General features: G+C 68.6%; 50 protein-coding genes (2 of these 50 cut by a window edge). 25 read left to right on the forward strand and 25 right to left on the reverse strand.

Annotation, left to right across the window (positions count from 1 at the left end; translation table 11 throughout):
* From fusA to RIE32_07855, 3 genes are all read right to left on the reverse strand, one after another.
* Positions 1–979, reverse strand: partial view of an elongation factor G gene (gene fusA, locus RIE32_07845; GenBank protein ID MEQ9096157.1) — the start only. The gene continues 1,142 nt to the left of window position 1, outside the view; the window shows 979 of its 2,121 coding nt (coding positions 1–979); it begins with the start codon at positions 977–979; the stop codon falls past the left edge of the window.
* Positions 980–1,373: 394 nt separating this feature from the next.
* Positions 1,374–3,674, reverse strand: a complete 2,301-nt coding sequence (locus tag RIE32_07850) for an O-antigen ligase family protein (GenBank protein MEQ9096158.1) — start codon at positions 3,672–3,674, stop codon at positions 1,374–1,376.
* The gene (locus RIE32_07855; GenBank protein ID MEQ9096159.1) at positions 3,667–4,764 is read right to left on the reverse strand and encodes an MraY family glycosyltransferase; all 1,098 of its coding nucleotides are present in this window, start codon (positions 4,762–4,764) and stop codon (positions 3,667–3,669) included. Before RIE32_07855 ends, RIE32_07850 begins: the two co-directional genes overlap by 8 nt.
* An 86-nt stretch (positions 4,765–4,850) precedes the next feature.
* Between RIE32_07855 and RIE32_07860 the strand changes: the two genes are divergently transcribed.
* Together RIE32_07860 and RIE32_07865 are read left to right on the forward strand one after the other, a co-directional pair.
* Positions 4,851–5,312, forward strand: coding sequence for a hypothetical protein (locus tag RIE32_07860; protein ID MEQ9096160.1), 462 nt, complete (start codon positions 4,851–4,853; stop codon positions 5,310–5,312).
* Entirely contained in the window at positions 5,312–5,536 is a 225-nt protein-coding gene (locus RIE32_07865; GenBank protein ID MEQ9096161.1) for a helix-turn-helix transcriptional regulator, read from the forward strand. The genes RIE32_07860 and RIE32_07865 overlap by 1 nt, the downstream gene beginning before the upstream one ends.
* Here RIE32_07865 and RIE32_07870 read toward each other — a convergent pair.
* Entirely contained in the window at positions 5,533–6,132 is a 600-nt protein-coding gene (locus RIE32_07870; protein ID MEQ9096162.1) for a hypothetical protein, read from the reverse strand. The two genes, RIE32_07865 and RIE32_07870, sit on opposite strands and share 4 nt — an antisense overlap.
* A 748-nt stretch (positions 6,133–6,880) precedes the next feature.
* Between RIE32_07870 and atpA the strand changes: the two genes are divergently transcribed.
* Positions 6,881–8,476: a F0F1 ATP synthase subunit alpha gene (gene atpA, locus RIE32_07875; GenBank protein ID MEQ9096163.1), complete on the forward strand. Its 1,596-nt coding sequence runs from the start codon at positions 6,881–6,883 to the stop codon at positions 8,474–8,476.
* Positions 8,477–8,644: 168 nt separating this feature from the next.
* Here the strand turns inward: atpA and RIE32_07880 are convergent, their stop codons facing one another.
* The gene (locus RIE32_07880; GenBank protein ID MEQ9096164.1) at positions 8,645–9,268 is read right to left on the reverse strand and encodes a PEP-CTERM sorting domain-containing protein; all 624 of its coding nucleotides are present in this window, start codon (positions 9,266–9,268) and stop codon (positions 8,645–8,647) included.
* A gap of 215 nt (positions 9,269–9,483) precedes the next feature.
* On the opposite strand from RIE32_07880, the gene RIE32_07885 reads away from it, so the two are divergent.
* Complete coding sequence (locus RIE32_07885) at positions 9,484–10,659, forward strand: GC-type dockerin domain-anchored protein (GenBank protein MEQ9096165.1); 1,176 nt, start codon at positions 9,484–9,486, stop codon at positions 10,657–10,659.
* Positions 10,660–11,011: 352 nt separating this feature from the next.
* Here RIE32_07885 and RIE32_07890 read toward each other — a convergent pair whose 3' ends face one another.
* Entirely contained in the window at positions 11,012–11,761 is a 750-nt protein-coding gene (locus RIE32_07890; protein MEQ9096166.1) for a hypothetical protein, read from the reverse strand.
* Positions 11,762–11,991: 230 nt separating this feature from the next.
* Between RIE32_07890 and RIE32_07895 the strand changes: the two genes are divergently transcribed.
* On the forward strand, positions 11,992–12,642 hold the full coding sequence (locus tag RIE32_07895; GenBank protein ID MEQ9096167.1) for a GC-type dockerin domain-anchored protein: 651 nt from the start codon (positions 11,992–11,994) through the stop codon (positions 12,640–12,642).
* A gap of 24 nt (positions 12,643–12,666) precedes the next feature.
* Here RIE32_07895 and RIE32_07900 read toward each other — a convergent pair whose 3' ends face one another.
* The 3 genes from RIE32_07900 to RIE32_07910 form a co-directional block, all read right to left on the reverse strand.
* Positions 12,667–13,113 carry a hypothetical protein gene (locus RIE32_07900; GenBank protein MEQ9096168.1) on the reverse strand — a complete coding sequence of 149 codons (447 nt, stop codon included), beginning with the start codon at positions 13,111–13,113 and terminating at the stop codon, positions 12,667–12,669.
* A 4-nt stretch (positions 13,114–13,117) separates the two neighbouring features.
* Positions 13,118–13,738 (reverse strand): hypothetical protein, encoded by a 621-nt coding sequence (locus tag RIE32_07905; protein MEQ9096169.1) that lies wholly within the window; start codon positions 13,736–13,738, stop codon positions 13,118–13,120.
* A gap of 699 nt (positions 13,739–14,437) precedes the next feature.
* Positions 14,438–16,450 carry a hypothetical protein gene (locus tag RIE32_07910; GenBank protein MEQ9096170.1) on the reverse strand — a complete coding sequence of 671 codons (2,013 nt, stop codon included), beginning with the start codon at positions 16,448–16,450 and terminating at the stop codon, positions 14,438–14,440.
* Between the two features lie 157 nt (positions 16,451–16,607).
* On the opposite strand from RIE32_07910, the gene RIE32_07915 reads away from it, so the two are divergent.
* The 6 genes from RIE32_07915 to RIE32_07940 all read left to right on the forward strand — a co-directional run bounded on the left by RIE32_07915 (position 16,608) and on the right by RIE32_07940 (position 21,969).
* A complete protein-coding gene (locus tag RIE32_07915) occupies positions 16,608–17,927 on the forward strand; it encodes a GC-type dockerin domain-anchored protein (GenBank protein MEQ9096171.1) in 1,320 nt (439 codons plus the stop codon).
* 231 nt (positions 17,928–18,158) lie between these two features.
* Positions 18,159–18,872, forward strand: a complete 714-nt coding sequence (locus tag RIE32_07920) for a hypothetical protein (GenBank protein MEQ9096172.1) — start codon at positions 18,159–18,161, stop codon at positions 18,870–18,872.
* A gap of 132 nt (positions 18,873–19,004) precedes the next feature.
* Positions 19,005–19,502: a DUF2752 domain-containing protein gene (locus RIE32_07925; GenBank protein MEQ9096173.1), complete on the forward strand. Its 498-nt coding sequence runs from the start codon at positions 19,005–19,007 to the stop codon at positions 19,500–19,502.
* Positions 19,503–19,588: 86 nt separating this feature from the next.
* The gene (locus RIE32_07930; GenBank protein MEQ9096174.1) at positions 19,589–20,263 is read left to right on the forward strand and encodes a hypothetical protein; all 675 of its coding nucleotides are present in this window, start codon (positions 19,589–19,591) and stop codon (positions 20,261–20,263) included.
* 4 nt (positions 20,264–20,267) lie between these two features.
* Positions 20,268–20,912: a hypothetical protein gene (locus tag RIE32_07935; GenBank protein MEQ9096175.1), complete on the forward strand. Its 645-nt coding sequence runs from the start codon at positions 20,268–20,270 to the stop codon at positions 20,910–20,912.
* A 19-nt stretch (positions 20,913–20,931) separates the two neighbouring features.
* Positions 20,932–21,969, forward strand: a complete 1,038-nt coding sequence (locus tag RIE32_07940) for a hypothetical protein (GenBank protein ID MEQ9096176.1) — start codon at positions 20,932–20,934, stop codon at positions 21,967–21,969.
* Between the two features lie 52 nt (positions 21,970–22,021).
* Here RIE32_07940 and RIE32_07945 read toward each other — a convergent pair whose 3' ends face one another.
* Positions 22,022–22,675: a TlpA disulfide reductase family protein gene (locus tag RIE32_07945; GenBank protein MEQ9096177.1), complete on the reverse strand. Its 654-nt coding sequence runs from the start codon at positions 22,673–22,675 to the stop codon at positions 22,022–22,024.
* A 282-nt stretch (positions 22,676–22,957) separates the two neighbouring features.
* Between RIE32_07945 and RIE32_07950 the strand changes: the two genes are divergently transcribed.
* The 3 genes from RIE32_07950 to RIE32_07960 are packed head-to-tail and all read left to right on the forward strand — an operon-like array spanning position 22,958 to position 25,357.
* Positions 22,958–23,899, forward strand: a complete 942-nt coding sequence (locus RIE32_07950; GenBank protein ID MEQ9096178.1) for a hydroxymethylglutaryl-CoA lyase — start codon at positions 22,958–22,960, stop codon at positions 23,897–23,899.
* The gene (locus RIE32_07955) at positions 23,896–24,609 is read left to right on the forward strand and encodes an enoyl-CoA hydratase/isomerase family protein (GenBank protein ID MEQ9096179.1); all 714 of its coding nucleotides are present in this window, start codon (positions 23,896–23,898) and stop codon (positions 24,607–24,609) included. The genes RIE32_07950 and RIE32_07955 overlap by 4 nt, the downstream gene beginning before the upstream one ends.
* A 4-nt stretch (positions 24,610–24,613) precedes the next feature.
* On the forward strand, positions 24,614–25,357 hold the full coding sequence (locus RIE32_07960; GenBank protein MEQ9096180.1) for an enoyl-CoA hydratase/isomerase family protein: 744 nt from the start codon (positions 24,614–24,616) through the stop codon (positions 25,355–25,357).
* A gap of 110 nt (positions 25,358–25,467) precedes the next feature.
* Here RIE32_07960 and RIE32_07965 read toward each other — a convergent pair whose 3' ends face one another.
* From RIE32_07965 to RIE32_08000, 8 genes are all read right to left on the reverse strand, one after another.
* On the reverse strand, positions 25,468–27,330 hold the full coding sequence (locus tag RIE32_07965) for a GC-type dockerin domain-anchored protein (protein MEQ9096181.1): 1,863 nt from the start codon (positions 27,328–27,330) through the stop codon (positions 25,468–25,470).
* A 167-nt stretch (positions 27,331–27,497) separates the two neighbouring features.
* Complete coding sequence (locus tag RIE32_07970; GenBank protein MEQ9096182.1) at positions 27,498–27,875, reverse strand: hypothetical protein; 378 nt, start codon at positions 27,873–27,875, stop codon at positions 27,498–27,500.
* An 11-nt stretch (positions 27,876–27,886) separates the two neighbouring features.
* On the reverse strand, positions 27,887–28,270 hold the full coding sequence (locus tag RIE32_07975) for a VOC family protein (GenBank protein MEQ9096183.1): 384 nt from the start codon (positions 28,268–28,270) through the stop codon (positions 27,887–27,889).
* Between the two features lie 10 nt (positions 28,271–28,280).
* A complete protein-coding gene (locus tag RIE32_07980; GenBank protein MEQ9096184.1) occupies positions 28,281–28,733 on the reverse strand; it encodes a GNAT family N-acetyltransferase in 453 nt (150 codons plus the stop codon).
* The gene (locus tag RIE32_07985; GenBank protein ID MEQ9096185.1) at positions 28,730–31,618 is read right to left on the reverse strand and encodes an aconitate hydratase; all 2,889 of its coding nucleotides are present in this window, start codon (positions 31,616–31,618) and stop codon (positions 28,730–28,732) included. Before RIE32_07985 ends, RIE32_07980 begins: the two co-directional genes overlap by 4 nt.
* Positions 31,619–31,741: 123 nt before the next feature.
* Complete coding sequence (locus RIE32_07990; GenBank protein ID MEQ9096186.1) at positions 31,742–32,833, reverse strand: patatin-like phospholipase family protein; 1,092 nt, start codon at positions 32,831–32,833, stop codon at positions 31,742–31,744.
* A gap of 90 nt (positions 32,834–32,923) precedes the next feature.
* A complete protein-coding gene (locus RIE32_07995) occupies positions 32,924–33,829 on the reverse strand; it encodes a LysR family transcriptional regulator (GenBank protein MEQ9096187.1) in 906 nt (301 codons plus the stop codon).
* 66 nt (positions 33,830–33,895) lie between these two features.
* Positions 33,896–35,233 carry a VCBS repeat-containing protein gene (locus RIE32_08000; GenBank protein ID MEQ9096188.1) on the reverse strand — a complete coding sequence of 446 codons (1,338 nt, stop codon included), beginning with the start codon at positions 35,231–35,233 and terminating at the stop codon, positions 33,896–33,898.
* Between the two features lie 640 nt (positions 35,234–35,873).
* On the opposite strand from RIE32_08000, the gene RIE32_08005 reads away from it, so the two are divergent.
* The 4 genes from RIE32_08005 to RIE32_08020 all read left to right on the forward strand — a co-directional run bounded on the left by RIE32_08005 (position 35,874) and on the right by RIE32_08020 (position 40,400).
* On the forward strand, positions 35,874–36,584 hold the full coding sequence (locus tag RIE32_08005; GenBank protein MEQ9096189.1) for a hypothetical protein: 711 nt from the start codon (positions 35,874–35,876) through the stop codon (positions 36,582–36,584).
* A 189-nt stretch (positions 36,585–36,773) separates the two neighbouring features.
* A complete protein-coding gene (locus RIE32_08010) occupies positions 36,774–37,340 on the forward strand; it encodes a methylated-DNA--[protein]-cysteine S-methyltransferase (GenBank protein MEQ9096190.1) in 567 nt (188 codons plus the stop codon).
* 48 nt (positions 37,341–37,388) lie between these two features.
* Positions 37,389–38,366 (forward strand): glycosyltransferase, encoded by a 978-nt coding sequence (locus RIE32_08015; protein MEQ9096191.1) that lies wholly within the window; start codon positions 37,389–37,391, stop codon positions 38,364–38,366.
* A 3-nt stretch (positions 38,367–38,369) separates the two neighbouring features.
* Positions 38,370–40,400 (forward strand): hypothetical protein, encoded by a 2,031-nt coding sequence (locus RIE32_08020; GenBank protein MEQ9096192.1) that lies wholly within the window; start codon positions 38,370–38,372, stop codon positions 40,398–40,400.
* On the opposite strand, the gene RIE32_08025 is transcribed toward RIE32_08020, so the two are convergent.
* The gene (locus RIE32_08025; GenBank protein MEQ9096193.1) at positions 40,308–42,386 is read right to left on the reverse strand and encodes a hypothetical protein; all 2,079 of its coding nucleotides are present in this window, start codon (positions 42,384–42,386) and stop codon (positions 40,308–40,310) included. The genes RIE32_08020 and RIE32_08025 overlap by 93 nt on opposite strands.
* A 47-nt stretch (positions 42,387–42,433) precedes the next feature.
* Between RIE32_08025 and RIE32_08030 the strand changes: the two genes are divergently transcribed.
* Entirely contained in the window at positions 42,434–43,684 is a 1,251-nt protein-coding gene (locus RIE32_08030) for a class I SAM-dependent methyltransferase (protein ID MEQ9096194.1), read from the forward strand.
* 197 nt (positions 43,685–43,881) lie between these two features.
* A complete protein-coding gene (locus RIE32_08035) occupies positions 43,882–44,901 on the forward strand; it encodes a GC-type dockerin domain-anchored protein (GenBank protein ID MEQ9096195.1) in 1,020 nt (339 codons plus the stop codon).
* Between the two features lie 82 nt (positions 44,902–44,983).
* Here RIE32_08035 and RIE32_08040 read toward each other — a convergent pair whose 3' ends face one another.
* A complete protein-coding gene (locus RIE32_08040) occupies positions 44,984–45,859 on the reverse strand; it encodes a GC-type dockerin domain-anchored protein (GenBank protein ID MEQ9096196.1) in 876 nt (291 codons plus the stop codon).
* Positions 45,860–45,953: 94 nt separating this feature from the next.
* Here RIE32_08040 and trpS point away from each other — a divergent pair, with 94 nt between their 5' ends.
* Complete coding sequence (trpS, locus tag RIE32_08045; protein ID MEQ9096197.1) at positions 45,954–47,039, forward strand: tryptophan--tRNA ligase; 1,086 nt, start codon at positions 45,954–45,956, stop codon at positions 47,037–47,039.
* A 92-nt stretch (positions 47,040–47,131) separates the two neighbouring features.
* On the opposite strand, the gene RIE32_08050 is transcribed toward trpS, so the two are convergent.
* Positions 47,132–47,851, reverse strand: a complete 720-nt coding sequence (locus RIE32_08050; GenBank protein MEQ9096198.1) for a hypothetical protein — start codon at positions 47,849–47,851, stop codon at positions 47,132–47,134.
* 154 nt (positions 47,852–48,005) lie between these two features.
* Here RIE32_08050 and miaA point away from each other — a divergent pair, with 154 nt between their 5' ends.
* Together miaA and RIE32_08060 are read left to right on the forward strand one after the other, a co-directional pair.
* Positions 48,006–48,992, forward strand: coding sequence for a tRNA (adenosine(37)-N6)-dimethylallyltransferase MiaA (gene miaA, locus RIE32_08055; GenBank protein MEQ9096199.1), 987 nt, complete (start codon positions 48,006–48,008; stop codon positions 48,990–48,992).
* A 203-nt stretch (positions 48,993–49,195) separates the two neighbouring features.
* Positions 49,196–52,030, forward strand: a complete 2,835-nt coding sequence (locus tag RIE32_08060) for a DNA topoisomerase (GenBank protein ID MEQ9096200.1) — start codon at positions 49,196–49,198, stop codon at positions 52,028–52,030.
* Here the strand turns inward: RIE32_08060 and RIE32_08065 are convergent.
* Genes RIE32_08065 through RIE32_08075 form a run of 3 tightly spaced genes read right to left on the reverse strand, consistent with a single transcriptional unit; the run spans position 52,027 to position 54,975 of the window.
* Positions 52,027–52,977, reverse strand: a complete 951-nt coding sequence (locus RIE32_08065) for a DUF5996 family protein (GenBank protein MEQ9096201.1) — start codon at positions 52,975–52,977, stop codon at positions 52,027–52,029. The two genes, RIE32_08060 and RIE32_08065, sit on opposite strands and share 4 nt — an antisense overlap.
* 28 nt (positions 52,978–53,005) lie before the next feature.
* Positions 53,006–54,415, reverse strand: coding sequence for an excinuclease ABC subunit UvrC (locus RIE32_08070; protein MEQ9096202.1), 1,410 nt, complete (start codon positions 54,413–54,415; stop codon positions 53,006–53,008).
* Positions 54,416–54,456: 41 nt separating this feature from the next.
* Positions 54,457–54,975: a hypothetical protein gene (locus RIE32_08075; protein ID MEQ9096203.1), complete on the reverse strand. Its 519-nt coding sequence runs from the start codon at positions 54,973–54,975 to the stop codon at positions 54,457–54,459.
* A 97-nt stretch (positions 54,976–55,072) separates the two neighbouring features.
* Here RIE32_08075 and RIE32_08080 point away from each other — a divergent pair, with 97 nt between their 5' ends.
* Positions 55,073–55,954 carry a hypothetical protein gene (locus RIE32_08080; protein MEQ9096204.1) on the forward strand — a complete coding sequence of 294 codons (882 nt, stop codon included), beginning with the start codon at positions 55,073–55,075 and terminating at the stop codon, positions 55,952–55,954.
* On the opposite strand, the gene RIE32_08085 is transcribed toward RIE32_08080, so the two are convergent.
* Positions 55,914–56,894 carry a prepilin-type N-terminal cleavage/methylation domain-containing protein gene (locus RIE32_08085; GenBank protein ID MEQ9096205.1) on the reverse strand — a complete coding sequence of 327 codons (981 nt, stop codon included), beginning with the start codon at positions 56,892–56,894 and terminating at the stop codon, positions 55,914–55,916. The two genes, RIE32_08080 and RIE32_08085, sit on opposite strands and share 41 nt — an antisense overlap.
* A 178-nt stretch (positions 56,895–57,072) precedes the next feature.
* On the opposite strand from RIE32_08085, the gene RIE32_08090 reads away from it, so the two are divergent.
* A protein-coding gene (locus tag RIE32_08090; protein MEQ9096206.1) for an ABC transporter substrate-binding protein crosses the window boundary here: on the forward strand, positions 57,073–57,671 show its 5' portion. 355 nt of this gene lie beyond the right edge of the window; only the first 599 of its 954 coding nucleotides appear in the window; the start codon lies at positions 57,073–57,075; the stop codon falls past the right edge of the window.

The following is a 57,671-nucleotide window of genomic DNA, read 5'->3' on the forward strand; positions in this document are numbered from 1 at the left end:
CGTGGCTGTCGGCCACCACCTTGAACACCAGGGCCGACAGCGGCGCCTTGGAATCGTGCGGACGCGAGAGCTTCTTCTCGGGGTCCTTGGGATCCACGCCCTGAACCTCGGGCACCTGCGTGGGGTTGGGCAGGTAGTCGATCACGCCGTCCAGCAGGCGCTGCACGCCGATGTTCTTCAGGGCCGAGCCGCAGAAGACCGGGTTGCATGCCAGGCTCAGCGTGCCCTTGCGCAGCGCCTGGCGGATGTCCTCGACCGTGATCGAGTTCTCGTCTTCCAGGTACTTCTCGGTCAGGTCGTCGTCCAGCGAACTGGCCGCGTCGACCAGTTCGTGGCGCCACTTCTCGGCCTCGGCCATCAGGCTCTCGGGGATGTCCTTTTCGGTCACCACAGCGCCCTGCTCGTTGGCGTCGAAGTAGTACGCACGCATGCCCAGCAGGTCGATGATGCCCTCGAGCTCGTTGCCCGCGCCGATGGGGATCTGCACCGCGATGGCATTGGCGCCCAGACGCTTCTTGATGGTGTTGAAGCTGAACTCGAAGTTCGCGCCGATCTTGTCCATCTTGTTGACGTAGCAGATGCGCGGCACGCGATACCGGTCGGCCTGACGCCACACCGTCTCGCTCTGGGCCTCCACGCCCTCCTTGCCGTCGAACACCGCCACCGCGCCGTCCAGCACGCGGAGCGAACGCTCCACTTCGATGGTGAAGTCCACGTGGCCCGGGGTGTCGATTAGGTTGATCTGGTAGTCAACATCGCTGCGCGTCCAGTGGCACGTCGTCGCGGCCGACTGGATCGTGATACCACGCTCCTGCTCTTCCTGCAGGAAGTCCATGGTCGCGGTGCCCTCGTGCACCTCGCCCAGCTTGTGGGTCTTGCCCGTGTAGAAGAGGATGCGCTCGGTGACGGTGGTCTTGCCCGCGTCGATGTGGGCGGCGATCCCGATGTTACGAACCCTGTTCAGCGGCATCTCGGCCATGGCGTCGTCCTCGCGTCCTCGGTCTGTTCGCCCGTCTCGGTGACGGTGCGAATAACGGATCAATCACCCATCAACTGGCCCAAGCACACGCCCGGGGTCGATGATCGGCTGCCCGCCAATGCGAAGCGGGCCCTGGTTATCTGGTACTCATCGGCCCCGGGGACTCGTCCCTTCAGGCCAATACCTCTTTCCCGAATCGTTCCGCCCACCACCGGAAGACCACCCGTGCTGCGACACCGTCAGTAGCGATGCCCAACACCCCGGGATCGGCCGACCCCTGGCGTGGCCTCGAACAGCACCCTGACCGCACACCATCACCACCGGCGGCCACGGAAGCCGTGGGCCGAAGCGTAATGCTAGAGCCCCACCGCCTTCCGTCAAGCGACATGCCCGCCTATCGACCCTCGAAATACGCCCGAAGTTCGGCCAGCTCGGCCTCGCTCAGCCCCGCGCCCAGCCGATCCAGCCGCATCCGTTCATGGGCCTGCAGCGCATTTTCTGCGCTGCGCCGGGCCAGGGTCTCCAGACCGGCCCGGCGGGCCAACCGGTACTGCCGGTACTTCAACTGAGGGCTGGCGGGGTTCAGCGCTTCGGCCTGTGCCAGCGCGTCGAGCACCGCAGTGGTCTGCGAGCCATCAGGATGCAGCGTCGCCAGCACCGTGGCCAGGTGTCCGTAGTTCTGGGCCGATGCCGGCGTCGCTTCGGTCGCTCGACGAGCCAACGCCAAGGCACGCTGGCCCGCGGGGTCATCGCCTGCCAGGGCCACCACGAGCCACGCCCTCGAAGCGGCCCGCAGGGTCGCACCGTCGGCCGGCGCTGCCTCCACTGCGCGATCCATCGCCTCGGCCGCCACCACCGCCGTCTGGCGCGAAAGCACGTTCATCGCCTCGGCCAGGCTGCCCGGCCGCACCGGCTGGCCAATCTCTGCTGAAAGCTGCTCGGCGACCGCCCGGAACACTCGCGGATCGCCGCCGCTGGCCTCGAGTCGGGCCCCGATTTCCGCGGGCCGGCGCGCCGCGGTAGCCGCGCTCATCACCGATCCCTGCCACGCCCAGAGCCCCGGCAGCGTCAGCACGGCAACCACCAGCGCCATCACAGACGGAACGACGCCGATCGCGCGACCGCCCCAACCGGCAGACGATTCGGCGGGCGCGTCGGACGTCCGATCTCGTGCGAACGCCAAGCCCAGCCACGCCGCCCAGAGCGATGCCGAGCCCACCAGCACGGGCGTCATCTCGATCTGGCCGTGGGCAATGAGCAGCAGCCCGGCCGCCCCGGCGCCGAGCAACAGCCCCCTCGTCCGAGCGTGCCACGCCGCCCAGGCCAACGCCGCCCAGCCCGCCAATCCCGCGACCCAGGCGATGGCAAGGCCCGGCGTCAACCCCCCGATGGACTCCAACTCGAACCGCACGCCGATGACCACGGCGATGGCCGGCCCGGCGATGAGCGTCAGCCGCGGCAAGGCTCCGGACGCCTCGTCGGCATCGGCATCGCCCGCCCCCGCGAGCACCCGGCAGGCGCAACGCCACGCCGCGAGGAGCACCAGGCACAGCACCACCGCGCCGATGGCCAGGCCCATGGTCGCTAGCGCGTCGAACACCACGCTGTGCGGACTGGCGGCATTCTCGGGGCTGATGGGGTTCTTCGCCAGGGCGTACGCGTCTTTGAATCCGCCCGGCCCAACGCCCAGCAGCGGGTTGTCCATCGCGATCCGCGCCGAGGCTTCTACATAGAACCAGCGGAACAGCAGGCTGAGTTCGCCCACGGCCTCGCCCACCATGCCCCGTGCAACCAACGTCAGGATGGGGCCGAGGACGACCAGCCCGGCAAGCACGCCGGCAATGCGCGCCCGAACGCGGCCTCGTCGCCACGCCTGAGGGGCGAACCACCCCATCGCCACGATCGCAAGCCCCAGCACGCCGGCGGTCATGGCGCCCTTGCTGCCGCCGAAGACCACCAGACCCAGTGCCACCAGTGCTCCCAGCCCGGCAACGACCGCCACGGCCTTGCGCGACGAGACGGCGATGGCTGCCAGCAGCACCCCGCCCGCCGCCAGGAACGACGCAACCACGTTCGAGAAGCCGATCCAGCCGGTGATCTCGGGCTGGCGAAGGCGCCGCTCGAAGGCTCGGGCCCCCGAGGTGCCCGGCTCGAGCCCCTGGGCGGCCAGCATCCGCACTTGATCGGCCTCGAACTGGGCGACGGTCGCCGGGTGCTCCACGAGAACCTGCACCAGGCCCTTGGCGACGAACATCGCCGTCAGCCCGGCCAGCAGGGCCACGACGGCGCGCCGCGTGCGGGCATCGGCGCAACCCCGGGCAATGCATCCGGCTCCGGCCAGCGCGGCGATCCACGCGAGGGCGGGGGTGAGGTCGCTGGGCCTGGGGCCATCGGGAAGGCCGTGGTAGAGCCCGACCACCGCGATCAGCACCAGCCCGGCGGCCCAGAGCACCCACGGCTTCCATCGCACGGGTGGCGCCAGGAGCAGCACGAGACCGGCCAGCAGGAGCGTCAGCACGTCCATGAGCGCTGCCTCGCGCGGGCCGAAGGCGCCGGCCGGCGCCGCGACGGTGTAGGGGTCGAGCCCCCAGCCGGGCATGGGGTCGAACGCCAGCAGGGCGCGCACGCACGCGAGCAGGGCGACGATGATGGTCAGGCCGTGGATCAGCCCGGCCGTGCGTTCGCGGCTATCCATGCGCGCCGCCCCTGGGCCCCGTCCTGGGCCAGAACTCCAGCACGCCCAGCACCGCCATGAGCACCACCGCCTGCACGCCGATGATGATCGCCCCCGTGGCGTTCACGGTGAGCAGCAGCAGCCCCGACGCCCCGGCGATCATGCCGAAGGCCCAGAGCACCAGCACCGCGCCTCGCCTGCCGAGCCCCCGATCCGCGATGCGGTGGCTGACGTGCTGGAGGTCGCCCACCAGCGGGCTCTTGCCCTGGCTCAACCGCAAGCCCACCACCGTCGTCAGGTCGTACAGCGGCACGGCCAGTACGAGCAGTGGCAGCAGGACCCCCCACCACTGATGCGCATCGCCGCTGATGTACGTGCCTCGCGCGCTGAGGAAGCCGAGCACGAACCCCAGCACCAGCGACCCGCCGTCGCCCATGAAGACGCGGGCATTCGGAAAGTTGTGCGGCAGGAAGCCCAGGCACGCGCCCACCACGCACGCGCTCAGGCCAGCGACGAACCACTGGCCGGCCAGCAGCATCGCGATGGTCAGGAAAGCCCCGGCGATGGCGGCGACGCCCGCGCTCAGGCCGTCCATGTTGTCCAAGAAGTTCAGCGCGTTGGTCATCGCCAGCAGCCAGAGCGCCGTGATGGCAATGCTCATCGCCTGGCCGCCCGGGTAGGCGTCCAGAAGCGTGAGCAATCGCGAGTCGGTCAGCAGGGGGATGGCGATGGCGGGCAGGGCCATGAGCCCCAGCTTCAGCAAGGGGCCCAGCGGCTTGCGGTCGTCGATGAGCCCAAGCACGTGCAGCAGCAGGATCGCCGCGATGAGCACGACGGCGTCGAAGACCACGGCCGAGGGATCGGTCAGCTCGCGGTGCGGGCCTTCGATCAGGGGCGCGAAAATGAGGGCCGCCACGATCGGCACGAGCAGCCCGGCCACGACGCCGATGCCGCCGATGTTGGGTACGCGCCTCGGACCCGCCTTGACCTGCCCGGCCACCCCCGCCGCGTCGAGCGCGTTCAGCCGCCGGCCCAGCAGCGTGGCCCCACGCGTGGCGACCAGGCTCACCACGAGCGCGACGAGACCCAGGGCCAGCACCAGCCACGGCATGGGCGTGTTGTAGGCCCCGGCGGGGCGTGAGCAACGATTTGTCAAGAATGCTTGACATCAATCAAAAGTCAAGTATGCTTGACATGATGTCCAGTACGCTTGACACATTGCGAGAGAGGGGGCTGGCGATGCTGCCATCGTTCGAGGAGCGGAGCGTCTGGGTGCAACTGGTCGGGCTGGGGCTGGTGCTGGGCGGGTACTTCGCCTCGGCCGGCCCGATGCTGGCCAGCGGCATCATGGAGATGGCACCCTACATCGCCGTCTTCACGGTGTGTCTGGTGCTGCTGATCGTGGTCCAGATCATCGGGCACATCGTCGCGGCCATCTTCGGCGGAACCGAGGACGCCGACGAGCGGGATCGGCTCATCGGCTGGAAGGCCGAGGCACGGTCCTCGTGGGTGCTGGGCGCGGGCGTGTTCATGGCGATCACGGCGCTGGCGTTTGGCGTCGAGGCGGCGTGGGTCGCCAACGGCCTGCTGCTTGCGCTGTTCATCAGCGAGATGCTGAGGCTCGTCCTGCAGGTGGTCAGCTACCGCCGGGGTGCGTGATGGCCGCCAAGGACAACGGTCGCGTCATCAACCACATCCGCGTGCTGCGAGCCGCGGCCGACGGCATGACCCAGGGCGACCTGGCCAAGCGCGTGGGCGTGAGCCGGCAGACGCTCAACGCCATCGAGGGCGGCAAGTACGCGCCCTCGCTCGAGGTCGCCTTCAAGATCGCCCGCGAGCTGGGACGGCCGCTGTCCGAGGTGTTCGAGTTCGTCGACCGCTAGCGGCGGCGACGCTGCGCGAGCACGCCGCCGGCCAGCACGAGCGCCGACGCCGGGGCGGGGATGACGCGGATGGTGGCGGCGCCTTCGGTGAGGTCGGGCAAGCGGGATTCACTGCCGGGACTGAATGGATCTGTGTAGACGGCGTAGTACATCGTGGCCGTCGAGAGCCAAACGTCGAACGCCTCCGGGGCCGGAGGAGCTGTGTAGACCGCCTCCCAGAACGCGATGGGATTGGATGTGTCAGCATAAATCTCGCCAAGGGCATGCAGCTGGCCCGCGAGAATACCGTCGTAGCCGGTTGTCGATGCCGCACCAGGCGAGGATCCGGGCCCATTCATGGGAAAGACCAAACGTGCATCGCTCCAGCCGTCACTGCCCACGCTCGTGCGCAGCCTCGTTGCGATCCCTTGCATCGCGTAGTCGCTCGGGTCAAACCCCGCCCACATCGTCACCACCGTGCTCTCCCCCGGCATCAGCACCGGATTCTCGACCTCAATGGTGATGGCCGTCTGGGCCAGGGCGGCCGGGGCCAGGGCGGCGGCCAGGCACGGGGCCAGGCATGGGGCCAGGACGGCGGCTCGGATGCTCGCTGGCATGGCGGATCTCCCTGGGTGCTGGGGGCTTCGGGCGGGTTCGACGCGGGATCACGCGGCCCGCTCCTACCAATCTACCACACCGGGCCCCACGTCCCAAAACACAATCCCGAGAAGTTCGCCGCGGGTATTCCCGCGTTGCGAACGGGCCCCGAAAGACCCAAACAAGGGCCTCAGGGCGAGAAATCGGCCTCGGAGGCGGGTTCTGGGCCGGGGAGCGTCCGGATAAGCGCTGTGCAAAATCGTTTTGCAGCGCTGCGAATCCGTTTTGCAGCGCTGCAAATCCATTTTGCAGCGCTGCGGATCCGTTTTGCGGCGCTGGGAATCCGTTTTGCAGCGCTGCGGATCCGTTTTGCAGCGCTGCAAATCCATTCTGCAGCGCTGCGGATCCGTTCTGCAGCGCTGCGGATCCGTTTTGCGGCGCTGCGAAACCGTTTGGCAGCGCTGGAGATCCACGCCGCAGCGCGGCAGAACCGGTTCGCGGCACCCCAACGCGGCCTTGCAGCACCGCGGAATCGTCTGGCGGGTCCGCGCGGCGATCTCGCGGAACCGCGGCGGGGCCCGGCCCCGACCACCCCCCACCCCCACCCTCCACCCCCCGCCCGGACGCCCACCACCCCCGCGTGCAAGCCTGCCTCCGGCCGAGACAACCGGGCCCAGCGCCGCTACCCTTGGCACCAAACTCTCATGGGCCCGGCGGTGGTGGCCGGAAGCCCGTGCGTCGCCTCTTTCTATAAAGGGACAGCCCGCCGTGAAGATCCGAACCGACGAGATCGCCAGCGTCATCCGTACCGAGCTCGAGCAGTACGCCAACGAGCTCGAGGTCTCCGAGGTCGGCCGCGTGGTCGAGGTCGGCGACGGCATCGCCCGCGTCTACGGCCTGGCCAACGCCATGGCCGGCGAGCTGCTCGAGTTCCAGAGCGAGGGCGGCGCCGTCATGGGCCAGGTCATGAACCTGGAGATGGACACCGTGGGCGCCGTCATCTACGGCGACTATCTGAAGGTCAAGGAGGGCGACCTGGTCAAGAGCACCAGCCGCCTGCTCGAGGTGCCCGTGGGCGAGGGCCTGCTGGGCCGCGTGGTCGACCCGCTGGGGCGTCCTCTTGATGATGGCCCGGCGATCGAGGCCGCCGAGTACCGCAAGGTCGACATCATCGCACCGGGCATCGCCGACCGCCAGCCGGTGAGCGAGCCGCTGCAGTTCGGCGTCAAGGCCGTCGACGCGATGATCCCCGTGGGCCGCGGCCAGCGCGAGCTGGTCATCGGCGACCGCAAGACCGGCAAGACCGCCGTCTGCATCGACGCCATCATCAACCAGAAGCAGTACTGGGGCACCGAAGACGCGGTGGTGTGCATCTACGTCGCCGTCGGCCAGAAGGAATCCACCGTCGCCGGCGTGGTCGAGAAGCTCAAGAAGCACGGCGCGATGGACTACACCATCGTCGTCAACGCGGCCAGCAGCGACCCGGCCCCCATGCAGTACGTCGCGCCCTACTCGGGCTGCGCGATGGGCGAGTACTTCATGTGGCAGGGCAAGGAAGGCAAGACGCCCAAGCACGCGTTGCTTGTCTACGACGACCTGAGCAAGCAGGCCGTGGCGTACCGCCAGCTCTCGCTGCTCCTGCGTCGCCCGCCCGGCCGCGAGGCCTACCCCGGCGACGTGTTCTACCTGCACAGCCGCCTGCTGGAGCGCGCCACCAAGCTGAGCGACGAGAACGGCGGCGGCTCGCTGACGGCCCTGCCGATCATCGAGACCCAGGAAGGCGACGTGTCGGCGTACATCCCCACCAACGTGATCTCGATCACCGACGGGCAGATCTATCTCGAGCCGGAACTGTTCTTCAGTGGTGTTCGCCCGGCCATCAACGTCGGTATCTCCGTGAGCCGCGTGGGCGGCGCCGCCCAGATCGGCGCGATGAAGAAGATCGCCGGCTCGCTGCGACTGGACCTGGCCGCCTACCGCGAGCTCGAGGCCTTCGCGCAGCTCGGCACCGAGCTGGACAAGGCCACGCAGAACCAGCTCGACCGCGGCGCCCGCATGGTCGAGCTGCTCAAGCAGCCCGAGTTCACGCCCTTCCACGTGGTCGACCAGGTCATCTCGATCTTCGCCGGCACGCGTGGCTACCTCGACGAGGTCGCCCTGGAAGACGTCCGCCAGTTCGAGAAGGACCTGCTCGAGGCCTTCCAGACCAGCTACAAGCCGCTGTGGGACAAGCTCGACACCGAGCGCAAGCTCACCGACGAGATCAACAAGGAACTCGAAGAAGCGCTCAAGAACTTCAGCGGCGACTGGGTCCGCAAGCAGAAGAGCGGCAAGAAGGCCGAGCCGGCCGCCGCAGGCGTCTAAGGGCGTCAAGCTTTCCTGAGACCACGCAGGCCCGCCGAATCGGCGGGCTTTTTCGTGCGCCGCCACAAGCGGTCGCGGCCGACTCAGCGCAGCAACGCACATCGCCGAAGGCATGGTTGCCTCCGGCGATGATGAACGCTGGGTTGATTCGACTCGGGGGTGCCGGTATCAGCGGCGGCGACGGATCGCCAGCAGGCCACCCATGCCGAGCAATGCCAAGGCCGAGGGCGCCGGAACAAACACGGGCACCTTGTCGGACAGGCCGCCTTCGAGCCCGCGGAAACGCATCACCATGCCGGGGCTATCGACCGAGCCGATGAAGTCGTTCGAGGTCAGGCTCCCGGCGTCGGCCGAACTGATCTCGAAGATGAATCGGCCGCTTTCCCCGATGCCAAGACCGACGGAGGGATCGCCACCGCCAAGCCAGTTGGCACCGACGGCGGCACCGCCGTCGAACTGCCCAAACGGACTGGCATGAAACGAGCCCAGATCCAGGAACGATACGGGGTCGGCCGAAGCCAGCAGGGTGGCCAGCGGGTCGTTGTCGCCCGAGGCCCTGAAGACCAGGCCGGTCATGAAGCCACCGACCGCCAGGGGCGAGTCGTTCGTGACGTCAATGCTCAGCCGGCCGTCGTTGCCGCCCAGATAGGTGTACTCGAGGCTGCCGGAGAACATGGCTCCGGTCTGCTCGCTGCTCGCCGCCATATCGCCGCTGAAGCTGACGACCTGCCCATGGGCCAGGGTTGCTGCCCCGGCTGCGGCGACAACCGCCAGAATGCGTGTGGTATGCATCGTGTCTCTACTCCCCAAGAGAATCCCGCGGGGTGTGCGTGCGGCCCCAGCGACCGCACGTCTCTCCTCTGCCACCAGTCTAATGCCGATCTCGATTCACAGAATCAGGAAATGCCAGCCCCCGAGACAAAAAAAGTGGAAATTGAATGGTTATTGGACGTCTTTTGGTCGAAGTTTGGGTCGTGATCCGGCCGGACTTCGGGTATGTTCTGGGCATGACCAGATCGCTCCTTGCCATCATCGCGTTCGCGACCGCCCAGCCGGCCCTCGCCCAGTACGCCGTTCACACGCTCGAACCCCCGGCAGGGGCCACCGACACGGTGGTCACCGCGATCGATGCCGATGGGACGATCGTGGGCTCGGCCAACCTGCCTACCGGCCGAATCGCCGTGCTCTGGGCGTCGTTCGACTCGCCGCCGCAACTGCTCGGCACGCTCGATGGCGGCGCCAATAGCGAGGCGATCTCCGTGGCCAACGGCCTGGTCGTGGGCGTCAGCGACCGGGACTGCGGCCAGCGGGGGGCGTTCCTGTGGACCGCCGCTGGCGGGCTCGTGCCGGCGGGCCCGTCGGCGTGCGTTCCGGTCCAGCCCGTCAGCGTGAATGGATCGGGGGACGTGCTGATGCAAGTGGGCGAGCCGCCGCTGCCCATCGTGTGGCCGCTGGGCGGGGGCTCACCGCGTCCGGTGGATACCTGGGGCCAGCCGGCCACCGCGCTGCGGCTGGACCCCGACGGTCGCGTCCTTGGCGCATCGCGATTCCACCCGGATGCCACCGGCACCGAGCGCGCCATCGAGTGGCCGGCTTCCGGGCCCGGCAGGTTGCTCGATCGTCTCGATCCGGACGCCGGTGGGTTGGACGCGGCCGTTGACCGCCATGCCTCGGGCCTCATCGTCGGCTTCGCACGCCTGGGCTCGGTCTCTCGGGCCGCCGTGTGGAACGCATCGGGCGAGCCCATCGACGCCGGCGAGGCGCTGGGCCCGGGGATTCGGTCGGACCTGGTCCGCATCAACGCCGACGGGCTTGCCGTGGGCTCTTCGTCGCTGGGGGCCTTCATCTGGACCGCGGATGCCGGGGCGCAACTGCTCGAGGACCTCGTCGATGAATCGGGCGACGGGTGGCAATTGAACCTGTCGCAGGACATCAACGACGAGGGCATCATCGTGGGCAACGGCACGAGCCCATCCGGGCAGCCGCGCGCCTTCGTGCTCGTGGAGGGTGGCCTCGCGTGCCGCGCCGACATGGACGGCGATGGCGCCCTGACGATCTTCGACTTCCTGGCCTTCCAGAACCTGTTCGATGGCGGCGACGCGCGCGCCGACTTCGACGGCGACGGATCGCTGACGATCTTCGATTTCCTGGCGTTCCAGAACGCGTTCGATACCGGCTGCTGACAGCACCCCTGACCGCAGCCCTGACCGCAGCCAGGCTTGTCCTGCGCGCCCCTTCCAACACGCGAATGCAAGTTCATGCTCATGCGAACGTCTGCAAGATGTTCGCATGGACATGCGTGCGTCGCAAAGTACAATTTATATAGACATCCAGTTGCTACGTAAGGGGGAATTTACGATGACTCGTTCGATGACGCGCCGGCCCGAGGCATACTGGGCGGGCGCTATCGGCATTGCGCTGTTTGCCACCCTGGTCGCCGCCAGCCGCGTGCCCACGACGCTGGGAGACTTCTTCGGTCCCGGAACGCAGCCGGGTGGACTGATCCATCCGGTGGAGCACTCGACGCGTTGCGATTCATGCCATGGTGGATACGACGCCCTGCACGAGCCCTATGAGCCATGGGCGGCGAGCATGATGGCCCAGTCCGCTCGCGATCCGATGTTGTGGGCCGCGCTGGCCATCGCCGAGCAGGACGCGGCCTTTGCGGGCGACATGTGCCTGCGATGCCACACGCCCGGCGGCTGGCTTGCCGGCCGCAGCACCCCGACCGATGGCTCGGCGCTGATCGCCGAAGACTTCGACGGCGTGAACTGCAACATGTGCCATCGCATGGTGGACCCGCACTACAAGCCCGGCGTGAGTCCGGCCGTGGACGCCGACATCCTCGCGGGCCTGACCCATCCGCCCATGAGCGAGCACAGCGGACACTTCGTGATCGATCCGCTCGACCGGCGACGCGGCCCGTTCGATCTGGGCGGCTTCAGCCGGCACGACTGGCTGCAATCGCCCTACCACGCGACCTCGAACAACTGCGCCGCGTGCCACGACGTGTCGAATCCCGCCTACGAGCGTCAGCCCGACGGTCGATACGTCCTGGGCGAGCTCGACCAACCGCACCCGACGCACGACAAGTACGATCAGTTTCCCCTCGAACGCACCTTCAGCGAATGGACGGCAAGCGACTTCGCCCGCGGCCCCATCGACATGGGCGGGCGCTTCGGCGGCGTGAAGATCGCCGTCAGCAGCTGCCAGGACTGCCACATGCCCGACGTCGTCGGCAAGGGCGCCAAGCAGGGCGAGATCCGCCCCGACCTGCCCACGCACCTGTTCAACGGCGGGAGCACGTGGATCCTCCAGGCCGTCCGCAACCTCTACCCCGACAGCGAGACGGGCCTGAGCGACGCGAGCGTGGCGGCCTCGATCGGACGCGCCCGGGACATGCTCGCGCTGGCCTCGGACATGGAACTCTCGGTCGACGGCTCGGACGTTCTCGTCCGGATCATCAACCAGACCGGGCACAAGCTGCCGACCGGCTATCCCGAAGGTCGGCGCATGTGGATCAACGTCCGGTTCCTGGACGCCGACGGGGCGCCTACGACGAGGCGTCGGCCACGCTCAGCGAGGGCGACACGAAGGTCTACGAGGGCAAGATCGGGGTGGACGAAGACGTGTCGGCCGTCACCGGCATCCCGACGGGACCCAGCTTCCACTTTGCCGTCAGCAACGTCTGGTACAAGGACAACCGCATCCCGCCGCGCGGATTCACGCAGGCCGGGTTCGAGGCCGTGCAGGCCCAACCGGTCGGCTACCACTACGACGATGGGCAGTACTGGGACGACACGCGATACGCCATCCCGCCGCGGGCCGCGCGCGCCGAGGTGTCGGTCTACTACCAGACGGCGTCACGCGCGTACATCGAGTTCCTGCGCGACGAGAACGCCACCAACGATGCGGGGCAGGTGATGTTCGAGCAGTGGGAGCAACTGGGCAAGAGCCCGCCGGTGCTCATGGACGAGGGAAGCATCGACCTGCCGGCCCCGTGCGCCGCCGACCTGGACGGCGACGGCGTGCTGACGCTGTTCGACTTCCTGCGATTCCAGAACCTGTTCGACTCGGGCGACCCGCGCGCCGACTTCGACGGCGACGGATCGCTGACGATCTTCGACTTCCTGGCGTTCCAGAACGCGTTCGATGCCGGCTGCTGAGCGCGGCCCGGCCGGAACCAGCGGCTAGGCGCTCAGCTGGCCATCGATCAGCTCGTACCGGCCGCCCCGCAGGCCCAGCGCCCTGGGCAGGTCGCAGGCCACGTGCAGCGGGCGGGCGGCCTGGCCGCCGTCGAGGATCGCGATGGCGTGCGGGGCCGCGTCGATGATCAGGAGGCCTTGGCCCGCGCCACTGCCCACGCGACGAACATCGAAACGGTCCCAGCTGCGCTCCGGCCCGCGCTCTGGCGCTCCCGCCGCCCAGTCGCGGGCGGCGTCCAGGGGCGTGCCGTTGAGCATGACGAGCGGCCCACGCCCGCCGTGAAGCTCGAGCACCAGCTCGGCCGGCGCGCGGCCGGCCAGCCCGAACGCGGACGGCGCGACGGCCCACCGCAGCCGCAGGCACGCCGTGCGCGTGGACGCCTCGCCGCGGACGCGGCGCTCCAGGCCGGTGCTGGTGTGCGTAGTGGTCATGGCGTCAGGTCACCTTCGCCAGCATCCTGGCCGCCACGCGCAGGCCGCGTCCCTGGGGGCTGGCGAAGCGCTGGCCCAGCTGGTCCACGGTTGCCAGGAAGTCGAGCAGTTCCTCCAGGCGGGCGTTCTGGGCCCGCACCTCGGCGGCCAGGGCCTTGCCGGCGCCGGCCCGGGCTGCCTGCTTCACGCCGGTCTGGTCGCGGATCTCGTGGAGCTGGGCGATCAGGGGCTCGACTTCCCGTTTCAATCGCTCGCGCACGATGGCGCGGAACATGGCCCACACGTCCTGCTCAGCCTGGAAGTACTCCTTGCGGTCGCCGCGCTTGTGGGCCTTGCTGACGATGCCCCATTCGAGCAGGGCCCGCAGCGACATCGACGCGTTGCCGCGCGAGATCTGCAGGCGTTCCATGACCTCGTCGGTGTTCATGGCCTGCCCGGTGATGAACAGCAGCGCGTGGGCCTCGGCCATGGTGCGGCTGATGCCCCATGCCCCGGCCATCTGCCCCCACGCGGCCACGAAGGCGTCCTGGGCCTCGCGCGCGGCCGCCTCGGGCGCGGGCTGCTCGCCGGGCGCGGACGCGGGCGTGGGGTTGGGGGTGGGGGTGGGGGTCGGGGCGGGGTCCATGCGGTCAGTATCGCCCGGGACGGGCCCGGAGTCCAGCATTGATTTCAAAAATGACTGAAAGTTTTGCGGGTGGGTGCGGGGGGCGCACGTGAAATCCCCGCGATCGAAATCCAAACATCGCCCGATCGCTGGCCCCCGGCCCATTCTGATCAGAACCCGACCGTGAAAACCCTGAAAAACCGTGCTGGCGGGCCGTACGGGCGGCCGGGGCGGTGCCAGCGCGTTTCCCGACTCGGAGTTGGGAGTTCCGGGACCGGAGCCGGGAACGCCGGGAACGGACCTGGGAATTCCGGGGGCGGGCCCGGGTACGCCGGGGCCGGGCCCGGGCGCTCCGGGTTCGAGGTCGGGCGTTCCTGGGCCGGGCCCAGGCGTTCCGGGGCCGGGTTCGGGCGTCGCGGCGATGGGCCTGGGAGGTCCGCGGCCGGGCTCCGAGCATCCGGACCTTGGGGCCGAGCGTCCGGGGGCGGGCTCGGAGCGTCCCGGCTCGGCCGCCAAACGCTCAGGCCGCGGGCGCGGAGGGGTGGGCGGGCCCAACCCCCCCGTCGGCGGCCACGAGAAACGGCCCGCGCAAGCGGGCCGTGGGTGAGCGGCAACGTGGGATGGAAGGCCTTCGGCCCCGTCGCCGCGTTGGAGGCGTCGCGCGCCGGATGGCGTCGAACGTCCCCGGCCGCCTCCGGCCGCAACCCGGCTCGCGGGGCCTCAGGGCACGCCGGCGGTGAAGGCGTCCAGGAAGATGGCCATGTCGAGGACGTCCACCTCGCCGCTGGCGTCCGCGTCGGCCCGCTCGTCCTGGCGGGCGTAGTAGTTGTTGTACAGCGTGGCGTCTTCGGACTCGACCATGCCGTTGCCGTTCATGTCGGGGGTGAAGCAGAAGGTGGTGTAGCGATTCTCGAAGAGCCAAATGTCGCGCTGCTCGCCCACGTCAACCGTGCCCGAGGGCACGCCCGGGTCGTGCACCAGCGTGTGGACGGACCAGAACTTGCACAAGAACGGGTCGTGTTGCATGTCGCTGAAGTCCGCCCACGCGTCGTTGGGATCTCCCATCGGCGCAGTAGCTTCATCCTCGTAGCTGTAGTTGACCGGACCCGCCTGGACAAGTACGTTGCTCACCGGTGCCGTGTACGAGCTGTTGAGCCTGACGCGACGGATCTGCGGCCAGGTCTGCTGACTGGTGAAGGTGTACTCGATGTACGCCACGCCCTGCCGCGTCACGCCGATCGAGGGATACAGGCAGTCGCCGGTGGTCGTGCCGTTAGTCTCGATTCGGCCGCTCGCGACGAGCTGCGGATTCCAGACCGGGGGACTCTGGATTACGCGGAAGTTCGAAAGGTTCGGGTCGATCACATACCACTGCACTGCGTATCCGTCTTCGGGCTTGGGCGTGCTGGCGCCGTCAGACGGTGCCACGGCGTGCGTCACGAACACGCGGTCATTTCCTTGCGTGTCTTTCGTGAGCACGGCCGACGAGATAAAAGCACCGCCCGCCCGCGGATTGAAAGAGCCATCGGGAGTTTCGGGTTCGTAATTGTCGTTGGCGTAGAAGAATTCAAGCCCCGCACCCACGCCGACATCGAGCAGTGGGTACTCCTGCGTCGTCATACTGTCGTCCTCGATGTGCTGGGTGTAGTACCACCGCGGGTCCGGCTGGGCGTTCTCGTCAAACCAGAGGCCGGCCAGACGCACGGCGTCCTGCTCGCCCGCCTCCTCGCCGATCGCGACCGACACGAACAACTGGCAGTTGTCGACCTGGCCGAAGGGCTCCTGCACCGGGTAGTGGCGGCGGTGAAAGTCGGGCTCGTACTCAATCACCGTTGGATCGGCGGGCAGATCGCGGAGCCGCAAACTTGTGATCAGGCCCTCGCCCGGCCTGTCGCCGTCGCGCATCGACCGCGGAATTCCGTCGTTGAACTCGATCGGGATGATGAAGATATTCTGGAAAGCGAACGACACACTGCCATCGTTGTCTGTGCCGAACGCGGTAACGTACATCGCTTGCTCGTCGGTGGCGATGATCGGAAGGTCGAACAACGCGCTCCGCTGCGGTGGAAACACGGTCCCCGTCGGTGGAAATGGCTTGTGAAACTCAAGTGTAGCGGACGGCGGGTCAAGGTAGCGCTTCATGTTCTGAAATGCCATGTCGAACGCCGCGCCTGCGTTACCGATAGGCGTGGTAGGATCCAGATCATTTCTACCGGTAAAGTACCACCAGTGTGTTGGGTCGAACGTATCGAGGGTGGGTTCGAGCGGTGGAAACTCGGATGGGTGCTTCGCGACCGCGACGTGGAACGCCGAGATATCGTCGTCATTGGTCGTCTGGGGATCTGCGTTCGTTTCGCTGTAGGTCATCCACTGGCGGTTGTGCGTCGGGTCGTAGTCGCTACGTGGGTCGAACCATCGGCTGATCGCGATCTCGGGCGGCGTGATCGTCCCGTCGGCCACCCGGAAGAACGGGAACGGATTCGCCGGGTCGTCCAGCGGTCGGCGGTCGAGACGGTTGCCCGCCTTGTCGTACAGGATCACGCCGTGGTTGCTCGTGATGACGATGGCGTGCTCGCCCACCGAAATGCCCGTGTCGGTGGGCTTGAAGCCGAACTCCTCAGTGTTGTTGACCGTGCGGGCCACGTCCTGGACGGGCTGTCCACACGCGAGACCACACGCCAGCAGCAGACTCGCCGCACCGATAGCCGCACCGATACCCTTTCGAACATCCATCGTTCGTTCTCCTCATGCCTGGTGTTTCCGGACCGAGTATCAAGCTACCAGAAAGCATGGCGTAAAGCACGGCAATCTGCACTGGATTGAGAAGGATTTGTTGGGGTAGGGCAGATCCGCTTGCATCCGTGGCGGCTTCCGGCCACAATACTGGGATATGAAAATCGCTGCTTTGCTTGTCCTCGCGGCCTTCGCGCTGACCGCCTCGTCCCGAGCCATGGCCCAATGCGAGCCCCAGCGGTTCTGGCCCGATTTCGAGCCCAGGCCGCTCGAATTCGGCGTGGCGGTTGCCATTAACGACGAGCACCTCTTGGTCGTCGATCGCTTCGCGGACAAGGTCTATACGTATCGCAAGGGCGGCGACGGGGACTGGACGTTCAACCACACGGTGCCCGGCGCCAGCGGCGGGGCCATTTCCCTCGATGGGGATCGCTTCCTGACGGGGAGCCTGGGCGTGGAAGCCTGGGGCGGGGGGATCGTGTACGAGTTCAATGGCGAGCGTTGGAGCGAGAGTGGGCGGATCGAGTCATTCGACGACGCGCGGTGGCGATACTGGGGCTACTGCGTCACCCTCTTCGGCGATCGGGCGGCGATGTGCAATCCAAACGGTGCCGCATTGCTATTTCGAGAGGTTGAGCCCGGAATGTGGGTGCACGACGATCCAATGGTTGTGCCAAGCGGAGTGACGGGGAGCGGCTTTGGTGCGGCATTGACCATGGACGGGCGTTTCTTCGTAGTCGGTGCTCCTACCGAACCAATCACGGGCATCCACAACGGCGCGGTATATGTCTACGAGTGGGACACCGAAGGCAACCCGCAATTCGTCCAGAGGCTCGAACCGCCCGCCGCGTCGGTTGGGCCGAGGTTGGGATCCTCGCTCGCGCTCATAGGCGACACGCTGGTCGTTGGGGCGGCGGGAGCGCAGATCGGCCGTGAGGTATTCGGTGCGGTCTACGTCTATGAGAGAACCGACGATGGATGGCAGATGAAGCAGGAGTTGCAGGCGCCGGAACCGGAGGATGGAGCGTTTTTCGGTGGCTCGATCGCGATACACGGTGACCTCCTCGCTATTGGCGCCACCGGCGAGTACTCCGGTGGTGATGGGCGAGGGACGGTCCACTTGTACCGACGTACCAGCGAAAGCACGTGGCAGCACGTGGACGAAGTGACCCTCCAGGGCGCCGTTGGTACCGGCTATGGTGTGGCGCTTGACTTAGCAAGCGAGCAGTTGGTGGTCGGCGGTCGGGATACGGCTCACATGGGCTACGACCAGGGCGTGGCCGACATCTACGACCTCGCCTGCCTGCTCTGCAAGCCCGACCTCGACCTCGACGGCACCCTCACCATCTTCGACTTCCTCGTATTCGCCAACCTCTTCCAGGACGGGAGGAGCGAGGCCGACTTCGACGGCGACGGCGAGCTGACGATCTTCGACTTCCTGGCGTTCCAGGACGCATTCCAGGCCGGCTGCCCCTGAATCGGGGGGCGCCGGGCACGAAAATCTCTGGAACCCATGGATCCAGAAAACCGGCTTCGCAGGCCGGTTTTTCGCCCTTCGGCCCGGCACGACCCAGAAATTCTTCGCCCGATCCATCAACTCGGACTGGAGTGGCCCTGCGAACCGCCCGAAAACCTGGGTGCCGGCGTTGGTCGGCCCCGCAGAGGCACGCGGGGCGGGCGCCGGGACACACGTTTTGGAGATTCAGTCATGCCGACATCAACACGCTATCCGAGCCGCCAGGGCGACCTCATCCCCTGGAGCCGTGCTCGGGCCGACACGTGGAAGGGCGGACAGGCGGGGGTCCCCGACATCGGGCTCACCCAGCTCCAGGCCGACACCTTCGACGCCGCGGTAACGCTGGTCGAGGAAAAACTTGCTTTGCAGGTCGCGGCCATCGAGGCCGCCGAGCGGGCCAGCCAGGAAAAGGAAGAAGCATATAACGATATGCTCCGCCTGCTTGGAAGTTACATGGGCATCATCGATGGCTACGGCAAGGCCACCGACGACCCGGGCGTGTGGGCCCGGGCGGGCTTTGCCGAACCCAAGAAGGGCGGCCCGCGCCCGGCGCCGCCCGTGCCCACCGTGGGCGAGACGGTGACCAAGAGCGACGGCTCGGTGCTCTTCGAGTGGGATATTACCTCGGGCGGCGGCGCCCAGTACATCGTCCAGCGGATGATTACCGACCTGGATGGCGTCGAGGGCCCGTGGGTCGTCGTCGACTTCACCAGCCAGAAGCAGTACCTGGACGAGGCCGTGCCCGTGGGCGTGCGTCGGGCGACCTACCGCGTGCGGGCCCGCCTGAGCAACGGCCAGGCCAGCGGGTGGAGCTCGGTCGCCCAGGCCAACTTCGGCACCCAGGGCAGCCAGGGCGGCCCGGTGGCCAGGAAGGCCGAGGGCGCTCCGACCACCGGCGTGGCCTGAGCGGGACGCGTTCGAGCACGAAACCCGGGACCTCTCCGGGGGCGGGCCGCGTGGGCTCGCCCCGCTTGCCATTGGGGGGGATGCACGCCCGCGGCCGGGCCGCCGAGGGCCGCGAATCCCTACGATTCGCTCGTGGCCGAACAGGACCAACACACCCCCCTGCGCAGCGGGGCCGACCAGCCCCCCACCAGCCCGCCGCCCGAGGAGCCGCGGACGGTGGGGCCGCGGCTGCTGGGGGCGATCGTGGCCCTGGTGGCGGCGGCGCCGTTGGCGGTGGGCGCGGCGCTGACCCCGGCCGCCGAGGGCCACGGCACCCACACGCGGCTGGGGCTTCCCAGTTGCTCGTGGGTGGTCGCCTTCGACGCCCCGTGCCCCACGTGCGGGATGACCACGGCGGTGACCCACGCGGCCCACGGCGACCTGATCGGCTCGTTCCTCGTGCAGCCGGCCGGGGCGATATTCTCCGTGGTCGCGGCGATCGCCTTCTGGTGCGGGCTGCACGGGGCGATCACGGGTGCCGAGACGGTGCGGCAGAGCGCCAGGATCTTCCGGGGCCGCACGTGGTGGCTCATTGGCGGCATCCTGTTGGCCGCATGGGCGTACAAGATGGTCGTCTTCGAGCGTGGGTGAGGGCAGTGGCCGCCCCCGAGCCGTCGCCCCGTTCCGCCTTGGTTCAGCTTCTTGACTCAGACTTCTCCAGCCAGACCGGAGGTCGCATGACCGGATCCGCCGCCATCCGATCCACCGCCATCATCACGCTGCTGCTGGCGTGCATGGCGGCCGCCGGATGCAACATCGTGGGCTTCTTCGGCGCCCTCGAGGCCGAACGGCGACGCACGGGCACCATCACCGTCGAGGGCGTCTACGACGGCCTGGAAGGCGAGCGGGTTGCGGTCGTGGTCGACGCGTCGCGCGAGATCTACATGACCGCGCCCCAGGTGGTCGGGGCCATCCTGACCGAGATCATCGCCCGGCTGGAAGCCAACGCGGGCGTTCAGAGCGTGGTGCCGGCCGCCGAGGTGCAGCGCGTGCTGTACAACGAGCCGGGCCTGCTGGACCGCACCTTCGACGAGATCGCGGCCCGCTTCGGCGTCGAGCGCTTGGTCATCATCCAGCTCGACGAGTTCCGCCTGGCCGAGCCGGGCAACGAGTACGTCTGGAATGGCCAGGCCGCGGGCAACCTGCTGGTGATCGAGGCCGACAGCTACCTGGAAGACGACGTGCGCCTGGAGCAGTACGTCAACGTGACGTATCCGGACCAGCCGAACACGACCATCGACGACTTGTCTGCCAACGCGGTTGCGCTCGAACTGCTGCGCCGCTTCGCCAATCGCGCCTCCTGGTTCTTCTACGACCACAAGGAGCGGTACCCCGAGTACCAGGAGTACTAGCCCGATGCGTGTGCTTCCACTGTTCTGCCTGACCCTGCTGGCGCTGCTGAGCGCCGGGTGCAACATCGTGGCGCCCATTGCCGTGCTGGTGCACGGCCCGCCCAAGGTGCCCGCCGAGTATCGCCTGGACCGCAACCGGAGCGTGGCGGTCGTCATCGATGACCCCGACAGCCTGGTGCCCTCGCTGGGCTATCGCCGCGTGATGCTCGCCTCGGTCCAGGAGAACCTGGCCGAGCGAGCCAAGATCCGCGAAGTGATCGACGCGCGCGACACGATGGCCGTGCTCCAGCGCGACAGCGCCCAGGAGCGCATGAGCCTGACCGAGATCGGCCGGGCCATCGGGGCCGAGCAGATCGTCTGGGCGCGGGTGGAGGGCTTCAGCCTGGCCGCATCGACGGGCGAGTATCGCCCCAACGCCCAGCTGCGGGTGAAGGTGATCGACGTCTCGACGAACGAGAAGGCCTGGCCCGACGAGCCGGCCAGCGGGTACGAGCTGGACGTGACCATGCGGGTGCGGCCGGACTTCGTGCCCTCCAGCGGCCCCGAGCAGCGCACCGCCATGGAAGAACTGGCCCAGTACACCGGCCGGGCCATGGCCGAGCTGTTCTACACCGTCGAGAAGACGTTCAGCGCCCGCGCGGGCAGCTGAAGGGGCCAATCATGTGTCGATGGCCCGAACCCCTTACAGGCTGCTGCACCTGGTCGAGGCCGACCACCCGGGCATGCCCCCGCCCGAGGGCGGGCCCAGGCTGGACCAGCTCGAACGCGGCGGCGACCTGAGCGCCCTGGCGTGCGCCGCCATGCTGGATGCCGAGGACTCGCACGCCCCCGCCGATGCGCACGCGGTGGTCGCCCTGGGGCCGCCGGCCGTGCAGCGCCGGGTCGCGTCGCTGGGTGCTGGCCCGGTGGCGCGCGTGCCGGTGCCATTCGGCACGCCGCATGCGACCGCCAACGTCCTGCGCAAGGTGGTGCGCCGCAGCGGCGTTCGTTTCGATGCGTGCGTGGCGTGGAGCGCCTTCGCCGCCCGGGTCGCGCGGCTGACCGGCTTCGGACCCGGCCGGGGCGACCTGGCGCCGTTGCTCGAGGCCGACCCGCACCGACCCGATCCGGACGCGGCCAACCCCGAGCGCGTGCGAAGCCCTCACGGCGAAGAGGGCGCCCTGGCCCCGCTGGCTTCCCGCGTCATGCGTGCTGCGTTGTCTCCGGCTCGCCTGCCCTTGGGTGAAGCACGGGAGCGAGGCCCCGACGCACCGATTCGCGTGGCGCTGCTGGCCGATCCGGCGGCCTCCGGCTCCGCCACGCTGGCCTGGCGGGCCACGGCGCTGGCGGCGGCGGCCCATGGCCCGATGGACCTGATCCTGCCGATCGGTTGCGCGGCGGCCCGTCGCGTGGCGCGGCTGCCCGAAGCCAGCCATGCGCGCGTCATGCTCGACCACGACGGACTCCCACAGCGACTGGCGCGCGTGCGTCTGGCGCTCGCGGTCTATGGGCCGGGTGTGTACGAGCACGCCAGCCCCGGGCTGGTTGCCTATGCCCTCTCGATGGGCGTGGGGGTGATCGCAGACCGAACGCGCATCGATGGCCTCCACCCCGACCTACCCGAGGGCGAGCCCATCGCGGGACTACAGCCATTGCACGCGCCGGTGCCCATCGAGATCGCCCGGGCCATGCTGGCGGCGCTCGATTCGCCCGTGGCCAGCGCATGACAAACGCCCGCGGTGCGCGGGCGTTTGACGAACTCCTGCGAGACTGGAAGACTCAGCGGTTGCGGGTGCGCGGCGCCATCTCGCCTTCCTGCTTGTCCTTGGGCGGCTGGAGCACGAGCAGGCGATCGACGACCGTCGAAATCTTGTCGCTGCGAACGCCGGCGGCGCGAACGATGCCCTCGCGATCAACGATGACGTAATAGGGCCACCACTGCACGCCGTACGCGTCCTTGGTCTTGTCGTCCTGGTCGGCGGCCATGGCGAACAGGCCGTTGTTGGCCTCGGCGGTCTCCATCATCTTGTCGCTGCCGCGGGTGTTGCAGATGCCCACGAATCGCACGTCCTTCTCGGCGTACTTCTGGGCCATCTCGGTGTTCTTGGGCATGGCCGCGCGGCAGGGCGGGCACCAGGTGCCCCAGAAGTCGATCACGACGATCTCGCCGCGCATCGACTTGATGTCGCCGCCCTTGAAATCGTCGTCCAGGGCCTGCCACTCGCCAACCTGGAAGCTGGGGGCGGGCTTGCCGAGCTGGCTCTGGATCTTCGCCCAGGCCTCGTCGTAGCGCTCGTTGCCCGGCGAGGCATAGGTCAGGTCGCGCGAGAGCAGCGTCTCGAGCGTGTAGTCCTGCTGGGTCGCCTGCTGGCCCATGGTTCCGTCCTGGCTGGCGTTGACCATGCCATTGGACGTAACCAGCGCACCGGCCATGATGACCATGGCACCGCCGAGTTGAATGGTCGTCGAAGAGCGAGAGCGATTGCAGAAACACGGCATGGCTGAGATCCTCCACGTTGGGCCCGCACATTGACAGGCGTTGATCTTCTGAAACGGGTGGAACGGGCGGCTGAAAACGGCCGGACCGGCAGCGACCCGACACGCTTCGGGCAGCAGGAGACGAGCGAAACAACGCTAGCGCGTCCGATGTTCCCGCCATAACAGGGGGTTTCCCATCATGCTTGCACGCGTGGTATGGTGGTTTATGATGCCGCCATGGCCCAGCAGACCTCCCCAGACCAGGTTCGCATCGTCGAAGTCGGGCCGCGCGACGGCCTCCAGAACGAGGCGGGCCGGGTGGCAACGGCCGACAAGGCCGCGCTTGTTCGCACTCTGATCGCGGCCGGGCTCCCCGAAATCGAGTTGACGAGTTTCGTCAGCCCGAAGTGGATTCCGCAACTCGGCGATGCCACGGAATTGCTCGAGATGCTCGCCGGAGACCTGCCCGAGCAGACCACCTTCAGCGCCCTCGTTCCAAACATGAGGGGCATGGAGCGCTTGCTGGAAGCGAACGAGAAGGCCATCAGGGCCACGGGCCGGCGCGCCATCGATAAGGTGTGCCTGTTCACGGCGGCAAGCGAGACCTTCAGCCAGAAGAACACCAACGCGTCCATCGCCGAGACCTTCGAACGTTTTGCGCCCGTCGCCGCAGCGGCCCGTGAGCACGCGCTTGAATTGCGTGGGTACGTCAGCTGTGCGTTTGCGTGTCCGTTCGAGGGCACCATCGGCGTTGACGCCGTGGTCCGCGTCGCCACGCGATTCGTCGAAAAGCTCAAGGTCGACGAGGTGTCCATCGCCGACACCATCGGTCAGGCCGCGCCCGGCGATATCGGTGAGCGGATCGAAGCACTGGCGCACATCGACACGACACGCCTCAACCTGCACCTGCACGACACCTTCGGGCGGGCGGCAGACTGCGTGCGGGCGGGCCTTCGCGCCGGCGTGCGATCGTTCGACGGCGCGGTCGGTGGTCTGGGCGGGTGCCCGTATGCCTCGACCCCCGGCAAGCGGGCGCCGGGAAACATCGCCACCGCCACGCTCGTGCAGGTCGTTGAAGACGAGGGCCTGACAACGGGCGTCGTGCGAGGCACACTGGCAGAAGCCGGGCAACTGGCCGAAGAACTCATCGCCCGCGCACGCACCGGAGCCTCGGCATGATCGCACGCGAACGCATCGGCGACGTCGAACGGCTGATCCTGTCTCGGCCCGATCGACGCAACGCGCTTACGCCGGCGATGCTGGCCGACCTGGCCGGGCACATCGAGCGTGCGGGCGATGCACGCGCCTTGCTCTTGCTGGGCGAGGGCAGGGTGTTCTGCGCGGGCTTCGACCTGGACCTGTGCGTGGGCCAGCAGGGCGAGGCCAACCTGCGGAGCCTGCTGACGGACCTGTCGAGATGCGTGGCGGCCATGCGCGCCCTGCCGATCCCGGTCGTCATCGGCGTGCAGGGCGCTGCGATCGCCGGTGGTTGCGCCCTGCTCGGCGGCGGCGACGTCGTGATCGCCCATCCCGACGCGAAGCTGGGCTATCCGGTCACGCGGCTGGGCATTTCTCCCGCCGTGAGCGCTCCGTTCATTGCCGTCGCGCCCGGACAGGCACGGCGATTGATGCTGGACCCCGGATTGATTGATGCCCGCCGGGCCCACCGCATCGGCCTAGTGCACGAGTTGCACGACGAGCCGGCGGCGCGCGCCATGGAGCAGGCCGAGCACTGGTGCGCCAAGCCCGCGCACGCCCTGGCCGACACGAAGCATTGGCTGAACGAACTGTCTCCCGCCGACGCGTCTCAGGGCCTGGACACCTCCCTGTCGCTCGTGGGCAACGACGAATCCCACCGCCTGCTGGCGGCCGCCCTCGAAAAGAGATGACCCGATGACCGACCTGGCCACCCTTGATATCGATGGCGCCATCGCCACGCTGACCATGAACCGCCCCGACGCGCGTAACGCGATGTCGCTGCCGCTGCTGGACGCGCTGCACGCCCGGCTCGACGAATTGCCGAAGGATCCGCACGTGCTGGTTCTGACCGGCGCGGGGAAGAGCTTCTGCGCGGGCATGGATCTCAAGAGCGTGCTGGGCGACGAGAACGCACCGCCCAAGCTCCTGCACGGCATCGCGAGGCTGACCACCCGCCTGCGCAACCTGCCCATGGTCGTCCTGGCCAAGGTGAACGGGGCCGCCATTGGGGGCGGATGCGGACTGGCGTGCGCGTGCGACGTCGTGCTGAGCCACGCCGACGCGAAGCTGGGCTTTCCGGAGGTCGACCTGGGCGTGTGCCCCGCCGTCGTGGCGCCCGTGCTGGTCCGAAAGATCGGGGCGGGCAGGGCGCGGGCCATCCTGCTCCGCGGCGGGCTCATGAACGGCACGCAAGCCCACGAGGCAGGCATCGTCGATGAACTGGCGGAAGATCGCGACACGCTCGATGCCGCGTGTCAGCGCGTCGCAGATCGATTAGCCGCCGGCGGCCCGAGCGCTATCGCCGCGACAAAGACGCTGCTGACCGAGATCGATGGCTCGGGAGACGATCGTCTGGCGGCACGCGGCGCCGACCTGAGCGCCTCCGTACTGGCCACGCCCGAAGCGCGCGAGCGACTGGCCGCGGCATTCAACCGCTGACCCGTTTGCTCGCCGTTCGAGCAGTCATGTTCCACGTGCCCATGAAGCAACACCCCCGCACGCAGGAGCGTGCGGGGGCGGTGCCAAGGGGTATGGCGATTCAGGAACAGTTACGGGCAGCCCGCATCAAACTCGTTCTGGAAGGCCAGGAAGTCGAACAGCGTCAGCACGCCGTCGCCGTCGAAGTCGGCACGCAAGTCGCCGCTGTCGAAGGCGTTCTGGAAGGCCAGGAAGTCGAAGATGGTGAGCTGGCCGTCGCCATCGAAATCGGCCCGGCACAGCGTCTCGAAGCAGATGTTGTCGATGCTAAACAGCCACGTGGGCGAGGACGAATCGATCTCGATCCGCGTCACGCCGTTGAGGTTGTCGAACTGGATGTCACGCCGCCACGCGCCGCCGTTCTCGAGCAGCCCCTCGGTCCGCACCAGGGCGGCCCCGCGATAGAAGCGGATGGGGAACTCGAACCCGGTGCTGGGCGATCCGCCGCTGTGGAAGTCCAGCTCGATCGAGTCGATGGCCGGCGAGAACCGCATCTCGAGGGTTTCGTTGCGATCGCCCTGATCGCCGCCGTCGGTCGCGTTCACCAGCGACTTGGTGCCGAAGTAGCTGAGATAGTCCGACACCGAGGCGGGGGCGCCCGAGCCGACGCTGAACCGCACGCCCGTGTACTGGGTGCTGATGCGGTCGCCCGCATCGCGGTCCTCGAACTGGATGCAGCCGGGGTTGCACAGCCAGACGATCTGGGCCTCGATGAGGTCGGCAACTTCGCTGGCGGTCATCGACTCGTACTCGAAGCCGTTGAGCAGCGTGCGCTGGCCGCGGCCGCCGATGACCGTGGCCCCGCGACCCACGACGCTGTTGAATCGCGACACCACCTGGGCGCCCGCGGCGGCGGTCAGGTCATCGCCGTTGTCGTTCCATTCATCGCCGGCGACGGTCACCGGGCTGGTCGCCACGCTCCACGAGGCGTGGCCGCTGCTGTTGTAGACGGGCTTGGGCGCGAAGAAGTCCACCGTGCTGGCCACGTCGAAGGTCGACTGCAGCGAGGGCGAAGCATCCAGGTTCCAGTACGAGAAGTGCACCTTGGCGCCACGCGAAACGGCGCTGGCGATGGCCGTCTCGAAGCTTCCCGCAAACCCGTTGGCCGGCTCGTGGATCACGATGCAGCCGTAGTTGCCGCTGCGGACCGCGTCCTCGAGTTCGGCCTTATCGGCCACGATGAGGCGGTACCGCCCCTCGCCGAAGGCGGCATCGGCCGCATCGAGCTCCCACCGGGCGCCGGCGCGGGCCTCGGTGAAGACCAGATTGCCGCTGTCGTAGCCCAGCAGGTGGGCGATCTGGTTGCGCACGCCGTTGCGGGTGCGCGTCAGGCTGGTCATGGACGCGTAGTCCCACGCGTTGTAGATTGTCTTGCCACCCACCGACGTGGCGATCGTCCCACCGGCGCTGTTCAGGCCCGCGCGATAACCGCTGGCCAGCGTCAGGTCGTCGCCGTTGTCAAAGTAGTACGGGTCGGCGGCATCGGCGGTGAGGTTGCCCACGCCACCCCACGACGCGTCGCCGATGTCGATCTTGTTCTTGGGCGCGAAGTAGTCGACGGCGGCCGTGAAGCCGAAGATGTCGCCCGTCAGCAGGTCGTCGCCGTTCCAGTACGACACGTGCAGGCGACCGCCGTCGTTCACCCAGTTGCGCATCGCCGTGATGGTGTCGGCATCGAAGGTGCTCAGCGGGTTGTTGACCACGACCACGTCCCAGCCGCCCGCGGCGAGTTGGGTACGGAAACCCGCCTGGTCGTTGCCGTCGATCAGCGTCACGGCCAGGCCCAGGGCCGTGCAGGCATCCTCGGCGATGTCGGTCTGGGCCGCGCCGGCCGACTCGTTCTCCCACACCAGGGCCGACTGCGCACAGGCCAGGCCCGTCACCGCGAGAAGGGACGCGGCGGCGGACACCATGCGAATATGCGAATGACTCATCGGTTGCTTCTCCCTCGTTCTTCCACGCGGCGAGCCGACCTCCGGCCCCGCCGCGCGGCTTGGACGAGTCATGAGCGCAATCCGACGCCCCCACTCACGCAGTTTTTCACAACGGGTGTTTGTCCTATTCGTAATGTCTGACAAGCCCGAACCGGCAAAGCAGAGGCCTACTGGCCACCCGACATGACCTTGAAGTTCGCTTCGTCCATGAACTCGATGAGTTGGACGCGTTCGCGGGGAATCCAGATCTCCTTGCCCTCGCGGATCTCACTGACCTGCTTGAGAACGACCCAGTGCTCGTCGATCTCGTCGAGGTAGCCGAACACCTGCGTGGGCGTCGCACTGCCCGGGCCGTGGACGCTGAAGGTCCGGATGCCGTGGCTGAAGCCCGAAGAGCTTCCGCCACGCACGGGCGCCTGGGCATCATGCACGAGGTACACGCGGACTGGGTCGTCGCGCCCTTCCTCCGACGCCATGCCAAGCCCAGCCGCCAGCCCGCCGGCCAGCATCAGGCCACCACTCACCATCCACCGCTTCCGTCGCATGCCCCGCCTCCTTACGTGTCGCGCTGCGAGTGCAGCGCAACGCAGTTGCCCTCGCTATCGCTGATGATCGCCCGGAAGCCGTGCGGCCCGATCGGGTGGACATCCTGCTTGACCTTCCCACCCAATGTCGGCACCTTCGCCACGGCGTCACGAATCCGGCCGTCGACGTTCAGATAGATCAGCACGCCCGTGTCAGCGACCTCGCCCGTCTTGGGCACCAGACACCCGCCGTTGCCTTGATCATGATCGAGCACGGCGAACTCGAAGCCTTCGTTGCTCTCGCGGTGTATCTTGATGGCCAGCACCGCCGAGTAGAACGCGATCGAGCGATCGAGGTCGGCCACGGGCAGGTCGAACCAGACGACGCGGTTGTGCTTGGTGTTAAAGTCGGACATGATCCCGACTTCATCGGCTCGAATGGATCGCTCGCACCATGACCACGTGCGGACCGATGCCAGGCAGTTCGAATTGCTCGCCCACGGAGCAAAAGCCGAGCTTCTGGTAGTATCCCGCCGCCGTCAATCGGGCATTGCACCAGGCCTCTGCATAATCTTGCAAGGGGGTGTGAGAAAGACCGAAATCGACCAGGTCGCGCCCATACCCCCGGCCACGGAACTCGGGCAGCGTGGCCATGCCGCGAATGCGCACGGCAGCACGCTCGGAGCCAGGCGTGGACTCCACGAAGAAAGACGAGACGGACACGAGCGTTCCATCCACGCGAATGCCGACGTGGACGCTCGTGTCTGCCTCGTCATCCGGGTACACCGACTGCGCTTCGGGCAAGCCCGGCCTGAGTATGCGCTGCCTCAAGGGCCGGGCATCGGCCGCCGCGATGAGTTCGACGCCTGGACGATTCACACCGGCTGCTTCGCCTCGTTCAGCTTCTTGCGAATCACCGTGTGCAAGATACCACCATTGCGGTAATACTCGATCTCGATGGGCGTGTCGATGCGGCACTTGCAGGTGAACTCGATCGTCTTGCCCTCGGGCGTGGTCGCCTTTACGGGCACGTCGCAGCCGGGCTCGATGGGGCTGGGCAGCATGATGTCGAAGGTCTCGTCGCCCTTCAGGCCCAGGCTGTGCGCGTTCTGGCCGTCCTTGAACACCAGCGGCAGCACGCCCATGAACACGAGATTGCTGCGGTGGATGCGCTCGAAGCTCTCGGCGATCACCGCGCGAACGCCCAGCAGCATCGTGCCCTTGGCCGCCCAGTCTCGGCTACTGCCCATGCCGTAGTCCTTGCCCGCGACGACCACCAGCGGCGTGCCGGCCTTCTTGTAGTCCATGGCCGCGTCGAAGATGTACTCGACCGGGGCGCTGGCGATGTCGTTGCCCTTGGTGAAGTTTCGCGTCCAGCCGCCCTCGGGCTGCTTGCCGCCCTCACTGGTGGGAGCGGCGGCGATCTTGTTCTTCACCCGCACGTTGGCGAAGGTGCCGCGGGTCATCACGCGGTCGTTGCCGCGGCGGCTGCCGTAGCTGTTGAAGTCGCGCTGCTTCACGCCGTGCTCGAGCAGGTACTGCCCCGCAGGCGTCTCGGGCTCGATGCGGCCGGCCGGCGAGATGTGGTCGGTCGTCACGCTATCACCCAGCAGCGCCAGGCACCGCGCGCCGCCGATGGGCTCGAAGCCGGGCGCCTGCTCGGCCATGCCCTCGAAGAACGGCGGGTTCTGGATGTACGTGCTCTCGTCCTCCCAGGGGTACAGGTCGCTCTTGGAGACCGGCACCTGGTTCCACGTCTCGTTGCCGGTGAAGATGTCGCCGTACCGCCGGGCGAACTGCTCGCGGTCGATGCACGAGGCCACGACCTGCTGCACCTCCTCGATGCTCGGCCAGATGTCCTTCAGGAACACCTCCTTGCCGTCGGGCGTCGTCGCCAGCGGCTCGTTCACCACGTCGATGTCCACGCGCCCCGCGATGGCGTAGGCGACCACCAGCGGCGGGCTGGCCAGGAAGTTGGCCTTCACCTTCGGGTGCACGCGGCCCTCGAAGTTGCGGTTGCCGCTCAGCACGCTCGCCGCGATCAGGTCGCCCTCGACGATGCCCGCTTCGATCTCCGGCGGCAGCGGGCCGCTGTTGCCGATGCACGTCGTGCAGCCGTAGCCCACGGTCTGGAAGCCCAGCGCGTCCAAGTCCTCGGTCAGGCCGGCCTTGTCGTAGTACTCGGTCACGACCTTGCTGCCCGGCGCCAGGCTGGTCTTCACCCAGGGCTTGCGCGTCAGGCCCAGCTCGCGCGCCTTGCGCGCCACCAGGCCGGCAGCGACCATCACGCTGGGGTTGCTCGTGTTGGTGCAACTGGTGATGGCCGCGATCACGACCGAGCCGTGGTGCAGGCGGATCTTCTGGCCCACCCTGGGCGGGCGGGTGGCCTCGGTCAGCTCGACGACCACGCCGTGCTCGTCGTAGTGGGCGTGGTCGTCCGAACTGGGCGCGGCGTGCTCGGGGTTGACCGCCGAGAACTCGGCCTGCCCGCCCTCGCCGGCCCAGCGGTTCAGGTTCACGCTATCGCTGGGCACCCTCTTGCCGAAGGGGCCGGCCAGCTCCTCGCACCACCGGGCCTTCATGTCGTGCAGGTCCACGCGGTCCTGCGGGCGCTTGGGGCCGGCCAGCGAGGGCTGCACCGTCGACAGGTCCAGCTCCAGCACGTCGCTGAATTCGGGGTCGGGCTGGCTCTCGTCCCACCACAGCATGTTGGCCTTTGCGTACTTCTCGGCCAGCTCGATCTCCTCCTCGCTGCGGTTGGTCAGGCGCAGGTACTCGATCGTCTTGTCGTCGATGGGGAAGAAGCCGCAGGTGGCCCCGTACTCGGGCGCCATGTTCGCGATGGTCGCGCGGTCGGGCAGGCTCAGCGCCGCCATGCCCGGGCCAAAGAACTCCACGAACTTCTCCACCACGCCGAACTCGCGGAGCATCTGCGTCACGGTCAAGACCAGGTCGGTCGCCGTCACGCCCTCGGCCAGCTTGCCGGTCATCTTGAAGCCCACCACCTCGGGCGTGAGCATGTACACCGGCTGGCCCAGCATGACCGCCTCGGCCTCGATGCCGCCCACGCCCCAGCCAAGCACGCCAAGCGCGTTGATCATCGTCGTGTGGCTGTCGGTGCCCACCAGGCTGTCGGGGTAGACCTGGCGCTCCTCACCGTCGGCGGTCTGGACGGTGCGGGTCAGGCAGCCGCGCGCGAGGTACTCGAGATTGACCTGGTGCACGATGCCCGTGGCCGGGGGCACGCAGCGGAAGTTGGCAAGGCTCTGCTGGCCCCACTTGAGGAACTTGTACCGCTCGTTGTTGCGCTCGAATTCGCGCTCGGCGTTGATCGTCAGGGCCACGCGCGTGGCGAAGTCGTCCACCTGCACCGAGTGGTCGATCACCAGGTCGCAGGCCACGTCCGGGTTGATCATCGTCGGGTCGCCGCCCAGCCGCTTCATCGCGTCGCGCATGGCGGCCAGGTCGACCACGCAGGGCACGCCGGTGAAGTCCTGCAGGACCACGCGGCCGGGGGAGAACGGCATCTCGACCCGGTTGACGTCCCTGGCGTTCCAGCTGGCCAGCCCGGCCACGTCGTCCTGGGTCACCGTGAAGCCGTCGACGTTGCGGAGCATCGCCTCGAGCAGCACGCGGATCGAGTAGGGCAGCGTGCGGACGTTGCCCACCTTCTGGTCGGCCAGGGCCTCCAGGGCGTAGTAGGTGTAGTCCCCGCTCTTGTCGGTGCTGAGCGTGCGGCGGCTATTGAACGGATTGCTGGCCATGGCAGGGTCTCCCGGGGGTCGCGTGCGAATCGTCGGTCCACCGGTAGTATCGCCGGGCCGGACCTATTGGTCCAACTGCTGACGCTAACAGCTTGTATAGATATCGTCTATGCCGACCGCCCGCTAGCCGTCCAGCGGCTCGTCCGGCGGACGCTCCTCCCAGTGGCCGGCCCGGCCCAGCTCGCGGCCGTGCTCGTAAAGGGCCCGCATCTCGTCGGGCTCGAAGGCGTCCCAGTCGGGGCTGCCATCGAACTGGCGCACGTAGTTGAAGCGGAAGCGCACCCCCGCCTCGAGCGTCTCGGCGTAGAGCTTCTGGAGGCTGCCGATGGAGACCTCGCTGATCAGCGTGTTCACCGCGCGGCGGGCCACGCCGATCATGGGCACCCAGCCGAAGTCGACCTCCTGGTATCGCGTCCTGAGCTGCCCGTTCACGAGGGCGTACAGGGTCGCCGGCGGGGCGCCCTGGGCCCCCGCCCCGCCATCGGCCGCGCGGCGCTGGGCCTCGATCGCCTGGCACAGGCGGGCGAGTTCCTGCCGCCAGAAGACGTTCTCGCGCAGGCCGCCGTCGACGTGCCAGCGGTTCCTGTTGCGATCGTCGCGCAGGCCGCTCTTGAGCTTGACGGGCGGGAAGGCCATCGGCACCGCGGCGGCGGCCAGCAGCACCTTGCGGAACAACTTGTATTCCTTCTCCTGGGCCAAACACACCAGGTCCCAGATGACCAGCCGCGTGTCGCCCAGGTCCACCGTCGCGACGTACAGCCCGCGCCGCTCGCCCTGCTCGGCCACGGCGTTGATCACCTTCCTGGTGATGTGCGTCTCGATGAGCTTCTTGAGGGGCGCGGGGTCATAGAGCGACTTACTAAAAGGAATATTGATCCACCAGCGGCCCTCGTACACGTCCTTGCGCGTCACGCTCGTGTAGATCGATTCGAGCGCTTCGGTGCTGGCCTCGCTCTCGATGAACGCCAGGGGCGCCATCAGGCTGCCGGTGCTGATGCCCGTGACGACGTCGAAACGCGGGCGGTCGCCGCGCTCGTGCCAGCCGTTGAGGTAGCCGGCGCTGAAGGCCCCGTACTTGCCCCCGCCGCTGATGGCCAGCACGCTCGCGGCCCTCCCCGGCTCGATGGGGCGGACGACGTCGGTCGCGAAGCGCGCCAGCTCCCCGCCGCGCATCGCGCGGCAGCGTGCGAGTGGTCCGTCGCGGTGCTTGGCCATGGCGGGTCCTTCCGTAAGCGTCGTGCTTCCTGCAACGAGGGATGCGCGCCGCAGGCGCGCCCGGTCAGGCTACGGGGCCGCGGGGCCCGTTCAAGGGGCCGTCGCCATGGCCGCAAAGAGGTCCTGCTCGAAGGCCGCCGCCGCGGGCGAGGGGGCGCGGTCCCTCCTCCGCACGAGGGCGAGCCCGCGCACCAATCTTCCATCGCGGCAGGCGAGTCCCGTCGTTTCCGGCTTGTCGGGCGCGCTCCCGCTGAGCGCCATCCGGCTGACGAACCCCACGCCCACCCCCGCCTGCACCATGCGCGCAATCCCCTCGATCGACCGCAGCTCGACGACCACCTCGAGCGTCACGCCGTGGGCCATGGCCGCCTGATCGATGACCGCGCGCACGCTGCTGCCGGCCTCGAAGCCCACCACGGCCTGGCCTTGGAGATCCTTCCAGGCGAAGTCGGTCTTGGCGCTCAATGGGTGCCCCGGCGGGCAGATCAACCGCAGCTCGTCCTGCGCGCGGGCGACGGTCATCAGCTCGGTGCTCCCGGGAATGTTCACCGGCAGGGTGACAACCCCGAGGTCCAGCTCGCCCTTGAGCAGCGCCTCGGCCACCTGGCTGCTGCCCGCCTCGCGCACGCTCACGCGCAGCTCGGCGTGCTTGCGGCGAAAGCGCTGCACGACGCCGGGCAAGAGGTACGTCACGACGGTCGCCCCCGCGCCGATCCTGACGGTCCCCGCCTCGAGCCCCGCGAGCGCCCGCACGGCCCGCACGCCGGCGTCGACGCTGCGGACCGCCTGGTCGGTGTGCTCGAGCAGGACCAGGCACGCCTCGGTGGGCGTCAGCCCGCGGCCGGTGCGGCTGAAGAGGTCGACGCCGAGTTCTTCCTCGAGCTTGCGGACGGCGGCCGAGAGCGTCGGCTGGCTGAGCCCCAGCCGCTGAGCGGCGACGGTCATGGTGCCCGCGTCGGCGATGGCGCGGAGGTAGCGCAGGGGGGTGAGCTCCATGGGGCATGGTTGGCCGCCGGAGCCGGCGGCATCGCCACGTTCGGAGCCCACCGCGCCACGGCGCGCTTACGGGCAGCCGATCGCGAACGCGCTCTGGAACGCCAGGAAGTCGAACAGGGTCAGGCTACCGTCGCCGTCGAAGTCGGCGGCCGGATCCCCGGTGGCGAACAGGCTCTGGAACGCCAGGAAGTCGAACAGGGTGAGCATGCCGTCGCCGTCCAGGTCGGCCGGGCACGAGGCGCCGCCGCACTCGTTGAGGAACACGCCCACGGTGTCCGTGTTGACGCCCGCCACGGCCAGGTCGTTGTCGCCGTCGCCATCCAGGTCGCCGAGCGCCGCGGCCGTGTTCGAGTCGCCGGTGAAGTACCGCGCCTCGGCGGCGAACGTGCCATCGCCGTTATTGACCAGCACGCTGAGCCGGGCGTCCGAGTCGGCGACCGCCACGACGAGGTCGGGAGCGCCATCGCCGTTGAGGTCGCCGATGGCCACCGCCTGGGCGAACCCGGTCACGTCGTAGGACTCCTCGGCGCTGAAGGTGCCGTCGCCGTTGTTGCGAAGCACGCTGGCGTTGCCGGTAATCGCGCTGCCGGCGTTGGCCACGGCCAGGTCGTCGTCGCCGTCGCCATCGATGTCGCCGAGCGCCACGAACTGGGCGGCGAACTCCAGGCTGTATGGAACCTCGCGGGCGAACGAGCCGTCGCCGTTGTTGGCCAGCACCGAAACCTGGCCGCCGCCGATGACCTGGACGGCCAGGTCGACGTCGCCGTCGCCGTCCACGTCGCCGGTCGCGATGGCGCGCGAGCCGATGCCTCCGACGCTGTACGTCGACTCGGGCCCGAACGTGCCATCGCCGTTGTTCAGCAGCACGCCCACGCCGCCGCCGAAGAACTTGCCCACCGCCAGGTCGGCGTCGCCGTCGCCGTCCAGGTCGTCGATCGCGACGAACTGGGGCGAGATCGCGCTGTACGCAACCTGGGGCGCGAAGGTGCCGTCGCCGTTGTTCATCAGCACGCTGACGTTGTTGCCGCCCAGGTTCGACACGGCCACGTCGTTGTCGCCGTCGCCGTCCAGGTCGCCGATGGCCGCCCAGAAGGCGCTCAGGCCGGTGGCGTACGCCACCCCATCGGCGAAGGTGCCGTCGCCGCTATTGAGCAGCACGCTGGCGTCGCCGCTATCGCGGTTGGCGGTAACCAGGTCGTTGTCGCCGTCGCCGTCCAGGTCGCCGATGGCCACCGACAGCGGGTAGTCGCCCACGCCGTAGCTCGCGACGGGCGCGAAGATCTCGCCGGGGTCGCAGTCCTGGGCCAGCGCGGGGGCGCCCAGCAAGGCGGCGGCCGCCGCAACGAGCACGGCGGGCGCGGCGGGCACGGGATGGGTCGTGGTCTGGGGCTTGGTCTTGGTCACGGCTCTCTCCTGCGGCCTCCGGGTCTCGCGAACGAAGCGCAGGACACGGGCGCAGGGAAATGGCCGGAGGCCACCGGTGCACGTTCCACGCCCCCACGCCGGAACACGCCACGCCCGCATGCTACCAGAAACGCCCCGCTCGTGCAAGGAAATCTTCCGGCCGCCGCAACGCGACGGGAGGCCATCGGTGTCGGTGGGGAGGCCGCGGGGCTCGCCAAGGAGGCCGCCGGGCCATCCTGCGAGGCCGACGGGCTCCGCGGTGAGGCCGCCGGGCTCTCCGACGAGGCCGCCGGGCTTCACGGGGAGGCCGTTGGGCTCTCCGTGGAGGCGGCCATGCTCCACGGGGAGTCGCTTCTCGGGCCTGTGCAGAACCCGAAAACGCCGGTCGATGCTGGGAAAACCGGCCGCGCGGCGGCAGGGGCGTGCGACGCGGCCCGGCCGGGCCCGGGCGATGCGAGCCTAAAACCCGGCCACGCCCCAAACAAAAAAAAGTCGCCCGATTTTCCGTTCTTGGACTGAAGTCGCCCTCGGGGACCGCCGACCTTAGGTCTGGGCCGCCGCGGCACGCGTCGCGGGGCCCGGGACCGATCGGGATGGCGAACTTGCATCCGGCCCGATCATAAGAAAGGCGGAACGCATCATGTCTGGACAACGCACGACCGTGCCCGGCGGCGACCGGGCGTCCCTCCAGTTCACCGAGGCCCGTAAGCAATTGTGGACCGACAACGCCGCGCTCATCGGGCTTGCTCCCGAGGACGCCGCGGCGCTGGTCGCCTCCAGCGGATCGGCCCAGAGTGCACTGGATTCCCGCGTCGCGGCGGTCAACGCGGCCAAGGCCGCCACCGTCACGTGGCACACCGCGGCCGAGGAGAACCGCAGCCTGGCCCAGGACCTCGTTCGCAAGATCCGCGGCTTCGCCGTGCAGCAAGCCGATCCCGACGCGGTCTACGCCGCGGCCCAGATCGACCCGCCCAAGACCCCCGGCGAGCTGCCCGAGCCCGCCGTGCCCACCGACCTCAAGGTAACATTGGACACCGAGGGCCGGGCCGTTCTTACGTTCGAGTCCACCCGCTACGGCGGGACGACGTGGCGCATCCAGCGCCGCGTGGTGACCAGCCAGGGCGCCATCACGCCCTGGGCCTCGGTCGACTGGGTCTACGAGCGCAAGTTCGTCGACCAGGCCACCCCCAGCGGCGTGGCGGGCGTGCACTACCGCGTCCGGGCCGAGCGCCCCAGCGGCATCAGCGCCTTCTCGACGCCCGTCGCCCTGCCCTTCGGGGCCGGCGGGAATCAGCAGGCAACCGCGGGCGCCATCGCGCCCACGGAAACCAGCGGCAAGGAAGCCGGCTGAGCCGCTCCGCGGCGGGGCCCGGGCGCTCCGCGGCGGGGCCCAGACGCTCCGCGGGGGGGTCTCTTCCCCCGTGCCATGGACAACCACGAGACGGGCGATGGGCCGGGGTGCGTATTCCCCCGGCCCGTTGTCCGTGGCCGGGCCGCCATCGGCCCCATCGCGGGCCCGTTTGACAGGCTACTGTTCGGTATGGCCACCGAAGCCGCCACCCTGACGACCACGACCATTCCCAGCCCCGTGGGCGAGCTGACCCTCGCCTCGATCACGGACCTGGATGGTCCCCGCGTGTGCCTGGTCGAGTTCGGCCACCGGCAGGGGGCGGCCCTGGACGCCCTGGCCACCATGTTCGATGCGCAGGTGCGGCCCAGCGTCGACCCGCCCGAGTGCCCGGCGCTGGCCCTGCTCATCCGGGAATTGACCGCCTACTTCGTGGGCGACCTGAAGCAATTCACCGTGCCCCTCGAGCTCGCCGGCACGGCCTTCCAGACCAGCGTGTGGAACGCCCTGCTGGCGATCCCCTACGGCACGACCGTCGGCTACGGCGACCTCGCCCGCATGATCGGCAAGGACGCGGGGGCCAGCCGGGCCGTGGGCGCGGCCAACGGGGCGAATCGGCTGGCGATCGTCGTGCCGTGCCACCGGGTGGTCGCCGCCGATGGCAGTTTGCATGGCTACGGCGGGGGCCTGGAGCGCAAGCGCTGGCTGCTGGACCACGAGCGGACCGTCGCCGGCGGGCTGTTCGCCACGGCCGGATAGCCGCCATTTGTAGAGCCCGCCGCGCGAATCGGCCGTTAGACCCTTCGCATGCGCGTGACGGCGATCATCCCGAGCCGGGGCGGGGCCGATGGGGCCCTGGCCCGCTGCATCGCCTCGCTGCTGGCCGAGCGCGACGCGAAGCTGGCCATCGTGGCGAGCATCGACGGCCCCGACGCCCCGGCCGACCTGGCGCCCTTCGCCCGCGACGGCTCGGTCACGATCGTGACCGGCGAGCCCGCGGGCCCCGCCGCCGCCCGCAATCGGGGTCTCGAGGTCGCCGACGGCCAGCTCGTGCTCTTCCTCAACGACGACGTCGTGCCCTGCCCGCGGCTCATCGATCACCACCGGGCCGCCCACCGCGACGGGGCGCCCAAGCTCGTCCTGGGCGATGCCCCCTTCGCCGTGCCCACCGACGACCGCGTGCTCGACCGCATGACCCGCGAGACGGCGCTGCTGTTCTTCTACAGCGACATGAACGGCGTCGAGCGCGACCGCGACTGGGGCTTCCGCCACGCGTGGACGCTCAATCTCTCGGTGCCGCGCTCGATCTGCGCCGCGTTCGATGACGGCCTGGCGCATCCGATGTTCGACGACCTGGAGTGGGCCTACCGCGTCACGACCGAGCACCGCGCCCCCGTGCTCTACCGCCCCGAGGCGAGCGCGACGCACCACCACCGCTACGAGCCCGGGCAGATCCTCGCCCGCGAGGCGCTGCTGGGCCACCAGGCGTTGCAACTGCACCGCGTCAACGAGGCGTGCGCTTCGGCGGTGTTCGGTGATCGCTTCGACGGCTCCACCCAGTCCATCGAGGACGCCCGCGCGCTCATGACCGACGACGCCATCGACGCGTACGCGCGGTTCGAGGCCATCGCCCGCAAGCCGGTCTTCAGCACCAACATCCGCGAGCTGTTCGCCAGCGCCCGCGGCTGGCGGATGGCCGCCCGCGCCGCCGGCTTCCTCGCGGCCGTCCGCAGCGCGCCGCCCCCCAGGGCCGGTCAGGTCTTCGCCGCCCCCGCGAGCGCCTGAGCCGTGGCCGCGCGCTCGGGCCAGATCGTCCTGTTCGCCAGCCGCCGCCCGCTCGACCAGTTCGCCGGCGTGCCCGACGCACTGAACGCACGCGGCGTCGAGGTGTTGTATGAACGCCTCTGGGATCGAGAGATGCGCTTCGGGCACCACGCGATCACTGAGGTACTCGAGGGCGCCCGCGCGATCGCCTTCGCCGACCTGAGCCACAACGCCCACCTGGCCCCCACGCGCCTCGCGCGAGAGATGGGCATCCCCACGGTGCTGCTGGTCGACGGCATCGTCGAGCACGCCGCGACGATGCGCAACCCCTGGCTGGGCCCCGACCACCTCCAGCGAACCCCCCACGACCGCGTGCTGGCGATGGGCCCGCTGCAGGCCCACATCCTCGCCGACCTGGGCAACGCCGTTGCAACCACGGGGTTGCCGCGGCTGGACGGCTTCGAGGCCCAACTCGCCGACGCACGTACCCGCACCGAGCCAAACCAGTGGCTCCTGGTCGCCACCGCACTGACGCCCGCGATGGACGACGACGCCCTCGCCCGCGTGCGCACGATGTTGCACGAGCTGCGCGATCAGGTTCGAGCCCGCCACCTGCCCATCCGCTGGCGCATCGACGCCGCGCTCACGCATGACCTGAACGTACCACGCGACACCGCACCGCTCACCGAATCCCTCGCCGGCGCCCGCGCCACCATCACCACCGCGAGCACGCTGGCCGTCGAATCCATGCTCGCCGGCGTGCCTACCGCGATCGCCCACCCCCACCCCTGGCCGCTGTGGGTCCCCGCGGCGTGGATCTGGGCCGACGCGCTGGACGACTCGGTGATCGCGGACCTGCCCATCGAGCACATGCGCACCGTCGCCGGCACGCTCGACGCGCTCCTGGCCGATCCCGACCTGGAACGCCAACGCACCATCCTCGCGCAGCTCCACACGCCGGACGCCGGGGCGAACGTCGCGCACGAACTGGTGAACGCGCGCCGGACCGGCAACACCAACCCCGTCGCCTCCATGGCCCGCGTACGCGTCGCGCCCGCTCCGTGCGAGACGCTCTACCTCGCCCTCTGCGACCACGAGCAACCGCGCCCGCCGATGGTCGACGCCGCGCTCGCCGCGATGCGCACGCGCCCGCGCGATCATCTGCTGTGCATCGGGCTGAGCCCCCTGAACTTCGCCGACGCCCGCACGCCCGCGCTGCACCACCCACGCGCCCGTGAGGTCGTGCCCGACCCCACGCTCGCCATGCACGAGCGTGCACAGGCAATCCTCGAGGCCGCCCTCCTGCTCGCGCCCACGCAGATCACCTTCGACGACGACTGCGCCCTGCCCCTGGCCGCGCAGCTCGCTGCCCGTGGCGTGCGCTGCGACGACTCCCGCCTGGCCCAGCGCACCGACCACGCCGTTCGATCCATCGAGCGGTGGCCCTGGGCGCCGCGCTGGCCCGACGACGAGACCGCCGCCGACACATGGTTCGAGCGCGAGCTGCGACACGCCGGCTACGAGCGCATCGCTCTCGATGCACCAGGTACCGAGTGCGACGCCGTGCTCGTGCGCGCCGCCGCGCCGCGCCCGGACCCGGCGCTCGTCCAGCAATGGCGCGATCGCGGCCTGGGCGTCGCCGTCTCGCCCAACGGTCTGGTCGAAGCCGGGGTGTACGCGGCCCAGCGCGCCATCGATCGCTTGGCCGCCCAAGGTTGCACCCGCATTGCCGTCGTCGCCCACGACCAACGCACCCCCGTGCTCATCGCCCCCATCCGTCACGGCGCCCCCATCGTCGGCTGGATCGACGACGGCGCCATCGAACCAACGACCCACGTTGGCCTGCCCGCACACGCCTTCCACGCCGGCATCGATCGCCTGCGGCCAGACGCGCTGCTCGCGTTGCACGAGCGCGACCTGCCGCGCTACCGCGCCACCGGCCTGCCGACAGAACTGGTTGATCTATCGGAAGCTGCCGCGCACCAGCTCGACCACGTCGTGCGCGAAGCGATCCATCCCGAAACGCTCGCGCGCCCGCGCGCCCATGGCCGTTGACCAGCCGGCGCGCCACGCCGGATCCATCGACCGCTCGACGATCGCTTCAAGCTCCGCCTCGCTGGCAAAGCCCACCGTGCCCACGTCGATGAGCGGCCACGCCGGGTCTTCATGCGGCAACCTGGGCTTGCCCAGCGGGCAGTCCTTGAGGATCGCCATCTCTCGATGCGTCGGGCCGACCATGCCGCCCTCGCCGAGCACCAGCCCGCAGCGCCCCCACAGCGCCGCGACGCGCATGAGTCCGGCGTGGTTGGCGATGGCGTAGAGCGGCCGGCCATCGTCGCTCTGGCCATCGGGCTCGACCGCGCCCACCATCGCGTTGAGCTGGTACCAGCGCGCGCGATCCAGGTCTTCGAACGTGCAACGCACGATGGGCAGCCCGCCGCTCATCGCCGCCTCGGCCACGCGCTGGTGGTTCTGGCCGCGCACCGAGGCGTGGATCGTCACGCCCGCCAGTTGGTAGGCAGCACGCAGCTCTTCGCCGTGCGTCAACTCCCCCCGCGCATGCGCCGCAAGTTCGGGATGATCGTCCCAGCCCTTGCCGTACAGGTGCAACCGCCAGCCGCGTTGCCCGCACACGCTGGCCGCCCACCGCGCCGCCTGCTGGCGGAAGTGCAGGTCGGCCAGCGGATAGGCGATCTGCTGCAGCAGGCCCTCGACCATCGCGCCGGCCGGCGGGCGCGTGCTGCTCGCCCGCAGCGCCGCCTCACACTCGACGCGCAGCTCGTGCACGAGCCATCGCTGCTGCGCTTCCGATCGCGACATGGCCTCCGGAACGCGTTCTTCCAACTCCAGGATGGCCCGGCCGTACGCGCTCGCTGCGCCGCCCTGGTCGTATACGCGACGAACGTATTGCGCCGGCGGCTCGCTGTGCCGCGTCATGAGCGCCACGTCGCAGCGAAGGTGCTCATGCCCGCCAGCCATCGCCCCACCATGGAACTTGGTTGGCGAGACGGGGTTCAGCCAGCCCAGCATGCGCTCCTCGGGCACGCCCAGGCGATCGCGCAGCTCGGGATAGAGCATGCCGACCACGAAGTCCCGCGGGCCGCTCCGCGCAAGCTGGCCGCCCATGAAGTAGTGGCCCATCGCATCCTGCGACCACGTCACGACCGGCACGTGCGGCGGCACGACCGGCCCCAGGTGCGGGCGCAGGTAATTCAGCAGCACCACGCCGTCGGGCTCGAAGTCGATGATTGCCCGCGTGTAGTGCAGCTGGGTCTGCTTGGTATGGTCATCCGGCTCGACCAGCAGCCGGGCGTCGTGGCCCGATGAATTGAGCGCCTCGACGAAGTCGGCCGCCGAGGGCCACATGTACGTCGAATAGCGCGACGTGGTGACGAGAAGCCGAAGCGACTCGGCCGTGCGCCAGCGTTCGGCGATGGCCGTCCGCTTCTCGCGGCTGTTGGCCCACTGGCGGAGCGTGGCGCCGTGCTCTCGCATAACCGCCTGCTGGCGCGCGTGGGCCTCGCCCAGCAGCTTCGCCACGCCGGCGGCCGCGCCTCCGGACGCCCCGTTGTCGATGACGCTCTTGGGCAGGGGGTTGTCCACGTGCTCGACGAGCCAACGCTCCAGCCGCTCCATCGCCGCCGGGCCCACGAACCACTCGACGCCGGGCGCCGCGAGCAGGTCGCGTGCCGCGGTTTCCCCCAGCCGCGCGAGTCCGGCCAGCGCCGCCTCGGCCCTGGGCTCGATCACCATCACCCGGGGCAGGTATTGCAGCGAGCCGGTGCGCTCGGTAATCGCCCGCGCAATCAGCTCGATCGACGTGGCCCCCACGATGACCACCGGCGGTGCGAAGAGATCTTCCGGCGGCCAGATCGCGCCGCCCCGGGGCGTGGGCAGGGTTTCCGCGAGCAACGGACCCACGCCCTCCAGCACGCCGCCGGTCAGGTCCCACGCCCGCTGCGCCTCGGGCCACAGCGCGGCGGCGGCCTGGAGTGCCGGGCCGGAACCTGCGGGCGCACGGACAGCGGGGAGTGCGGACATGCCCCGTCCATCGGCCCCGCGTTCGTGCCAGCACCAGAAGATGGCCGATGACCCCTCCCGTGAGCGCCCTGCACACCCACGAATCGAAGAACGACCGTACCGACGCGCCCACCTGGCAGCCCAAGGCCCCGCGCCTGGCCGTCGTGCCCCAGCTCCGCGAGCGGCTGCTCGACCGCACCGCCGCCTGGCTGGCCATGAGCGGCGTCACCCGCATCGCCCTGTACCCCGGCGGCCGCCACACGCGCGCCGTCATCCGCCAGCCCTGGCTCATGCACGGCATTCGCGTCACGGCGGTGCTCGACGACCAGCCCACGCGTGAGGCCATCGCCGGCGTGCCGGTGCTCTCGCCCGGCGAGGCTGCGCAGGACCCGACCTTCCAGGCGGTCGTCCTGAGCACCACCGAGCACGAGGAGGCCGTCGGCGAGCGTGCCCGATCGGTCTTCGCCGGCACCCCCGTGCGCATCGTTTCGCTCTACGTGCCCGACGACACGATCTGGGAAGCCGACGCCACGATCGAACGCCTCGTGGCCGGCGGGCTCTCGCTCGAGGACGCCCGCTGGCTTGTGACCAACCGCAGCGAGCGGCACGATGCGCTGCAAGCGATCATCCCGCCCGCCCGAACCGAGCTGCACGCCCGCCGGTACGAGCTGGCCGCCGAGATCGCCAGGCAGCACGGGGCCGAACGCATCGCCGACGTCGCCAGCGGGACTGGCTATGGCTCGCGCCTCTTGCACATAATCGCCCGCGCACGGACCGACGGCGTCGACCTGGACGCCAACGCCGTCGACTACGCTTCGCGCGTGCACGGCTGCGCGGGCGCGTGCGCGTTCCACGCCGCCGACGCCTGCAACACGCCGCTCGCCTCGAACGCCTACGACCTGGCCGCCAGCTTCGAGACCATCGAGCACGTGCCGGACGCCACGGGCCTGCTCGTCGAGTTGCGACGCATCGTCAGGCCCGGCGGGCGCCTGGTCATCAGTACGCCCAACCGGCTGGGCCCCACGCCCCACCACGTCCACGACTTCGGCTTCGCGGACTTCGGCGCGATGATCGAGAGCGGCTGGACGATCGAGCGTTGGATCGGCCAGAACCCCACCGACGAGGTCTACAGCCCCGACCTGCCTCCTGGGATGTGGCCGATCGACCCCGTGGCCGCCCGCGACGAGCGATGGCCCGGCGGCGGGGGCAAACCCCAGTTCCTGATTGCCGTGGCGCGCAAGCACGACGGAAGTGCCGCGTCATCGACCTGCCATCTGGACGCCATCGTTTCGTGGATGCGCGCCCGGCCGGACGCATAGCCCCGACCCACGCCGAACAAATCATGTGATCGCTCTCAGACCGCTCGGCAACTCCCCGCGCGGCGCGATGATTGTCGCCAACGCCGGAACATCGATGCGGACCGGCCCGTTCCACGTGGTACCTTCAGGTCGCACGAGACAGTGCGACAACCAATATGGCGACACCCAGTATGGTCCGAGAAAGAGAGGCATCCATCATGCGCACCATTGCAACCATTTCCGCCGCGGCCGGCCTTGCCACCGCCGCCCACGCACAATTCACCACCGGCATCACCAAGCCCGTCTTCGGCGAGAACCAGCCCGAGGCCTACTTCAACCTGGGCGACACCAACACGCTCCTGTTCGACATCGAGACCGACCTGGGCCTGCCCGCCACCGCGCCCGGCTTTACGGGATTGGCCGGCGATGATCGCAACCGGCGCTTCTTCGCCACCGTGCGCAACGGTCCCAACGACGACGTCTACGAGTTCAGCTACGACGACCTGTTCAACCCCACCAAGCTCGTCGAGACCCAGGACGCCGCCGGCAACGACATCTCCATCGACGGCCTGGCCTACGACACCGACACCGGCATCCTTTATGGCACGCGCACGCTGGGCAGCGGTGGCCAGCCCGAGGGCCTCTTCGCCATCGACCTGGCCACCGGCGTGCTCACGCTCGTGCTCGACTACCAGGACACCAGCAGCACCTACACCATCGGCGGCATCGACTTCAACGAGGACGACGGGCTGATCTACCTGGCCGACGACGACGAAACCGGCGGCCGCTGGATCTACAGCGTCGATCCGCTCGACCCCACCGCCGGGCTGACCGAGGTCGTGCGATTCCCCGATATCGTCACCGACGTCGACGGCCTGGCCGCCGGCGGGGGCGAGGTCTTCCTGCTGACCGACAACGCCGACGCCAACGGCGGCGTGCACCACATCTACAACCTCGCCGACGGCACGTTCTCCACGGCCGACTCGCCCTACCCCGCGCCCGCGGGCAGCCCCATCGCCCCCAACCCCACCGGCGGGGCGGCCTACACGCCCAACCTGCTCGATGTCGGCGGCTGCCGCGCCGACATCGACGGCGACGGCGAGCTGACCCTCTTCGACTTCCTCGAGTTCCAGAACCTCTTCGACGCGGGCGACCTGGCCGCCGACTTCGACGAGGACGGCGAACTGACGCTGTTCGACTTCCTGGCCTTCCAGAACGAGTTCGACGCGGGCTGCTGAACGCAGCGAGGACAGACAACCCTCCAATTGCAAGACAGCCGCCCCTCGGGCGGCCTTTCTTATGGCGTGTTCCAAGCTTCGCCTAGGGGCACCCGGCGTCAAACGCGTTCTGGAACGCAAGGAAGTCGAAGAGCGTCAGCTCGTCATCGCCGTCAAAGTCCGCGGCGAGATCGCCCGCGTCGAACAGGGTCTGGAACGCAAGGAAGTCGAACAGGGTCAGCGCGCCGTCGCCGTCGAGATCTGCAATGCACGCCCCGGCCTCGAAGAGCGTCGCCTCGAAGAAGTAGCTCGCGGCGGCCAGGCTGTCGCTGACTTCTTCGAAGCCCTCGGTCTGGTCGCGTGCCGTCGCCGCGATACGTAGCTCGTACGCGCCGGGATCGAGGTCGACCTCGATGGGCGCCACGGGCCGCAGCAGCAGCCGCGTCCCGATGTCATCCAGCACGGCCTCGACCTCGAACTCGATCTCGAACGTGTCGGTGTTGTGCAGTCGGATCGACGCGCCCGCATCGCCGGGGCGATCGCGCGAGACCTCGCCATCGAACGCGCGATCGACCAGCAGCTCGAAGTCCTCGATGAGCAGCGTTGCCGAAGCGGCGGTGACGAACCGCACGCGGTACCAACTCGTGGCATACGCATCACCAGATCCCTGGATGAAGAGCTGCGCGACGGCCGAACCGGACGCCTCGATCACGTCGCCATCGGGATCGGGCTCGAACACGCTGGTCTGCTCGGCGCGTGACCGATTGGACGCGAAGGGCGGGATGGCTGCCAGGGCCGAAACCGACTCGACAAAGTCTCCAGGCTCCATCGAAGTCACCAAGTCACGGTCGAACAACGGGTCGTCGGACACAAACGAGAAAGCCTCGGCCTCAACCACCCGGCTGATCTCGCGATCCTGGGCGAGGGTCTGACCGGCCATCGCTACCGACGCACCGAGGGCGATCATCCATCTCCGCATGCGTTACCTCCTGCGGGCATTGTACCGAGTTCCGCCCGGATCACGATGGAGACTTCGAGAAGACGGCCGCACGCCCTTCCTACCCTCCACGCTTATGACCAGCCATACCCCCCCTGGAAGGGCCCGCATCCTCACCGGCGACACCCCCACCGGCCAGCTCCACCTGGGGCACCTGGTGGGCAGCCTCGAGAGCCGCGTTGCGTCGCAGGACGAGTACGACTGCTACTTCCTCATCGCCAACATGCACGCGTACACGACCAGGGCCGACAAGCCCGAGGGCATCCGCGAGAGCACCTTCGAGATCGTCAAGGACTGGCTGGCCGTCGGCATCGATCCGCAGCGCAGCACCTTCGTCCTGCAAACGGAAGTCCCCGCCATCGCCGAGCTCACATGGTTCTTCGCGATGCTCTTGCCCTTCAACCGCGTGATGAAGAACCCGACCTTGAAGACCGAGATCAAGGACAAGGACCTGGGCGATACGTACTCGTTTGGCTTCCCCATGTACGCCGTCGGCCAGTGCGCCGACATCCTCGCGTTCCGGCCGCAGCTCATCCCCGTCGGAGAAGACCAGGTCGCCCACATCGAGATGTGCCGCGAGGCGGCGCGCCGCTTCAACCAGGTCTACTGCGGCGTCGACCCGCACGCCGAGGATGCTGAACACGAATCACTCGGCGGCGTGTTCCCGATCCCCGCCGCGAAAATGGGACGCATCGGCAGGCTCGTCGGCACCGACGGCAAGCAGAAGATGTCCAAGAGCCTCAACAACGCCATCTTCCTCACCGACACCTTCAAGCAGATCAAGAAGAAGATGGGCCAGCTCTACACCGGCCGGCAGACCATGGACGAGCCCGGCGACATCGACAACGCCCTGTTCGAGTACGTCCGCGCCTTCATCCGCGACGAAACCAGAGTCAAGGAACTCGAAACCAGGTACGCCGCCGGCGACAACATCGGCGACGGCCACATCAAGGTCGAGGTCGCCCAGGCCATCGACGAGCTGATCGCGCCCATCAGGGAGAAACGCGCCGAGCTCGCGGGCGAGGCGGGCGACAAGGTTGTGCTCGAGATCCTCCGCGAGCACGCGGCCAAAGCGAACGCGGTGGCGGAAGACACGCTCGCAAGAGCCAAGGCGGCGATGAAGCTGAACTTCTTCGGGCGAGAGCTGCGGTTCCCGAAGTAGCCCTTCTTACGAACCCCTGCCGTGAGGCAGGGGGTACGGCAACACGAGCCGCGCCCGCGCTATCATGCCCCCTCGCTCATGCGAGGGGTTCGTCAAGACGGCCGCGATTCGAGCCCACACTCCGGGCACGCCGAAACCCGCTCCCCCAACGCATACCCGCACGCCACGCACAACCCCCGCGCCCGCCGCCGCCGCGTGCGCCGCCAGCGCAGCAGTGCCATCGGCGTCAACGCGAGCGCGGCGTAGAAGAGGGTGTTGGCGAGTAAGCCGGGCCAGATCGGGCGCCAAGGAAAGGCGATGTCCTTGCCAGCGAGGGTCGCAGCAAGCAAGCCTTGCGAATGTTTGGCACTCGCCTCGCCATATCGTGTAACAATCCGCCCTTGTGCGGCGATCGCCGGCCAGCCCGCCCGCCAGCACTCCACCCTGTCCGCAGAGGCCGTGTAGCGTGTGCGTGCGAATGCGGGCCTGGGATCGCCCGGCTTTGCGTCAAAGACGTCATCCGGCGGATAGCAGTTGCTCAGCCACCGCACACTGGCGGGATGCTCGAACTTGTACACGAGTACCACGTGATCGGCGCCCAGATAGAAACCCATCAATCCCGGGCCCGAATTCCGCGTATTCGCGGCTATCACCGCCGCCACCGGCACGCTCACCACCGCCAGCACCACCCCCACCAGCAGCGCCGCCAGCACCATCCGCCATGTCAGCATGCGGTGCCGCCGGGTCATCGCCAAGCGTATCGCCCCAGTCAACGCCCCCAGGATCCTCCCGCCGAGCGTCCGTTCCGCCCAGCCGAGCGCACGAATCGTCATTTCGTGCGCTCGCGCGGACGATTCGTGGCCTCTGGTGGCCGCGCCGGGGGCACGGATCACCAGAGAGTGCGCATTCTCGGACCATCAGAGCGCTCGGATTGCCGGCGCTTGCCCACGCCGCGACGATCCGGGCCGCCCTGTTTATCTTTCTGCCGTGAACGCCCGCCCCCGCATCCCCGTCATCGCCGGCCCAACAGCCGGCGGCAAGACGAGCCTGGCGATTGCCTGCTCGAAGCTGGCCGAGGCGCGGGAGCTCGTGTCGAGGGGCGCGGCGCAGGTCATCTCCGCCGACGCGTTCCAGGTCTACCGCGGGCTCGACATCGCCAGCGCCAAGCCGTCCCTCGAAGAACGCCAGGGCGTGGAGCACCACCTGATCGACATCGTCGAGCCAACGGAGCCCTTCACCGTCGCCCAGTGGCTTGAGTTGGCGACGCAGACCATCGACGAGATCGAATCACGGGGCGGCTGGCCCATCGTCGCCGGCGGCACGCACCTCTATATCAAGGCCCTGATCGACGGCCTCTTCGAGGGCCCGCCCGCCGACGAAGCGTTGCGCGAAGAACTCCGCGCGATGCCCGCCGCCGAACGCCGGGCCGAGCTCGAGCGCGTCGACGCCAGGGCCGCCCAGCGCATCCACCCCGCCGACGAGCGCCGCACCATCCGCGCGCTGGAGGTCTTCCGCCTCACCGGCACGCCCATCAGCGAGCACCAGGGCCAGTGGGACAGCAACACGAACCCCCTCGCCGATCGGCTGCTGCTGGTCACCCTGCACTGGGAGACGCAGGCCATCAACCGCCGCATCAACGCCCGGGTGAAGCAGATGGTCGAGCAGGGGCTGGTCGAGGAGACCCGCCGGCTGCTGGACTCGGGAAACCTCGGCCCCCAGGCGGGCCAGGCCCTGGGCACGAAGCAGGTCGCGGCATATCTCACCGGACCGAGTCAATCCGGATTTTCCCTCGACGACGCCATCGAGCGGACGAAGATCGAGACCCGCCGATTCGCCAAGAACCAGCGCACCTGGCTGCGCCGATTGGCCGCCGGGCCGGGCGAAACGCCCAAACGCCTGGCGATCCATCCCGATGGCCAGGACGCCGGCGAGATGTCGCAAGCCATTGTCTTAGCATGCTTTATGGCCGATTGACCACACGTTGCCGACAGGCTGCCAACACGCCATCTCTCCGGCCGGGGCGAATATCGGCGGGCTCGGCGGGGGTTCTGGGCCGATGGAAGGACATCGCACGCCCCGGGGCGGGCCGGCGCTTGACAATGCCGCGGCCGGCTCCTTCCGTGTCTGCGACCACCCGAACCGCGGGGAAACTACCCACTTGCCCCGAAGCGAACTCCATGGCCAAGAAGACCTCCAAGAAGACCACCACCAAGAAGACCTCCAGGAAGGTCGGCAAGAAGGTCACCAAGAAGACCGCCAGCCGGGCCGGTGGGGGTGGGCGTGGTCGCACCAGCCGGGGCACGGGCTACAAGGCCGGGCAGGCCAAGGGCAAGGACCTGGTCATCGTCGAGAGCCCCAGCAAGGCCAAGACCATCAATAAGTACCTGGGCGACGACTACGTCGTCCTGGCCAGCGTGGGCCACGTGCGCGACCTGCCCGAGAAGGCCGACAAGGGCGACAAGAGTCCGGTGCCCGGCGTCGACCTCGAGAAGCGCTTCACCCCAACCTACCGCGTGCTCAGCGGCAAGGAAGCGGTGATGCGCGAGCTCAAGCGGGCCGCGACCGACGCGACCAGCGAGGGCGGCAGCGTCTGGTTCGCGACCGACCTCGATCGCGAGGGCGAGGCCATCGCCTGGCACCTCGCGCAGGAGATCGGCATCGACGCCGAGGACGCCAAGCGCGTGGTCTTCGCCGCCATCACCAAGGCCGAGATCGCCAAGGCCTTCAACAACCCGCATCCGATCGACGTCGACAAGGTCAACGCCCAGCAGGCCCGCCGCATCCTCGACCGCATCGTGGGCTACCAGGTCTCGCCCCTGCTGTGGAAGAAGGTCACCCGAGGCCTGAGCGCCGGCCGCGTACAGAGCGTGGCCGTGCGCTTGGTGGTCGAGCGCGAGCGTGAGATCCGCGTCTTTGTTCCAGACGAATCCTGGAGCATCACCGCAAGCTTCGCCGGCACGCAAGACGCCGCCCGTTCGCTGGCCCCCCAGTGGGCCAAGCTGCTGGCGAGCAAAGACGAGAAGGGCAACCCGCCCAGCATCAAGGCCCAGAATGCATGGCTGGCCAAGCACGACGGCCTGCGCGCCGAGCTCGTCGAGGTGAACGGCGAGAAGTTCGAGATCCTCCAGAAGGGCAAGCTCGACGACGACGCCGAGGCCGCCGTCAGCGCCGAGAAGTTTAAGAAGCCCCACACCTGCGACATCACGCCCAGCGTGGTGAAGATGCTCGAGCAGGCCGGCCTGAGCGACGTCAAGACCCACGTGACCGAGGACGAAACCGGCCGCGGCCCGGCGCGCTGGCTGCGCACCATCACCGGCACGCCCGACCCGAGCATGCCGTGGACGGTGCGCTCGATCGAAACGAAGCGCACCAGCAGCCGCCCGCCGCCGCCGTTCATCACCTCGACGCTGCAGCAGGCCGCCAGCACGCGTCTTGGCTTCGGTGCCCGCCGCACCATGAGCGCCGCCCAAGGCCTGTACGAGGGCGTCAACATCCCCGGCGAGGGACCGGTCGGCCTGATCACCTACATGCGTACCGACTCGACGCACATCGCCGGCGAAGCGCTGAGCATGGCGCGCGAGCACATCAAGAAGACCTGGGGCGACACGTACCTCCCCGAGAAGCCCAACTTCTTCGGCAGCAGCAACAAGAGCGCGCAGGAGGCCCACGAGGCCATCCGCCCCACCAACGTCGCCTACACGCCCGACATGGTGCGCAAGAGCCTCAAGCCCGACCAGGCCAGGCTCTACGAGATCATCTGGCAGCGCTTCGTCGCCTGCCAGATGAGCAACGCGCAGTGGGACGCGACGACGATCCTTATTTATGGTGGCAAATCGGACACACTCACCTTCAAGGCCACCGGCCGCGTGCTCGTGTTCGACGGCTTCTACAAGGTCGCCGGCGTCCCCACTTCCAGCGACGAGGCCACGCTGTCGACCATCAGGGAGCAGGAAACGCTGCACGCCTTCGGCATCGACCCGCGCCAGCGCTTCACCACGCCGCCCGCACGCTACACCGAGGCGAGCCTCATCAAGACGCTCGAGAGCGAGGGCATCGGCCGGCCCAGCACCTACGCAAGCATCGTGCAGACGATCCAGGACCGCAAGTACGTCGAGCAGCGCGAGCGCCGCTTCTATGCGACCGACCTGGGCGAAGTCGTCACCGACAAGCTCATCGAAGCGTTCCCCCGCATCATGGACCTGGGCTACACCCGCCAGATGGAAGCCGACCTGGACAAGATCGAAGAAGAGCACCTCGACTGGATCGACATGCTCGAGAAGTTCTACGGGCCCTTCAGGGAAAGCCTCGAGCACGCCCTGGAGAACCTCCAGCACGCCAAGGCCGAGGTGCAGCCCAGCGACTACCTCTGCCCGCGCGACGGGGCCGAGCTGGTCTATCGCTTCGGCAAGAACGGCCGCTTCCTGAGCTGTTCCAACTACCCCGATTGCAACTACGCCTGCCCGGTGGACACGCACGGCAAGCCGCGTCCGATCGAGTACGTCGACGTACGCTGCCCCAAGACCGGCCGGCCGATGGTGCACCGCACCGGCCGCTTCGGCCCGTTCATCGCCACCGACCTGGCCGAGGGCGAGAGCCCCGAGGATGGACTCATCCTGAACATCGACAAGAAGGGCCACATCGTGGCGCCCTCGGTCCCGCCGGTCGAGACCGACCTGCCCTGCCCCACCTGCGAAGCACCGCTCAACCTGCGCAGCGGCGCCCGCGGCCCGTGGCTGAGCTGCAGCCGCTTCCCCAAGTGCCGCGGCCGCGGCAAGTGGAGCGAGCTGGACGACAAGAAGCAGGCCGAGCTGGAGCGCAAGCTCGAAGCCCACGAGCGCGCCAACCCCACGCCCATCATCAAGCGCCTGGATGGCACGCCGCTCACCGACGCCAAGGGCAAGCCCGTCGAGCACGCACCGACCATCGGCCAGCTCATCCTCGACGAGATGCCGAGCGATGCCGTAAGCACGCACGAGCGCCCCGTGCCCAAAGAGCACGCCAAGTCGGCCTAACGACCCGCGTGCGCCTTCCGCGCATCGGCGGGCAGGTCGCATTCGAGCGCTTCGCGGTCCCACCCAGCCAGGTCCGCCGCCGCGGCGTACGTGCTCTCGAGGAACGCCATGAGCGCCTCTTCGGGGTCCTTCGCCTCGCGCACCGCCGCGTAGGGCAGCACGAACTCACCCAGTTCGTCCGACCACGTCGCGGCCTCGGGCTGCACGCGCGCCTTCTCGAAGCCATCGGGCTTTGGGTACGCGTACGAGTAGAACACCGCGTCGGCATCGTCGTTGCCGGGCCAGAAGCCCGCGCTGCTGACCTCGTGCGAGTACGCCTCGCGCGCCACCCAATCGGGAAAGTTCGGCACGCCGCCGGGGTGCGGCGGCGCCGTCCGACCCGAAAAGCGCGTGACGGCCAGGTCGAAGCTGCCCCAGAAGAAGTGAACCGGGCTGCACTTGCCGGTAAAGCCCGCGCGGAACCGCTTGAACACGCGGTCCATCTGCACGAGCGCCCGCCAGAACCGCTCGACCGCCGCCGCGTCGTAGGGCCGCGGCGCCGTGTCCTCTTCGAACGGAATGGCGTCGGCCATCTCGCTGGGCGTCGTGTAGATGTCGATCTCGATGCCCAGACCCTCGAGCGCATCCATCACCGCCCGATAGAATGCCGAGACGGCGCCCGGCCCAAGGCCGATCCGCCGCACCTCGCCCTCGACGGTTTCGATCACCAGATCATGGTCCACGAAGTCGAAGCGAATCTCGAAGGCGCGAACACCCTTGGACATGATCGACGTCGTCAGCCCGCGCCCGTTGACGTACAGCGGCACGTGCCAGGAGTGGTTGGTCCAGGGCGTGGGCTCCAGACGCACCTTGCCAACGACCTGCGTATACAGGTGCAGGGCCTTGGCCGTCTCGGACCACGAGGCGTAGGAAATGTCTGGCCATACCGGGCCGGTGGTGTTCGCCATGACGAATCCTCCCGTCCAACGGTAGCGCCTACTCCCCCACCACCTTCTTCCTTCGAAGAACATGGTGGTAGTGCCGCGCGAAACGATGCGCCTCGTCGCGAACCTGCTGGCACAAGCGCAGTCCGAAGTTCTCGCGTCCCAGCCGAATGGGCTCGCTCCGCTCCTGCACGTGGATCAGCTCTTCTTTCTTGGCCAGCGAGATCACCATGGGCGCCGGCACGTCCATCTCGCGCAAGGCCTCCATCGCCGCGTGCAACTGCCCCAGCCCGCCGTCGATCAGGATCACGTCGGGATACAGCTCGTGTCCCGCGCCCGCCTCGCGATACCTCCGCGAGATCACCTCGCGGATCGATGCATAATCGTCGTTGCCCGTGCCCTTGATCTTGTACCGTCGATACTCGCTCTTGAACGGCCGCCCATCCACGAAGCACACCTTGCTGGCCACCGTCTCGTTGCCGCCCAGGTGCGCAATGTCGAAGCCCTCGACAACCCTCGGCGGCTCGTCGAGCCCCAGCGTCTTCTGCAGGCTGCGCATCCCCTTCTCGGGCTCGACGTAGCCGATCTCGGTTTCGGGCTGCCAGCCATCGCGCTTGCTCGAGCGTTCCTCCAGCTTCTCGATCGCCGCGATCTGGTCGCGCAGCTCCGCCGCCCGCTCGAACTCCAGCTTCTCGCTCGCCTCGGCCATTTCCTTGCGCAGCTCGCGCAGCATCTGGCTGCGCTTGCTGCCCATGAACCGCACGAAGCGGTCCACTTGCTCGCCATAGGCCGTCAGGGTCACCTTGTCGGCGCACGGCGCTGTGCACTGGCCGATGCTGTAGAGCAGGCAGGGCCGGAAGTACTTGTTCTTCGGATCACCCTCCACGATGTCCAGCTTGCAATCGCGGAACTTGAACACCCGCTGGGCCACCTGCACCGCTTCGCGCAGCGCCCCCGCGTTCACGAACGGGCCGAACACCTTGGCGCCCTTCATGTACTCGGGCGTCGTGCCATCGGGCCGCACGCCCGCGGGGTTGCGCGTCACGAACACCCGCGGGAAGTCCTCGCGCTGCGTAACGACCAGGTATGGGAACGTCTTGTCGTCGGTCAGCCGGACGTTGAACCGCGGGCGGATGTCCTTGATCAACCGGTTCTCGGTCAGCAAGGCCTCGAACTCGGTCTCGCACTCGATGAACTCGAAGTCCCGCACCACGTCGAGCATCGGGCCCTTGGCCGGCCCCAAGTCGGTGCTCGGCACGAAGTAGCTGGCCACGCGGTCGGGCAGCTTGCGGGCCTTGCCCACGTACACCACCACGTCCCTGGCGTCCTTCATCAGGTACACGCCCGGCGCCGCCGGCAGAGAGCGCGCACGCTTGAGCAGCCGCGCGAGCCGTTCGGCCCGCTCGTCGGCATCCTCCTGCTCGGTCCAGAAGTTTTCGTCACTCACTGGTTCATCGGCCACGGCTCGATTGTACGACCGCCGCTTGACGCACTCACCGGAAATCACCCGCCCGGCCGAACCCCGCGCATCGAGGTATCCCGAGTGCCCGTCGTTGCCGCTTCGGCCTCGGCCGATATCGCGCGCTCCTGCTCCTGACGCTGCACCATGGCCGCGGGATTCAGCGTCCCTTCGCGCTCGGCCCGGGCCCGCTCGGCGGCGGCTCGCAGCTGGGCGTCACGCTCCAGGTCCGCCGCCGTCAGCCCCGTGCCGCGGAACATCCCGAAGCCAAAGACCAGCACCAGCACGACCACGAGCACCAGCCCCGCGCCGGCCCCGAAGGCGCCCAGCACCAGCTTCGGACTCATCGAGCCACCCTCGAACTGCTCACGCCACGCCACCACGCGCTCGCCCACGCGCTCCCGCAACGGCGGCCTGTCTCCGGTGCGTTGGAACCTCTCGAACAGCCCGCCGGTGGCCATGCGGTTGCTGAGCCGTCGCCGCGCCTCACCGCCCGCATTGATCGCGCCATCGATCCTGCGACCAACCTCCGCGAAGCTGTCTTCGAACTCACGCCTGCCCATAGGGCCCTCCAGCCACTGCCACTCCATTGTATCGGAAGTCGGCGAGAAACGAAACACCATTCGCACGACCGGAAATGTTTCGAACGTACACTGGCCGATGCACTGGGTCGCGCCCGAGCACGAAGGCCACATGCCCCCAGGCCTCGCCTGCATCGACTGTCGCTACGACCTGGGCGGGCTCGCCTGGGGCACGCGGTGCCCCGAGTGCGGATTCCCGGCTCCCGCGGCGTGGCCAACCAGCGCCCTCGGCGAAGCCCACCCGGCCTTCATCGCCCACCTGCACGACCGCTTCCGCGACCTCTGGCACGTCGACGCGTGCCTCGCCTTCGGCCTGCTGCTGCTTGCTCTGGTCGTACTCCTGGAGGCGTTGCTTCCCACCAGTCCTGCCAGTGGCGTGCTCGCGCTCGTTGGCGCGGTCTGCCTCGTCGCCAGCAGCGTCTACGGCTGCATCGCGCTGGCCCGCCTGTCGACCAGCCATCGCAACGCACGCATGGACCTCGATCTGCCGCATCGCAAGGCAATCCTCTGGTCGTTCGTGTTCACCGTGGCGCCGCTTGGTATGCTCGTGCTGTCCGTGTTCTTTGCGTTCATCATGCTCGCGGGCACGTGGTGCATCGTCGTCCCTGCGATGCTGACCTCCGCGATTGCCGCCATCTGCCTGCTCGTCAACACCGCCGACCACGCCTCGACCACCATCGAACGCACGGGCAACAGCCCTCGCTGGACCCGAGCCGAGCTTGCCGCGGCCGTCGCCACGGCATGCTGGCCCATCGCGATCCTCATGTTGTGGGCCTACCTCGGCGGCGCGGGTGTTGCCATCTCGGTCCTTTTGCTCGTCGCCATGCTCTGCGTCACCCACGCCCTGCGCATGCGCCACGCACAAGAGGTGGTGCGCCTGACGCTCCGCCAGCGTCGCCAACAGCTCGCCCGATTCACCGCTACTTCGGAAGATCCACCCCTCGCATCCCCCCGTTCGTAGCCCAGAAGTACAGCGGGAACTCGCCGTCGGTGCCGGCCACGCCGCCCAATGCGTCCAGGCCGCTGGGCCGCCGGCTGGGGTAGAGCGGCATCAGGTCGCTCGGCTGGATGCGCCCGCCGGGGAGGAACTCGTCTCTGTCCGCCGCCGCGTCGCCGATCTTGCGCATGTCGGCCTGTCGCACGCTGCCGTCGCCCGTCGCGACGTGGGGCCTGGCCTCCGGATTGCACCAACTGGGCGCCATCTTCTGCCGCGTTGCGCCGCTGCCGGAGATCGCCACTCGGTTGTTCTTCGCAAAGTCGGCGCGCTCCCAGAGCAGCACCTTGTCGGCAGGCTGGGCCATGCTGGCCGCCGACGTCGGCGCGAGGCTGCCCGGACCCATCGCCGCCCGCGCACCCGCGCCGAATCGGCTCGGCGCCGTCCACATCGTCGGGCTCATGTAATAGCTCGAGGGATACAGGTACAGCCCGTTGAGGCTGTCCTGCAACGACCGGTACTGCGCCAGTTGATCGAGTGCGAGCCGGTCGGCCGGCGAAAACTGCACCTCGGTGTCTCTTCCGCCCTGCGCGTTCCAATCGCTCAGCCACGAGTACCAGTACACGCCGAAGAACTCGGTGCTCCACTGCGGGGCCGAGGGCACCTCGAAGTTCCAGATCGGCTCGTCCTGCGAGGGATGGAGCGCATCGCTCCACACCGAACCGGGCACGCGCCGCCGCCGGGCGTCGGTCTCGGGGTCAAAGGGCGTGGGGAAGAACCGCTGCTCGTGCTCGTACAGCATCAGCAACTGCGACAGGCTGCGCAGGTTGGCCACGCCCACGGTCGAACGGGCCGTCAGCCGGGCCCCCGCCAATGCCGGGATCAGGATGCCCATCAGCACGCCGATGATCGAAATGACCACCAGAAGCTCGATCAGCGTAAAACCGCGTAACCTGCTCGAAGCCATCAGGCCCCCTTCGCCATCCCCGTGCCAGTGCTGGTTCCCCACACCGTACTACGCCCTGCCAGCCCCGAAGTTGCATGCCGGTTTCCCGGCTGCCCGGCCGGCCGTCTATTGAGACTCCGTCTCAACACGATACGATCTCGCTCACCGCCACGTCACACCTTCAGGAGCCTCGATGCCCATGCCCGCAAGTGCCCGTTTTGCCGCGTGTTGTGCCGCCGCCACCCTCGCCCTGCTTTCCGCGTGCGAGGAGCAGGCCCCGACCTCGCCACCGCACGCGTCGACCACCACGACCGAACTCGCCCCGGAACAGCCGGCAAGCGAGACCGCCACGAGCGAAACGCCCCGCGTGGCCGCCCTGCTGCCCTTCGCCGCCGACCAGCTCATCGCCCTGGGCGTCCAGCCCGTGCTCGTGCCGTCGCTTCCGGGCGGCCAGCCCGAGGCCTGGCAGGGCATCGAGGCGGGCGCCCTGGACCACTCGGTGGGACCCAACATCGAGCAGCTCATCGCCGCCGACGCCGACGTCATCATCATGAGCGCCGTCTACAGCCAGTTCGTCCCCCAGATCGAGGACTCGACCGAAGCGCAGGTCATCACCATGGACGCCGACACGCTCGAAGACGTCTCGGCCCACACGCGCACCATCGGCGAACTCGTGGGCAAGCCTGACCAGGCCGACGCATGGATCGCCGACTTCAACGCGCAGCTGGCCGCCACCGAGCCAATCGATTCAGCCGGCGACCCCATCAGTGTGCTGGCGGTGTTCGGCACGCCACAGTC

The organism is Phycisphaerales bacterium (genome assembly GCA_040221175.1).
In the GTDB taxonomy this organism is placed as follows: domain Bacteria; phylum Planctomycetota; class Phycisphaerae; order Phycisphaerales; family UBA1924; genus JAHCJI01.

Coding starts and splice junctions, on each gene's coding strand:
- RIE32_07850 (MEQ9096158.1), bottom strand. CDS start 3,674: ATGGATAGCCGCGAACGCACGGCCGGGCTGATCCACGGCCTGACCATC.
- RIE32_07855 (MEQ9096159.1), bottom strand. CDS start 4,764: ATGCCGTGGCTGGTGCTGGCCCTGGGTCTCGTCGCGCTCGTGGTGAGC.
- RIE32_07860 (MEQ9096160.1), top strand. CDS start 4,851: ATGTCCAGTACGCTTGACACATTGCGAGAGAGGGGGCTGGCGATGCTG.
- RIE32_07865 (MEQ9096161.1), top strand. CDS start 5,312: ATGGCCGCCAAGGACAACGGTCGCGTCATCAACCACATCCGCGTGCTG.
- RIE32_07870 (MEQ9096162.1), bottom strand. CDS start 6,132: ATGCCAGCGAGCATCCGAGCCGCCGTCCTGGCCCCATGCCTGGCCCCG.
- RIE32_07880 (MEQ9096164.1), bottom strand. CDS start 9,268: ATGCATACCACACGCATTCTGGCGGTTGTCGCCGCAGCCGGGGCAGCA.
- RIE32_07885 (MEQ9096165.1), top strand. CDS start 9,484: ATGACCAGATCGCTCCTTGCCATCATCGCGTTCGCGACCGCCCAGCCG.
- RIE32_07900 (MEQ9096168.1), bottom strand. CDS start 13,113: ATGACCACTACGCACACCAGCACCGGCCTGGAGCGCCGCGTCCGCGGC.
- RIE32_07905 (MEQ9096169.1), bottom strand. CDS start 13,738: ATGGACCCCGCCCCGACCCCCACCCCCACCCCCAACCCCACGCCCGCG.
- RIE32_07910 (MEQ9096170.1), bottom strand. CDS start 16,450: ATGGATGTTCGAAAGGGTATCGGTGCGGCTATCGGTGCGGCGAGTCTG.
- RIE32_07915 (MEQ9096171.1), top strand. CDS start 16,608: ATGAAAATCGCTGCTTTGCTTGTCCTCGCGGCCTTCGCGCTGACCGCC.
- RIE32_07920 (MEQ9096172.1), top strand. CDS start 18,159: ATGCCGACATCAACACGCTATCCGAGCCGCCAGGGCGACCTCATCCCC.
- RIE32_07930 (MEQ9096174.1), top strand. CDS start 19,589: ATGACCGGATCCGCCGCCATCCGATCCACCGCCATCATCACGCTGCTG.
- RIE32_07935 (MEQ9096175.1), top strand. CDS start 20,268: ATGCGTGTGCTTCCACTGTTCTGCCTGACCCTGCTGGCGCTGCTGAGC.
- RIE32_07940 (MEQ9096176.1), top strand. CDS start 20,932: ATGGCCCGAACCCCTTACAGGCTGCTGCACCTGGTCGAGGCCGACCAC.
- RIE32_07945 (MEQ9096177.1), bottom strand. CDS start 22,675: ATGGCCGGTGCGCTGGTTACGTCCAATGGCATGGTCAACGCCAGCCAG.
- RIE32_07950 (MEQ9096178.1), top strand. CDS start 22,958: ATGGCCCAGCAGACCTCCCCAGACCAGGTTCGCATCGTCGAAGTCGGG.
- RIE32_07955 (MEQ9096179.1), top strand. CDS start 23,896: ATGATCGCACGCGAACGCATCGGCGACGTCGAACGGCTGATCCTGTCT.
- RIE32_07960 (MEQ9096180.1), top strand. CDS start 24,614: ATGACCGACCTGGCCACCCTTGATATCGATGGCGCCATCGCCACGCTG.
- RIE32_07965 (MEQ9096181.1), bottom strand. CDS start 27,330: ATGAGTCATTCGCATATTCGCATGGTGTCCGCCGCCGCGTCCCTTCTC.
- RIE32_07970 (MEQ9096182.1), bottom strand. CDS start 27,875: ATGCGACGGAAGCGGTGGATGGTGAGTGGTGGCCTGATGCTGGCCGGC.
- RIE32_07975 (MEQ9096183.1), bottom strand. CDS start 28,270: ATGTCCGACTTTAACACCAAGCACAACCGCGTCGTCTGGTTCGACCTG.
- RIE32_07985 (MEQ9096185.1), bottom strand. CDS start 31,618: ATGGCCAGCAATCCGTTCAATAGCCGCCGCACGCTCAGCACCGACAAG.
- RIE32_07990 (MEQ9096186.1), bottom strand. CDS start 32,833: ATGGCCAAGCACCGCGACGGACCACTCGCACGCTGCCGCGCGATGCGC.
- RIE32_07995 (MEQ9096187.1), bottom strand. CDS start 33,829: ATGGAGCTCACCCCCCTGCGCTACCTCCGCGCCATCGCCGACGCGGGC.
- RIE32_08005 (MEQ9096189.1), top strand. CDS start 35,874: ATGTCTGGACAACGCACGACCGTGCCCGGCGGCGACCGGGCGTCCCTC.
- RIE32_08010 (MEQ9096190.1), top strand. CDS start 36,774: ATGGCCACCGAAGCCGCCACCCTGACGACCACGACCATTCCCAGCCCC.
- RIE32_08015 (MEQ9096191.1), top strand. CDS start 37,389: ATGCGCGTGACGGCGATCATCCCGAGCCGGGGCGGGGCCGATGGGGCC.
- RIE32_08025 (MEQ9096193.1), bottom strand. CDS start 42,386: ATGTCCGCACTCCCCGCTGTCCGTGCGCCCGCAGGTTCCGGCCCGGCA.
- RIE32_08030 (MEQ9096194.1), top strand. CDS start 42,434: ATGACCCCTCCCGTGAGCGCCCTGCACACCCACGAATCGAAGAACGAC.
- RIE32_08035 (MEQ9096195.1), top strand. CDS start 43,882: ATGCGCACCATTGCAACCATTTCCGCCGCGGCCGGCCTTGCCACCGCC.
- RIE32_08040 (MEQ9096196.1), bottom strand. CDS start 45,859: ATGCGGAGATGGATGATCGCCCTCGGTGCGTCGGTAGCGATGGCCGGT.
- trpS (MEQ9096197.1), top strand. CDS start 45,954: ATGACCAGCCATACCCCCCCTGGAAGGGCCCGCATCCTCACCGGCGAC.
- RIE32_08050 (MEQ9096198.1), bottom strand. CDS start 47,851: ATGACGATTCGTGCGCTCGGCTGGGCGGAACGGACGCTCGGCGGGAGG.
- RIE32_08060 (MEQ9096200.1), top strand. CDS start 49,196: ATGGCCAAGAAGACCTCCAAGAAGACCACCACCAAGAAGACCTCCAGG.
- RIE32_08065 (MEQ9096201.1), bottom strand. CDS start 52,977: ATGGCGAACACCACCGGCCCGGTATGGCCAGACATTTCCTACGCCTCG.
- RIE32_08075 (MEQ9096203.1), bottom strand. CDS start 54,975: ATGGGCAGGCGTGAGTTCGAAGACAGCTTCGCGGAGGTTGGTCGCAGG.
- RIE32_08080 (MEQ9096204.1), top strand. CDS start 55,073: ATGCACTGGGTCGCGCCCGAGCACGAAGGCCACATGCCCCCAGGCCTC.
- RIE32_08085 (MEQ9096205.1), bottom strand. CDS start 56,894: ATGGCTTCGAGCAGGTTACGCGGTTTTACGCTGATCGAGCTTCTGGTG.